General features: G+C 46.4%; 44 protein-coding genes. 31 read left to right on the forward strand and 13 right to left on the reverse strand.

Features of this window, described 5'->3' with window-relative positions:
* The first annotated feature begins 176 nt into the window (after positions 1-176).
* From AC6CHQ_RS13985 to AC6CHQ_RS14000, 4 genes are all read left to right on the forward strand, one after another.
* A complete protein-coding gene (locus AC6CHQ_RS13985) occupies positions 177-728 on the forward strand; it encodes a GNAT family N-acetyltransferase (protein WP_251240656.1) in 552 nt (183 codons plus the stop codon).
* Between the two features lie 115 nt (positions 729-843).
* Entirely contained in the window at positions 844-1293 is a 450-nt protein-coding gene (locus tag AC6CHQ_RS13990; protein ID WP_498081844.1) for a MarR family winged helix-turn-helix transcriptional regulator, read from the forward strand.
* A 15-nt stretch (positions 1294-1308) separates the two neighbouring features.
* A complete protein-coding gene (gene paiA / locus AC6CHQ_RS13995; protein WP_498081845.1) occupies positions 1309-1827 on the forward strand; it encodes a spermidine/spermine N(1)-acetyltransferase in 519 nt (172 codons plus the stop codon).
* A 12-nt stretch (positions 1828-1839) separates the two neighbouring features.
* Positions 1840-2451, forward strand: coding sequence for an FMN-binding negative transcriptional regulator (locus AC6CHQ_RS14000; RefSeq protein WP_498081846.1), 612 nt, complete (start codon positions 1840-1842; stop codon positions 2449-2451).
* 15 nt (positions 2452-2466) lie between these two features.
* On the opposite strand, the gene AC6CHQ_RS14005 is transcribed toward AC6CHQ_RS14000, so the two are convergent.
* Complete coding sequence (locus AC6CHQ_RS14005; RefSeq protein ID WP_498081847.1) at positions 2467-3036, reverse strand: DUF488 domain-containing protein; 570 nt, start codon at positions 3034-3036, stop codon at positions 2467-2469.
* Positions 3037-3309: 273 nt separating this feature from the next.
* Positions 3310-3636, reverse strand: coding sequence for a four-helix bundle copper-binding protein (locus AC6CHQ_RS14010; RefSeq protein ID WP_498081848.1), 327 nt, complete (start codon positions 3634-3636; stop codon positions 3310-3312).
* Positions 3637-3789: 153 nt separating this feature from the next.
* On the opposite strand from AC6CHQ_RS14010, the gene fdxA reads away from it, so the two are divergent.
* From fdxA to AC6CHQ_RS14050, 8 genes are all read left to right on the forward strand, one after another.
* Positions 3790-4029, forward strand: coding sequence for a 4Fe-4S ferredoxin (fdxA, locus tag AC6CHQ_RS14015; protein ID WP_092050852.1), 240 nt, complete (start codon positions 3790-3792; stop codon positions 4027-4029).
* Between the two features lie 113 nt (positions 4030-4142).
* A complete protein-coding gene (locus AC6CHQ_RS14020; protein ID WP_251240651.1) occupies positions 4143-4928 on the forward strand; it encodes an SDR family oxidoreductase in 786 nt (261 codons plus the stop codon).
* Between the two features lie 334 nt (positions 4929-5262).
* Positions 5263-5676, forward strand: coding sequence for a hypothetical protein (locus tag AC6CHQ_RS14025; RefSeq protein ID WP_251240650.1), 414 nt, complete (start codon positions 5263-5265; stop codon positions 5674-5676).
* Entirely contained in the window at positions 5673-7142 is a 1470-nt protein-coding gene (locus AC6CHQ_RS14030) for a sodium:solute symporter family transporter (RefSeq protein ID WP_498081849.1), read from the forward strand. The genes AC6CHQ_RS14025 and AC6CHQ_RS14030 overlap by 4 nt, the downstream gene beginning before the upstream one ends.
* 26 nt (positions 7143-7168) lie before the next feature.
* Positions 7169-8737, forward strand: coding sequence for a class I adenylate-forming enzyme family protein (locus AC6CHQ_RS14035; RefSeq protein WP_498081850.1), 1569 nt, complete (start codon positions 7169-7171; stop codon positions 8735-8737).
* Between the two features lie 14 nt (positions 8738-8751).
* Positions 8752-9201, forward strand: coding sequence for a MaoC/PaaZ C-terminal domain-containing protein (locus tag AC6CHQ_RS14040; RefSeq protein ID WP_498081851.1), 450 nt, complete (start codon positions 8752-8754; stop codon positions 9199-9201).
* Between the two features lie 147 nt (positions 9202-9348).
* Positions 9349-9684 carry a hypothetical protein gene (locus AC6CHQ_RS14045; RefSeq protein ID WP_498081852.1) on the forward strand — a complete coding sequence of 112 codons (336 nt, stop codon included), beginning with the start codon at positions 9349-9351 and terminating at the stop codon, positions 9682-9684.
* 298 nt (positions 9685-9982) lie between these two features.
* The gene (locus AC6CHQ_RS14050; RefSeq protein ID WP_498081853.1) at positions 9983-11077 is read left to right on the forward strand and encodes a branched-chain amino acid aminotransferase; all 1095 of its coding nucleotides are present in this window, start codon (positions 9983-9985) and stop codon (positions 11075-11077) included.
* 146 nt (positions 11078-11223) lie between these two features.
* Here the strand turns inward: AC6CHQ_RS14050 and AC6CHQ_RS14055 are convergent, their stop codons facing one another.
* The gene (locus tag AC6CHQ_RS14055) at positions 11224-11682 is read right to left on the reverse strand and encodes a GyrI-like domain-containing protein (RefSeq protein WP_251240644.1); all 459 of its coding nucleotides are present in this window, start codon (positions 11680-11682) and stop codon (positions 11224-11226) included.
* A gap of 118 nt (positions 11683-11800) precedes the next feature.
* Between AC6CHQ_RS14055 and brfA the strand changes: the two genes are divergently transcribed.
* Both brfA and AC6CHQ_RS14065 read left to right on the forward strand, forming a co-directional pair.
* Positions 11801-12004, forward strand: coding sequence for a ribosome rescue factor BrfA (gene brfA / locus AC6CHQ_RS14060; RefSeq protein ID WP_251240643.1), 204 nt, complete (start codon positions 11801-11803; stop codon positions 12002-12004).
* Between the two features lie 119 nt (positions 12005-12123).
* Positions 12124-12858 carry a YqcI/YcgG family protein gene (locus AC6CHQ_RS14065; protein ID WP_498081854.1) on the forward strand — a complete coding sequence of 245 codons (735 nt, stop codon included), beginning with the start codon at positions 12124-12126 and terminating at the stop codon, positions 12856-12858.
* 51 nt (positions 12859-12909) lie between these two features.
* On the opposite strand, the gene AC6CHQ_RS14070 is transcribed toward AC6CHQ_RS14065, so the two are convergent.
* Positions 12910-14652, reverse strand: coding sequence for an AAA family ATPase (locus AC6CHQ_RS14070; RefSeq protein WP_498081855.1), 1743 nt, complete (start codon positions 14650-14652; stop codon positions 12910-12912).
* Between the two features lie 224 nt (positions 14653-14876).
* Between AC6CHQ_RS14070 and AC6CHQ_RS14075 the strand changes: the two genes are divergently transcribed.
* The 3 genes from AC6CHQ_RS14075 to recQ all read left to right on the forward strand — a co-directional run bounded on the left by AC6CHQ_RS14075 (position 14877) and on the right by recQ (position 18412).
* On the forward strand, positions 14877-15797 hold the full coding sequence (locus tag AC6CHQ_RS14075; RefSeq protein ID WP_498081856.1) for an NAD(P)H-dependent flavin oxidoreductase: 921 nt from the start codon (positions 14877-14879) through the stop codon (positions 15795-15797).
* A gap of 303 nt (positions 15798-16100) precedes the next feature.
* Positions 16101-16619: a DNA topology modulation protein gene (locus tag AC6CHQ_RS14080; protein ID WP_498081857.1), complete on the forward strand. Its 519-nt coding sequence runs from the start codon at positions 16101-16103 to the stop codon at positions 16617-16619.
* A 14-nt stretch (positions 16620-16633) separates the two neighbouring features.
* Positions 16634-18412 (forward strand): DNA helicase RecQ, encoded by a 1779-nt coding sequence (gene recQ, locus AC6CHQ_RS14085; RefSeq protein WP_498081878.1) that lies wholly within the window; start codon positions 16634-16636, stop codon positions 18410-18412.
* A 147-nt stretch (positions 18413-18559) separates the two neighbouring features.
* Here recQ and AC6CHQ_RS14090 read toward each other — a convergent pair whose 3' ends face one another.
* Complete coding sequence (locus tag AC6CHQ_RS14090) at positions 18560-19771, reverse strand: TraB/GumN family protein (protein WP_498081858.1); 1212 nt, start codon at positions 19769-19771, stop codon at positions 18560-18562.
* Positions 19772-19938: 167 nt separating this feature from the next.
* On the opposite strand from AC6CHQ_RS14090, the gene AC6CHQ_RS14095 reads away from it, so the two are divergent.
* From AC6CHQ_RS14095 to AC6CHQ_RS14115, 5 genes are all read left to right on the forward strand, one after another.
* Positions 19939-20922 carry a ring-cleaving dioxygenase gene (locus tag AC6CHQ_RS14095; protein ID WP_498081859.1) on the forward strand — a complete coding sequence of 328 codons (984 nt, stop codon included), beginning with the start codon at positions 19939-19941 and terminating at the stop codon, positions 20920-20922.
* 423 nt (positions 20923-21345) lie between these two features.
* On the forward strand, positions 21346-23241 hold the full coding sequence (locus AC6CHQ_RS14100) for a PrkA family serine protein kinase (protein WP_498081860.1): 1896 nt from the start codon (positions 21346-21348) through the stop codon (positions 23239-23241).
* 202 nt (positions 23242-23443) lie between these two features.
* Positions 23444-24601 carry a sporulation protein YhbH gene (yhbH, locus tag AC6CHQ_RS14105; protein WP_498081861.1) on the forward strand — a complete coding sequence of 386 codons (1158 nt, stop codon included), beginning with the start codon at positions 23444-23446 and terminating at the stop codon, positions 24599-24601.
* Positions 24598-25995: a SpoVR family protein gene (locus tag AC6CHQ_RS14110; RefSeq protein ID WP_251240406.1), complete on the forward strand. Its 1398-nt coding sequence runs from the start codon at positions 24598-24600 to the stop codon at positions 25993-25995. Before yhbH ends, AC6CHQ_RS14110 begins: the two co-directional genes overlap by 4 nt.
* Before the next feature lie 131 nt (positions 25996-26126).
* The gene (locus AC6CHQ_RS14115) at positions 26127-27149 is read left to right on the forward strand and encodes an LLM class flavin-dependent oxidoreductase (RefSeq protein ID WP_498081862.1); all 1023 of its coding nucleotides are present in this window, start codon (positions 26127-26129) and stop codon (positions 27147-27149) included.
* Between the two features lie 49 nt (positions 27150-27198).
* On the opposite strand, the gene AC6CHQ_RS14120 is transcribed toward AC6CHQ_RS14115, so the two are convergent.
* On the reverse strand, positions 27199-28176 hold the full coding sequence (locus AC6CHQ_RS14120; protein WP_498081863.1) for a bile acid:sodium symporter family protein: 978 nt from the start codon (positions 28174-28176) through the stop codon (positions 27199-27201).
* Positions 28177-29574 (reverse strand): FAD-binding oxidoreductase, encoded by a 1398-nt coding sequence (locus AC6CHQ_RS14125; RefSeq protein WP_498081864.1) that lies wholly within the window; start codon positions 29572-29574, stop codon positions 28177-28179.
* A gap of 208 nt (positions 29575-29782) precedes the next feature.
* Here AC6CHQ_RS14125 and AC6CHQ_RS14130 point away from each other — a divergent pair, with 208 nt between their 5' ends.
* On the forward strand, positions 29783-30343 hold the full coding sequence (locus tag AC6CHQ_RS14130; protein ID WP_251240402.1) for a YhcN/YlaJ family sporulation lipoprotein: 561 nt from the start codon (positions 29783-29785) through the stop codon (positions 30341-30343).
* A 289-nt stretch (positions 30344-30632) separates the two neighbouring features.
* The gene (locus AC6CHQ_RS14135; RefSeq protein ID WP_498081879.1) at positions 30633-30752 is read left to right on the forward strand and encodes an aspartyl-phosphate phosphatase Spo0E family protein; all 120 of its coding nucleotides are present in this window, start codon (positions 30633-30635) and stop codon (positions 30750-30752) included.
* Between the two features lie 410 nt (positions 30753-31162).
* Here AC6CHQ_RS14135 and AC6CHQ_RS14140 read toward each other — a convergent pair whose 3' ends face one another.
* Complete coding sequence (locus tag AC6CHQ_RS14140; protein ID WP_498081865.1) at positions 31163-32029, reverse strand: SHOCT domain-containing protein; 867 nt, start codon at positions 32027-32029, stop codon at positions 31163-31165.
* Between the two features lie 190 nt (positions 32030-32219).
* Here AC6CHQ_RS14140 and AC6CHQ_RS14145 point away from each other — a divergent pair, with 190 nt between their 5' ends.
* Complete coding sequence (locus tag AC6CHQ_RS14145) at positions 32220-32663, forward strand: hypothetical protein (RefSeq protein WP_498081866.1); 444 nt, start codon at positions 32220-32222, stop codon at positions 32661-32663.
* Positions 32664-33257: 594 nt separating this feature from the next.
* Here AC6CHQ_RS14145 and AC6CHQ_RS14150 read toward each other — a convergent pair.
* The 4 genes from AC6CHQ_RS14150 to AC6CHQ_RS14165 are packed head-to-tail and all read right to left on the reverse strand — an operon-like array spanning position 33258 to position 37683.
* On the reverse strand, positions 33258-34565 hold the full coding sequence (locus tag AC6CHQ_RS14150; RefSeq protein WP_498081867.1) for a phage portal protein: 1308 nt from the start codon (positions 34563-34565) through the stop codon (positions 33258-33260).
* A 17-nt stretch (positions 34566-34582) separates the two neighbouring features.
* Positions 34583-36184 carry a phage terminase large subunit family protein gene (locus AC6CHQ_RS14155; RefSeq protein ID WP_498081868.1) on the reverse strand — a complete coding sequence of 534 codons (1602 nt, stop codon included), beginning with the start codon at positions 36182-36184 and terminating at the stop codon, positions 34583-34585.
* 2 nt (positions 36185-36186) lie between these two features.
* Entirely contained in the window at positions 36187-36582 is a 396-nt protein-coding gene (locus AC6CHQ_RS14160) for a hypothetical protein (protein ID WP_498081869.1), read from the reverse strand.
* A 54-nt stretch (positions 36583-36636) separates the two neighbouring features.
* On the reverse strand, positions 36637-37683 hold the full coding sequence (locus AC6CHQ_RS14165; RefSeq protein ID WP_498081870.1) for a hypothetical protein: 1047 nt from the start codon (positions 37681-37683) through the stop codon (positions 36637-36639).
* 697 nt (positions 37684-38380) lie between these two features.
* On the opposite strand from AC6CHQ_RS14165, the gene AC6CHQ_RS14170 reads away from it, so the two are divergent.
* The 6 genes from AC6CHQ_RS14170 (at position 38381) to AC6CHQ_RS14195 (ending at position 47248) form a co-directional block, all read left to right on the forward strand.
* Positions 38381-39097 (forward strand): hypothetical protein, encoded by a 717-nt coding sequence (locus AC6CHQ_RS14170; RefSeq protein WP_498081871.1) that lies wholly within the window; start codon positions 38381-38383, stop codon positions 39095-39097.
* 291 nt (positions 39098-39388) lie between these two features.
* Complete coding sequence (locus tag AC6CHQ_RS14175; RefSeq protein WP_498081872.1) at positions 39389-39955, forward strand: recombinase family protein; 567 nt, start codon at positions 39389-39391, stop codon at positions 39953-39955.
* 13 nt (positions 39956-39968) lie between these two features.
* Complete coding sequence (locus AC6CHQ_RS14180; RefSeq protein WP_498081873.1) at positions 39969-40160, forward strand: hypothetical protein; 192 nt, start codon at positions 39969-39971, stop codon at positions 40158-40160.
* A 940-nt stretch (positions 40161-41100) separates the two neighbouring features.
* Positions 41101-44307, forward strand: coding sequence for a type I restriction-modification system endonuclease (gene hsdR, locus AC6CHQ_RS14185; protein ID WP_498081874.1), 3207 nt, complete (start codon positions 41101-41103; stop codon positions 44305-44307).
* Between the two features lie 77 nt (positions 44308-44384).
* The gene (locus AC6CHQ_RS14190) at positions 44385-45818 is read left to right on the forward strand and encodes a class I SAM-dependent DNA methyltransferase (protein WP_498081875.1); all 1434 of its coding nucleotides are present in this window, start codon (positions 44385-44387) and stop codon (positions 45816-45818) included.
* Complete coding sequence (locus AC6CHQ_RS14195; protein ID WP_498081876.1) at positions 45815-47248, forward strand: restriction endonuclease subunit S; 1434 nt, start codon at positions 45815-45817, stop codon at positions 47246-47248. The genes AC6CHQ_RS14190 and AC6CHQ_RS14195 overlap by 4 nt, the downstream gene beginning before the upstream one ends.
* Before the next feature lie 796 nt (positions 47249-48044).
* Here AC6CHQ_RS14195 and AC6CHQ_RS14200 read toward each other — a convergent pair.
* Positions 48045-48713, reverse strand: a complete 669-nt coding sequence (locus AC6CHQ_RS14200; RefSeq protein ID WP_498081877.1) for a tyrosine-type recombinase/integrase — start codon at positions 48711-48713, stop codon at positions 48045-48047.
* Between the last annotated feature and the right edge of the window lie 229 nt (positions 48714-48942).

The raw sequence follows: 48942 nt of genomic DNA on the forward strand, positions 1-48942 counted from the left end.
GAAAAAACAACTCGTTTTTCTCCGCCTGCTTTATTTAAGGGACTTATTGGACAGCCCCTTTATACTTTAATGATTGATTATGTGAAACTTTTCACAGATGATGGCCGTAAATAAGTTAGAGGGTTCACTATCAGGAAATCATACAGATACTATTACACAAAAAGTGGGGGATGCATGTGGAAGTTTTCATCAGACAAAGCTTGCCCAAGGATTTTGAGGCGATCAGCCAAGTAGTGGAACAGGCATTCCGTGATGAAGAAATGAGTGATCACCACGAACACGTTCTGGTCGGCCGGCTTCGTGTATCCGATGCCTATGTTCCTGAGCTTTCCATCGTAGCAGAAAATGGGGCTGGGCAAATTATCGGTCACATTCTGCTGACCAAGATCCGGATTGAGGACGGAGAGAATGAAGAAGACTCGTTGGCCCTGGCACCGGTATCTATCCTGCCGAAGTTTCAGAATCAGGGGATCGGCAGCCGACTGATCCGTGCCGCTCTGGACAAAGCGCAAAATCTCGGATACCGCTCGGTCATTGTTCTCGGACACCCCGAATACTACCCAAGATTCGGATTTAGAAAAGCATCAGAGTGGGGGATTCATCCTCCGTTCGATATCCCTGAGGATGTATTTATGGCGCTGGAACTGGTCGAAGGAGCGCTCAACCCTGTAAGAGGTATTGTGAAGTACTCAGAGCCTTTCAATGAATCTGCATCCGAACCGATGTGAACCGGGCATCGGTTTTTATTATCTCAAAATTATATTGCATTTACACTTATTTAAAAGTAAAGTTAAAGCAATGGCAATGTTGTAAATGCACTTATTGAAGGGAAGACGGTATAAAATGGAGCTTCTCCGTGAAATCGGCGTGATTGCTAGATCTCTGGACTCTATCAGCAACATCGAATTTAAGGAAGTCGACCTTTCAAAAGGACAGTATCTGTACATGGTGAGGATCTGCGAGCATCCTGGTATCATTCAAGAAAAGCTTGCCGAGATGATCAAGGTGGACAGGACAACAGCTGCGCGTGCGATTATGAAGCTGGAAGAAAAGGGCTTTATCGAAAAACGAGATGATGTGGACAACCGGAGAATCAAGAAATTATTTCCGACAGCGAAGGGTCTTGAGATTTACCCGTTTATCATCAGGGAGCATAAGCATTCCAATTCAGTAGCGTTGGAAGGCTTTTCTGAAGATGAGGCGGACATACTCCTACGCCTGCTGCGGAGGGTTAGGAAAAATGTGGAGAAAGACTGGGAACATGTCAAGAAAGGGAACAAGAGAAGTTATTGAAGAGGGGGAACCGGCATGACTGTTGAAATCAGACCTTGTGAGTCAAGAGATTTGGAAGCACTCCGGAAGATCAGCATCGATACGTTCAGGGAGACGTTCGGGGCGCAGAATTCACAGGAGAATCTAAATGCGTATCTGGAAAAGGCGTTTAACCCGAAGCGCATAAAAGCAGAATTGGCTCATCCGCAATCACGATTTTTCTTCATTGAGAAAGACGGGAAAACCGCCGGCTATCTGAAGGTCAATACAGGAAACGCCCAGTCGGAAGCGATGGGTGATGATTCACTGGAAGTGGAGCGGATCTATATCAGCGAACGTTTCCAGAAACAGGGGCTCGGTAAGGTCCTATTTAACCTGGCGATGAAACTGGCCGAGCAGGATGGAAAACGGAAAATATGGCTCGGGGTCTGGGAAGAAAATAAAAACGCCATCGCGTTTTACCAAAAGCTTGGTTTTATCCGTACAGGCGCACACTCGTTTTTTATGGGGGATGACGAGCAGACTGATCTCATCATGGAGAAAGAGATTTATTAAGGGGGAGTTATAATGTTCATACCTAAGCTTTTCCAGGTCACCGATTTTGAAGAAATTAAGGGGTTCGTTGAGGAGCACTCATTCGGTTCAATTGTAACCGTACATAACGGAAGGCCGGTCTCGACACACCTGCCTTTCCAGTTTCGGCAGTTTGGAGAAGAGTGGTATGTCACCGGGCATTTCGCCAAGGCGAATCCCCAATGGAAGACGATTGCTGAGCAGGAAGCGCTTGTGATGATCCAGGGGCCGCATGCTTATATTTCATCTTCCTGGTACACCCACGAAAATGTCTCCACCTGGAACTATCAGGCCGTCCATCTATACGGTAAGGTGCAGCTGATGAATAATAAGGAGCTGGAAGACGAGTTGGACCTGCTGATGAAGAAATATGAGCAGCATCGTCCGAATCCTGTACTCTGGGAAAACCTTTCGCAGGAAACGAAACAGCAGATAAATGCTGTGGTCGGCTTTAAAATGAAAGTGGATGAAACACAGGCGGCATACAAGTTGAGCCAGAATCGGAACAGTACTGACTACGGGAACATCATCGATGGCTTGCGCAATGAAGGCAGTTCAGACGCAAATCAAATGGCTGCCCTGATGGAGAAAAGAAGAGAGAAGTAAAAAGAAGCCGATGCGTCAATCCGCATCGGCTTCTTTTTCATCTGCTGGATAAACCACTTCACCGTCCATACGCTTGTACGGCATAGCACCCCAGCGACCAGGCTGATGAGGCTCGGTCACTGTCTTGCCTTCTTTGCCGTCGAGTATATGTACCATCTCACCGCCATGCAGGGCCACATAGTTACTGATCAACATCCGGTGGCAGCGCGCTGGATGACGTTCTGAACAACAAACAGCCGCACGCTTTTCTTTTGCGGCTATCCGCAGTTTATTGAGACCTTCCTTGAACTCCTCTTCTTGCGTATAGTCCGCATAGTTGTGAAAGGAGCGATTGTTCCAGCCTGCATTTACATCATCACTGATGATTTTGGATTTGCGGCGGCGTCCTCCAAGCTCGCGGATATGCAAATAGTCAATCCCACTTTCAGGAAGCCAATCCTTCATACGATCCGTGTGAAACCAAGGGAACTTCCGGCTCCCGGGAAAAGCACGGACATCGACGAGCAATTCCACGCCTGCATCATGGAGCAATTTGAGAAATTCTTTTTCATCGTGAGTAGAATGTCCGATCGTATACAGTTGCATATGTTCACCTGCTTTTTCTGGCTGTTGTCTATCTCGTTCCCTCTACCCGCATCCGGCAATCTTGATGTTTGGAAGATTTGCTTGTGCAAACAACGAGTGGATGTCTAAACAAATAACACAAAGGAAAAAATTAACGACATGGACTCAAGTCGCTTGCTGCGGCCGGCGCCGTATAACGTACCCGTTTATCAGAAATGGTATGTAAAATGAGGAACAGGCAGGAAACGGATTCCCTGCCTGCAGTCGCTCCTCAACATATGATTGTCCATTGGCTTATGCGACATTCCGGCATGCTTCCGCACACTTCATGCACGCTTCTGCACACTTCTGGCAGTGCTCATGGTCGTGTTTGCGGCATTCTTCCCCGCAAGCTTCACAGATGTCTGCGCAAACTTGGGCGAGTTGGCTGATGAACGGTGAGTTCCGGCTGATCGCCGCTTCGAGGAAGCCGCAAATATCCGCACATTCACGGTCAAGCCGGATACACTCTGCCATCATCTTGACATCTTCTTCCTTCAGGCAGGCATCAAAGCAGTGATTGCAGGCCTCCATGCATTCATGCAGCGTCTGCAAAAGCTCCTGATGTTGTGCGTGAGCCACGGTGCCATCCCTCCTGTTTGATGTTGTTTAATTGTACAGTCATGTTCTTCCCGTTTGTCCGATGACGAAACAGGATAAATTTCGACAAGTTCATGTTTTTGAGAGCGAAACAGCGGGAAATATGGTAACTTGAATAGGTAAGGAGTGATGAAAATGACACACGTGATTACGGCACCGTGCATCGGCGAAAAAGCCGGTGAATGTGTGGACGTATGTCCGGTAGATTGCATTCTTGAAGGTGAGGACCAGTTCTTTATCGATCCGGATCTCTGCATCGACTGCGGAGCCTGCACTGCAGTATGCCCGGTTGACGCAATCTTTTACGAGGACGACCTGCTTCCTGAAGACCAGCCGTTCGTCGAAAAAGCAAAACAGTTCTTTATGGAAGCATAAAACCGGGGCCGAAAAGGCTCCGGTTTTCTTATTATCCGTTTTTCTTCAGCACATCCGGGGAAGGATAACAGGCAGTGCTGCCGTTCACTGTCCGGCAAGGAAAGGATGAGAAGATTACAAACCGATTTGATGGAAAAGTGGTTCTGATTACGGGTGCGGGTTCCGGACTCGGGAGGTCTTCCGCGCTTCAAGTTGCAAAAGAAGGCGCCAAGCTTTCTCTGGTCGACTTGAATGAGCAGGGACTTGAAGAAACCAAACAGGCGATCATGGAAGTGGCTCCGGAAGCGGAAGTCATCCTGCTGACTGCGAACGTGGCTGAAGAAGAACAGGTAAAAAAATATGTCGATGACACAGTATCCCGGTTTGGACAGATAGACGGATTCTTCAACAATGCCGGTATCGAGGGGAAACAGGACCTTACGGAGGACTTTGGCAGCAATGAATTCCAGAAAGTCGTCAGCATCAACCTAAATGGCGTCTTTTATGGCATGAAGTATGTGTTGGCTGTCATGAAAAAACAGGGTTCCGGCTCAATCGTCAACACGGCATCCGTAGGAGGCATCCGAGGAGTGGGCAACCAGTCTGGCTATGCTGCCAGTAAACATGGCGTCGTCGGCCTGACCCGAAACTCTGCGATCGAGTATGGGCAATACGGTGTCAGCATCAAAGCCATCGCGCCTGGCGCAATTATGACCCCGATGGTCGAAGGTTCTCTCCGCCAGATTGGCGGCGACAATTGGGAAGAGGTCGGCAAGGAATTCGTTCAGCCGAACCCGATGAAGCGCTTCGGCAAGCCGGAAGAAGTGGGCTATCTGGTTGCTTTCCTGCTATCTGACCAGGCTAACTTCATTAATGCAGCTGTTGTTCCGATTGATGGCGGACAATCCTACAAATATTAATATAGGAAGAAAAGGCGGATCCCGAGACCTGGGATCCGCCTTTATTTCATTTTGGCAGATATAAATAATAAGAAATTAAGATTTGGCTTTAATATTCTGCACAATCATTCTCAGCAAAACAAAGACTTAAAAACCGTTTAGCAGATATGAAGCCAATATACCGATATAGCTTTATGTATGTCTGTAGAGAGTGGAACTGCACGAATAGTGATAAAGTCACATTGACAGTTTCGATTTAGTTTCATATATTTTATTCATTCTGATAATTGAAAACGCTTTCTTTCTGGTTTTAACGACGGTTTCCGTCGATTCAAAATAAAGGGAGGTTGTTTGCTTGTACGTTTCCGACCGTATCATGTATTTATTTTCCGGACTTATTGTTCTGTCGCTGGTCGGCATGTTTCTGCAGTCGTGGAGGCTCATCCTGTATCCGTACCTGGCCGTGATCGGGTTAGCCATCACTATCGGGATCTGGAAGGCGGTCAGAAATAGGCCTGCTTTGCTGTGGGTTCCGATCTCAGTCGCCGGGGGATACATCGTTTTGTTCGTGACGCTCGACCTGATCACTCGCAATGATCCGGCTGGCGGAAGTTTCTATGTGCTGGGTATGACACCCGGTCTCGCCCTCTATCTGCTCGGCATTCTCCCGTTGGCGGTGATCGCTTCTCTGATTTATGCCCTGATTTTTGATCCGGGTGACATAGAAGAGATGGAGAATGAGTTCAAAACCGGGGAGGCTGCCAAATGAACGTAACCATCATCAGTATTGTCGCATTCTATCTGCTGGTTTGTATCCTGATAGGTGTTTGGGCCACGAGAAGAACCAAATCCGCAAGTGACTTTCTGGTTGCCGGCAGAAGTCTTGGTATGTTTGTCATGGCTATTGCCGCGTTCACTTCCATCCAGAGCGGGTTTGGGCTGTTGGGAGGTGCGGGCCAGACCTTTACCGGCGGTATGGGGTTTGCTGCGGGAGTTCTGATCGCAGCACCATTAGGTTTCGCCCTGACCTGGTTCCTGGTCGGAAAACGGATCTGGGCAATGGGTGAAATGGGGGATGTCTTTACTCTTGGAGATGTTGTGGAAAAACGGTATAACAGCAGGGCGGTTCGTGGATGGCTTGGGTTTGCGATTACGCTCGGTGTTATAGGCTACCTGGGCACGCAGGTTCAGGCGATGGGTGTCATCATGCACTCGATATTCGGTGTTTCACCGGCTGTCGGGGCACTGATCGGCCTGGGAATCCTGGCTTTCTACTCGGTCGGGGGCGGTATCATCGCTTCTGTTTACACAGATTTGTTCCAGGGAGTCATTATGATCGTCGTCTCGATCGTGATCTTCTTCTTTGCATTAAATGTCGGCGGAGGCATGCAGAACATCACAGAAACCCTTCAATCCTCGGATCCGCTGCTCGCATCGCCTTTCGGCAATTTCTCTCTGATCACGATCGCCTGCTGGTTCCTCCTATTCAGTCTCGGAGCGGCAGGACAGCCTCATTTCATCAATAAATTCCTGATGATCAAAAGTGCCAAGGAACTGCGTTGGGGCGCATTCACTGCCGGTCTGGCTTATGCGATTACGGTGCTTCTTGTTGTCAGTATCGGACTGACCGCCCGCTCCCTGCAAATCCAGGGCCGGTTCCCGGAGGTTGCGTCAGCGGATGATTCACTGGTCGTGTTCGTTACGGCATTTACGCCTTCCATCATCGGGGGGCTTGTCCTTGCCGGTCTGCTGGCTGCCATCATGTCAACGGGTTCCGGTTTTGTCACCCTTGGAGCGGCAAGCCTCGTGCGGGACATCCCGCGCGCATTCGGCAAGAAGATCAAGAATGAGCTGCTATGGAACCGGGTTGTCGTATTTGGCCTCCTCGTGGTCTCGACTCTTTTCTCGTTTTATATGGATACGCTTGTGGCACTTCTCGGTGTCTTCGGCTGGGGGACATTTGCAGCCGCCGTATTCCCGGCTGTCGTGCTCGGTCTCGTTTGGAAACGGGCCACAAAGCAGGGGGCCATCACCAGCATCATCCTTGGGGTATCACTGAACTTCGCCTTTGAAATCCTCAACAAGTATGGCATCACCCTTCTCCCTGAAGGCGTGGTCGTCGGAGCCATTTCACTCGTCATCTCGATTCTCGGCTTTGTCGTCGTCTCGCTGATGACTCAGCCGCAGGAATCAGCAGAAATGGAACAGCCTCCACTCAAGGCAATGGAAGGCTGAACATCAACTGACAGGAGGGGACGCACATGGACGTCGGATATTTGCTGGACAGGGTGGAGCCCCGTCTGCAGACTTTGCACCCGGACAAGGAAGCACTGGCCATGGAAACAGGGGAGACCTGGACATACGGAAAACTGAATGAGATGACCAACCGGTACGCCAATGTGCTTTCGGAGATAGGAGTCAGAAAGGGCGACCGCGTCGGGATGCTGCTGTTTAACTCTCTGGAATATTTCGCCCTGTATTTTGCGATTGCCAAAATCGGCGGTATCGCAGTTAGGATGAATTTCAGGCTGGAATCGGAGGAACTGGAGTACATTTTGAATGATTCCGGCACGAAGGTGCTCTGCTTCGACTCGTCGCTTTCAGAGCGTTTGGAGCCTGTCAGGGATCGCATACCCGTCGAATCTTTCATTTGCTATGCCGCCGATGGGGAAGCACCGGAGTGGGCGGATAGTTGGGATAAGCTTTTAAAGGGAAATAAGGAACTGGCAGTGCGCCCGACGCTCGAAGAAACGGACCCGGTCATGCTGATGTATACATCCGGTACGACAGGGCGACCGAAAGGAGCACTCTGGACACATCGGAACACGATCTGGTTCGCAACGTTGCAATCCCTGAAATGGAACTTTGACGGAGATACTGTCGGCATGACCACTGGCCCGCTTTATCATGTAGGGGCGATGGAGGATGTGGCGCTCGCTGTTCTGTTGTCAGGGGGGACGGTCGTGATTTCCAAGAGCGGGAACTTTGAGATCAGGCGGACGCTGGAGGTGATCGAAGAAAAGGAAGTGACAGATGTCTTCCTGTTCCCGTTCATGATTTATGAGATGCTGAAGCTGAATGAAATCGAAGCTTTTGGATTGACGTCGTTGAGGACGATTTATTCGGGAGGCGACCCAATCATTTCCTGGGCAATTGATCGTTTGAATGAACTGTTTCCGCATATCGGCCTTGTCCAGGTGTATGGTTTGACCGAAGGAACGCCGATCGCCGTTTCACTGGACCCGGCAGATTCAAAAACAAAGGGATACACAGCCGGCAAGCCGATGCCGTTCACGGAAGTGAAAGTAGTCGGGGAGCAGGGTGAAGCGCTGCCTGCAGGAGAGATCGGTGAAATCTGCACGAAGGGTCCGGCGGTCGTCTCGGAATACTGGAACAAGCCGGAAGCCACTGCCAAGACATTCGTTGATGGCTGGTGCCATACAGGGGACCTTGGTGTTCTGGATGCAGAGGGTTTTCTGACCATCTCGGGACGCAAAAAAGATATGATCCGTAGCGGTGGAGAAAACATCTATCCTGTGGAAGTCGAAGATGTGCTGATCCGGCATGAGGCCGTCCAGGATGTGGCTGTCGTCGGAATACCGGATCCGAAATACATCGAGACGGTGTGCGCGGTCATTGTGACGAAGCCCGGATGGTCCATTACGGAACAGGAACTCCTTGAATTTACCGACGGCAAATTGGCGCGATATAAAAAGCCGCGCTCATTTGTCTTCCTGGACGAACTGCCGAGAACAGCATCCGGCAAGGTCCAAAAATTCCGTCTGAGGGAAGAATTCAAGCATCTGCGCGAACCGCAAGTAAAATTCTGAATGGGGGAAGAGACATGTTTAATAAATACTACGGGGAAGTGCAAGTCGGAGAAGAATGGGAATCCGGCGGACGCACGATCACTGAAGCGGATATTGTGAATTTTGCCGGGGTGAGCGGTGATTTCTATCCGCTCCACATCGATCGGGAATATGCGAAGAATACACCGTTCGGCGAGCCGATCGCGCATGGAATGCTGGTCCTGTCGGTTGCGACCGGCCTGATGAATTTCACGCCCGGCATTATTGCTGCCTTCTATGGGATGGACAAGATCCGATTTGTCCGTCCGACCCTGATCGGAGATACCATCAGAGTCAGAATGAAAGTGGCCGATAAACAGGAGCGGAAAAACGGAACCGGGGTCATCGCCTACGAGACGGAAATCGTCAATCAGCGAGGTGAAGCGGTAATTGCGGGGACGCTCAGGCTGCTGCTCAACGAGGCGCATGTAGGTGCGGAAGTATGATTGGATGAGGGCCATCCTGACAGATGGCCATTTTTAATTGTTTGGGTCTGCATGTTCAAAGTGATTGTGTGATTCAAAGGAATTCCCGTTTTATCGGTTTTCCTCTTGGTTTAATGGGAATAGTGTATGAAACGGGAGGGGATGTGGTTGGAAACCTTGAAAACCATCGATGAATTTGTTGTGGCGGCGATGGGTTTCGATGCGGAGGCGCATCCGGGAAACCTGTTCGTAAGCCAGTCATCGGAAAACGGATTTGAAGCTGAAGAAATTGTTGTGGGCGATGAAGATTCAGTCCGGAAGCAAGTCACGCAGGTTTTCGAAGTCCTTCTCGAAACGGAGCGGGGATCCTACTATTTTCATTACCCGTTCAGCGACCCGGCGGAAATCGAGGAAATCATAGCTAAGCTGCAGCCGGTCTATGAACGGTTCCCAAAGCTTGTGCTGCCAAGCGAGGAGATGGCCGAAAAAGTCGCGGTCGCATAGTAACGAATTGACCGGCACCAAAAAGGTGGCCGGTTTTTTGTATTAAGGACTACTTTCAATAGTATTTGCAAAAAATTGCAGAGCAGAGCGATATATGTGCAAAACAGCTCAAAATAATGGAGCGGCAGCTATATTCACAGCAAAACCGATTAAGTTCCTGCATGGATGACTGGACAAAAAATTATTTTAGCCGAAAGTATTTAAATCTGTCTGAAAATATGTATAATATAGTCATTATTCTTTTTTCATGAGTATACGATATATCGCGTACCTTGAATATCAAGGAGGAAGATGTAGGATGGGGAACATGCAGATCAGCATCAATGAGTGCCAGGAACGGAAAACGAAGCCATCCACGGACGGCATCGCATTCGGGCGCAACTTCACAGACCATATGTTCATTGCGGATTATACGGAAGGGATTGGCTGGCACGATCACCGCATCGTACCTTATGAGCCGATTACACTGGATCCGTCCGCAATCATCTTCCATTATGGCCAGACCGTATTCGAAGGGCTCAAGGCTTATCGGGCGAAAGACGGTGCAATCCGACTTTTCCGTCCAGAGGAAAATTTCCGCCGGATGAACGAATCCTGCGATCGTCTCTGCATGCCGCAGATTAATGAAGAGGATGCGCTGCAAGCACTGAAAACACTCATCAAGGTCGAGAAGGACTGGGTACCGGAAGCGGAGGGAACATCCCTTTATATTCGCCCTTATATGATTGCGACCGAGCCTCACCTCGGTGTGGCGCCGTCGCTTACGTATAAGTTCATCATCATCCTGTCCCCGGTCGGCATGTACTACAAGGAAGGGATCGCCCCGGTCAAGATTCTTGTAGAGAACGAGTACGTCCGTGCGGTGGCAGGCGGCACAGGCGCCGCGAAAACCGCGGGCAACTATGCCGCTTCACTAAAAGCACAGGCAGTGGCAGAAAAGATGGGGTATTCCCAGGTTCTCTGGCTCGACGGCGTCGAGAAGAAATATGTTGAAGAAGTCGGCAGCATGAACGTTTTCTTCAAGATCGATGGCGAGGTCGTTACGCCTGCACTCAATGGCAGTATTCTCGGCGGCATCACGCGTAAATCAATCATCGAGATGCTGAAATCGTGGAGTGTCCCGGTGACCGAGCGCCGCATCACCATGGAAGAGATCAAAACCGCCCAGCAGGAAGGACGTCTTGATGAGGCGTTCGGCACCGGAACGGCAGCTGTCATCTCGCCAATCGGTGAATTCAGCTGGAAGGGCGATTCTTTCACCATCCATGGCGGTGAGGCGGGCGAACTGTCGACAAAGCTCTACGAAGAACTCACAGGGCTGCAGACGGGCGTGAAAGAAGACACGTTCGGATGGGTAACGGAAATCCGTGAAGAAGCGGCTGTCAGGAATTAATCATTTAAAAAGCTCCCCTTGTGGGAGCTTTTTCTATTGCCTATTTGGCCGGGATGGCGGATGTCAAAGACTTAAACATTCAGGTGATTTTGCTTGGCAATCAGTCAAAGTTGCATACCTTACATTACGATGCTCCGGAAGTGGACCTAACCGGCAGTGTTTTGACTTAAAATTGGCAAGTAGATTTCAACTTCTTCACCGGTGTCCGCAGGAATATAGACTTCAACAATATATTCTTCCCGGTTGATATGAAAACCGCTTTCAATGGTCTGTTTTAGCAAAGCGGCATGAAGACCCTGTAAGTCTTCCATGGTTCCCCTTGCTGTTGCGTAATTCCCCAGCACTTCCATATAAGTCATTCCAAGCGGAACTTTATCTAAAGGTGCATCGATTAATAAGCCTACGTAAAACTCACCTTCGAGATGGCCGTGGCTTTTCTTGGGTTCGAATACCGCGATTTCTTTTCCGGCAACAGATTCAATTCCGCCTGATCGGACAATGACTTCCTGAGCTGCTTGCGGAACGAGTGTTCCAAATTCTTCAAAAGCCCCTTTACCTTTTACACCAACAAACCTAAACTGCTTGTTTACTGTTAAAAGTTTCATTTAATACCTCCTAAGCCGCTGTCCGTAACAAATTCTAGAAAACAGGTTCCTATTCCTACCTAATTCGGTGAGTGATTTTGTATACTGATGATGTAAGGACAAGAAGGAGATGATGGTTGTGGCAAATTCAAAAGCAAAGAAACTTCGTCTTAAGATCGAACGGGAGGGTCGCATGAATCCAGAACAAAAACGGTTCCGTAATGTCGGTCTGACAACAAGAGTTAAAAGAGACAAAACCAAATATACGAGAAAAGGTCGTTCCGCCAGTGACTACAAGAGTCAACGTGGAGACGGCCTTTTTTATTTGCCTGAGTATATTTGACGAATCTATAATCAATCAGCGACTATAAGAGACGAGGTTGAGAGTGCAAAGTGATGAAGCGGTTTCTCTATTGCCCAAAAAGGGGATAATGGTATCAGAGATCAAACGGAGGGGTCATCATGAAAACTATAGAAAACAAAATGCTTGTCAAAGAAGACTTCAGTAACCGGGGAGACCTTCCCGAGTGGCTGTTGCGTGAATATCATACATTCCACAAAACCGTGACGGACAAGACGTTTCCCTGCTATTTCGGGATGGCTGCAGAACTCGGCGGTGAGTTGCGGTACGCCTATATCGAGAGGGAAGATTGGTCCAATCTCCCAAAGGCTCTAATGGAATTCCTGAAACTGTTCGAAAATCCGAAACACAAACGGTATGGCTTCTTTGTGTTTGTGGAACCGTTTGAGAAAGAAGGTGACCTGGAAGATTACCGGAAAGAGTTCTGGGATATTCTCCAGTACCTTCACGAACAGGACCCGGTCGAATGGCCGGCGGATGCTCCGAAAGATCCGGACCATCACCTATGGGATTTCCGCTTTGGCGGTGAGCCGATATTTGTCTTCGGCAATGCGCCGGCTTATAAGCAGCGGAAGACCCGCGACCTTGGTAATGCAATGGTACTTGGATTCCAGCCACGTAAAATCTTCAAGGGACTGGAGGGAACGGAGCCTGGTGGCATCAATTCGCGGGATAAAGTCCGGGAACGTGTAGAGAAGTGGGACAACCTGCCAAAACATCCGGACATCAGCCACTTCGGCGATCCGACGCACAACGAATGGAAACAATTTTTCATCGGTGACGACATTGTGCCTATCAAGGGCAAGTGTCCGTTTAAACATAAGGATATGAACTGATTGATACCAGACATGTAAAACGCCTCCCGGTAATGGGAGGCGTTTATTGTATTAATATGCTTTAGTGGCAACCAAATCGTCGCGGACCACTTTCTTATAACCGACGATTTCCTGGATTTCATCGCCATCGATGGTTTCCTTCGTCATGAGTGCGTCCACAAGGCGGGCGTATTCGGAAGGATGGCTCTTGATCAGCAGTTCTGCCATCTCAAGGGCTTCTTCGAATAGTTTCTGCATGCGCGCTTCTTTTTCATTATTGTTGAACGTGAGCCTGAACCCGTCTTGGAGAAGACCAGTGTCCACCATTTCCTCGAGCAAGCGTTTGGCCTGTTGGACGTCACCGCCGACACCGAGGCTATGTTCCCCTAGGTGGAGCCGCTCGGCTACGCCGCCGGCGAGGATCATGGAGACACGGTCAAGCTGCTCACTCACGGTCGACAGATGCAGTTCCTTCTGTAGGGGAGCGACATAGCCAAGCGCCATGCCACGCGGGATGATCGTCGCCTTTCGGACAGAGCCCGGGTTTGTGAGCGCCTGAACCAGCGCATGGCCGGCTTCGTGGATGGCAACCCGATGCTTGGTGTCCGGGTCGTTCAGGGAGCGGGCAGTGCTTCCGAGAATGGTGCGGTCGATTGCAAAGTCCAGGTCACTCTTGGCGATTTCGGTCCGGCCGTCCCTGAGTGCACGCCGGCTTGCCATTTCAAACAGGGAGCTTAGTTCGGCACCTGAAAAACCTGAGGTGCTTTCCGCCAGTGCATCAAACGAAGCAGCAACTTCCGGCGCAAAGACCTTGCCTTTTGTATGGATATCTATGATCTCACGGCGTCCCTGGGTATCCGGTAGAGGAACCTGGAACTCGAAATCGATCCGGCCGGGACGGACAAAGGCGTCGTCCAGCATATCTTTCCGGTTGGTCGCCGCGATAAAGAGAATACCGTCGTTGTCGTTGCCTCCGTCCAATTGGACAAGAAGTTCGGTTAGGGTCTTTTCGGATTCCTCTCCGCCGTGCTGCTTCCGTTTGCCGGCCAACGCGTCCACTTCGTCGATAAAGATAACAGCGGGGCGCTGCTTGCGGGCGTTTTCAAAAAGAGTACGGACGCGGGATGCGCCGACACCGACGAACATTTCGGTGAAGGCGGCACCGCTCGAGGAAAAGAACGTTGCGCCAATTTCCCGGGCAATGGCCTGTGCGAGAAGCGTTTTCCCGGTTCCCGGAGGTCCATAGAGCAAGATTCCCCTGGGCGGTGTCAGGCCGACTTCTTCTGCGGCTTTCGGATCCTTCAGGACGGCAAGCGCCTGACCGATTTCGTCTTTCATCTCATCAGGGATTCCACCGATGTCATCGAGTGTGACATCCGGAAGCGGCGCGGCTTTAGCGGCGCTCTGCTTCATTGAAGAAGCAGTTCCGAGCTTGCCTTTCCGGTAGAGGATAAAGAATGTTACTGCGATGGCACCGAAAATCCCGGCGAGGAGGAGCCGGTCTGCCGTACTTTGTTTTGAATACTCATAGTTCACCGCGTGATTCACAACCAGCTGTTCGACGCTCTGGCTGTTCGGCGGGACGTTTGTCCGGTAAGTTCCGTCCGGCGTTTCAAGAGTCAGCGTACCGGAAGCCGATTCGGTGAGCGTCATCATCGTGCCGGCGTCAGATTGGACCAGTTCCTGGATTTTTGCGAACGGGACCTCTGCAGGCCGGGTGCTGTCGTACCAGAACCACCCGGCTCCACCGACTGCCACGACGAGAAGCAATGCGACAAGAAACACTTTTGAAGAAAGTTTGGAAATCGGCTTCAAGACGGTCAACTCCTAAGTCAGAATAAGCCCATTATAGCGGAATTTCTTGTGACTTTGTAGGGAAAAGAGTTGAGTCATATCTTACAATTTATTGTCGGTTAGGAAAGGGATGTCCTGAATAAAGAATGAACATTCATTCATTTCGTCTTGACACGATTGGACTGGGAGGTAAGAATGAGAGTGGAAGTGTCTTAATGATCTGAATTCGAAAAGGGGTGGGGGATATGCTTAAACTGCCGGTGATCGTGGCTCCAATGTTCCTGGTGTCCAATCCGGAAATGGTGATCGAATCAGGGAAGGCGGGTGTTATCGGAACGTTTCCGCTGCTGAACGCGCGACCCGTATCGGCGTGCGCGGAGTGGCTTCAGCAGGTGAAGGACGGACTGGGTGATACGCCTTGGGGGGTCAACTTCATCTGCCATAAAAAAGCGAATCAGCGTTACAGTGAAGACTTGGAATTGATCAGGAAATACGAGCCCCCGATTGTCATCACCTCACTTGGCCATCCGGGGGAGGTCGTCGAAGTGGTGCATGCATACGGCGGCAAGGTTTATTCGGACGTAGCTAACGTGAAGCACGCAAAAAAAGCCGCACAGAGCGGTGTGGACGGGCTAATACTTGTCTGCGCAGGCGCGGGGGGGCACGGGGGATTATTGAATCCATTCGCCTTTATTTCGTCGGTGAAGACATTCTATGACGGGGCGATTATCCTTTCCGGTGCGATGTCCAGCGGTGCGGACGTGGCGGCGGCACGTGCGATGGGAGCAGATTATGCCTACCTCGGCACGCGGTTCCTCGCTGCTGAAGAAAGCGCTGCGTTTGAAGACTATAAACAGATGGTCATTGACTCGACTGTAGAGGATATCATTTACACAGATGCGATTAGTGGAGTTCCCGCCAACTTCCTGACTCCTTCTTTGATCCGACAGGGACTGGATCCAGAGAATCTGAAAGGGACAACGGGCAAACTGGACTTCTCCGGTGAAGACGAAATTAAAGCCTGGCGGGATGCCTGGTCAGCCGGCCAGGGCGTCACCAATGTCACCGAACGTGAAACCGTCGCGCAGATTGTGGAGAAGCTGTCTGAGGAATACGAAGCTGCAATCGCCAGGCTCGCGGAAGACCGGAGCGGGATTGTTCATTAAGATAGGAGTGCACCGACCAATGCCGGTGCATTTTTTTGGATGGCGGCGCGGAATGCGGAGTTAGGCCGCGAATCCAGTGGTTGCGGTCTCGAAATGTTGAGTTGTGGTCGTGAAATGGCGAGATGCGGTCGGGAAATCACGAGTTGCCGCCTCGAAATACCGGATTACCGCATCAAATTCCCCTCCTTGCCCCGTCGCGCACTCAACTTCCTCGCCCCAAATCTCCCAATCCAAATAGGGGAATGGGAACCTATCGTCCAATGCGTTATAATGAGAGTCACACAAAAGAATCGGGGGATCGTCATGGACCGCATCATGCTGATCGGGCCGGGCGGAGCGGGGAAGTCGACGCTCGCCCGCGAGCTGGGGAAACGGTTGGGCATTGAGGTCCATCACCTGGATGCGCTTCTGTGGAAGCCGGGATGGACACTGACGACACGGGATGAACAAAAGGAGATCCAGCGCGGACTCTTTGACGGGGAGCGCTGGATCGTCGACGGGAACTATGGAGCAACGATGGATCTGCGGCTGCAGGCGGCTGATACGGTGATTTTTATGGATATGCCGCGACGCGTCTGTATGTACGGCATTTTCAGTCGCCGAATCCGGTATCATGGGAAGACGAGGCCGGATATGCAAAAGGATTGTCCGGAGCGTCTCAACATTGAATTTGTTAAATGGGTCTGGAATTATAGGAAAAACAAGCGGCCGGGAGTTCTCAGCAAATTGGAGAGCCTCGGTTCGGATAAGCAAGTGATCATATTGAAAAGCAGAAAGGACGTCCGCCGATTTCTTGAGGAGATCGGACGGCGTCCTTCATGATTGGAGTGTCAACCATGCTCGAGCAGGCGCATGAACAACTAAAAACATATTTCGGCTATCCGTCTTTTCGACCGGGACAGGAGCGGGTGATCGGCCAGGTGCTGACTGCCGAAGACACGCTCTGTGTCATGCCGACGGGCGGCGGAAAGTCGGTGTGCTACCAGATACCCGCGCTTGTCAGGGAAGGCACGACACTGGTCATCTCCCCCCTTATCTCATTGATGAAGGATCAGGTAGATGCATTGAATGAGATCGGCATACCCGCAGCCTGCATCAACAGTACGCTTTCACTGGATGAATTCCGGTATACGATGGAGCGGGCAAGGGCAGGGGCTTACAAGCTCCTGTATGTCGCACCGGAACGATTCGAGTCGGACTACTTCCTCCAGGAACTGGTCCGTATGGATATCCCGATGGTGGCGGTTGACGAGGCACACTGTATTTCCCAGTGGGGGCATGACTTCCGACCGAGCTACCGGCTGATCGGCAGTGTCGTCGAAGCGTTGCCGGAACGGCCGGTGATTCTCGCGCTGACCGCAACGGCGACTCCCGAAGTGCGGGCGGACATCTGCAGGCAGCTGAATATACCCGAGGGCAACACGGTCCTGACCGGATTTGAACGGGAAAACCTTTCCTTCTCCGTCGTCCGCGGGCAGGACCGGGGAAAATTCGTGAAGGACTTCATCAAGAAAAACCGTGAAGAAGGCGGCATTATCTATGCCGCAACACGGAAAACGGTCGATGCGCTGTATGAAAACATGAAAAAGGCAGGACTTCCTGTAGCACGCTACCATGCAGGACTTCCTGAAGAGGAGCGGCGCGATGCACAGGAAGCGTTCTTGAATGATGAAGCGCGGATCATGGTTGCCACGAACGCGTTTGGCATGGGCATCGATAAGTCGAACATCCGCTACTGCATCCATTATCAGCTTCCGAAAAACATGGAAAGTTACTATCAGGAGGCGGGGCGTGCCGGCCGTGACGGACTGCCGAGTGAGTGCATCCTGCTGTATTCTCCGCAGGATGTGCAAACGCAGCGTTTTCTGATCGACCAGACGGATGACCGGGACGGCATCCCGCGCGAGCTTGAAAAGCTGCAGGCGATGGTGGATTACTGCCATACCGAGGACTGCCTGCAGCAGTACATCGTCCGCCATTTCGGCGACTCGGATACACACGCTTGTGGCCGCTGCGGCAACTGTACCGACGACCGTGAAAATATCGACGTGACGGAAGATGCGCAGAAAGTGCTTTCCTGCATCATCCGGATGGGCCAGCGGTGGGGCAAGGCGATCACTGCCAAAGTCCTCTGCGGTTCGGCCGACAAGATGGTGAAGGAACGGGAGTTTGACGAACTGTCGACCTATGGAATACTGAAGGGTGCCTACAGCATGAAGGAAGCCACGAACCTGATCGACTTCATGATCTCCCGCGACCTGATCGGCGTTAGCCAGGGAGAGTTTCCGACGATTTTCGTGACGGCGAAGGGCAAGGAAGTCCTGACAGGCGGCGAGCGTGTCACCCGCAAGCAGGCTGTCGTCACCGTCGCAATCGGCGATGCAGACCCGCTTTTCGAAAAGCTGCGTGATCTGCGGAAGTCGCTTGCCGATGAGGCAGGGGTTCCGCCATATGTCATCTTCTCGGACAAGTCGTTGAAGGACATGTGTGCACGTAAGCCGGCCGACGAGGAAAGTTTCCTTGAAGTGCATGGCGTCGGGGAAAACAAACTGGCGAAGTACGGGGAACCGTTCCTCGAAGCGATCCGGGAGTTCCAGGCAGCGGAAGTAAAATAGAAGGACTTGCTGCGGTTTCGGATGAAGGATTCCCGACAACGCTTTGTAACTCTCGAGTGCGTGTACGTAACACTCGGCATTTTATTCGATTGTCCCACTAACACACAACAACCCGTACAGGATTTATTCCTGTACGGGTTGTCTCATTTAAAAGATATGCTGGAAAAACGAGCGGACGACATCAGCGCCTCCAATGAAAGTGCCAAGCGAGCTTCCGATGTTGCCCAATACGACGACAAGAAGGACACGGGTTGCCTTGTTCTTCCAGAATCCTTTAACGCTGAGAACGTCATCCGTGAGTCTTTGGAAATCCTTGACGCTCGGTCGGGTAAAGTATGCCTGTACAAGACCCGAGAACCAGCCGACAGCCAGAAGCGGATTCAGTGAGGTGAACGGTGCGGCGGCAAAGGCGGTCAGCACCGCAAGCGGGTGTCCCTTTGCAATGATTGTACCCAGTGCCGCAAGTGAACCGTTCCAGAGCAGCCAGCTTAGCATCTGGCTCGTGGCGACGTCGCTGTTTTGCATGAACGTATAGGCGATGATGCTGATGATGAGGAGCGGAATCGTCCAACCGACGACTTTCGGCCAAACCGGTTTTGGCGGTTTTTCATTAAGCTTTTTCAGATCATGCTTTTTGTGAATTTCCTCAGTGATTCCAGGCACGTGTGCAGCTCCGAGCACGGCGACAACCTTTTTGCCAGGTGCGGTCCGGATCTTTTCGGCCAAATATTGGTCACGCTCATCGATAAGCGGTGTTTTCAGCCGGGGAAAGGCTTCCGTGAATTCGGCCAGGACTGCGTTTAGTGTATCCTGGGATTTCATCTTTTCCATTTCATCTTCGGAAATGTCATCGCGGCTGAAGATGCTCGCGACAACAGAAGTTAGAAGCTGTGCCTTGCCTCCTGGTCCGAGATTCCCCCAGATCCGTGAGAACGTCGTCTGGATGTTCCGGTCGGCGAGGACAAGTTTCGCCCCTGTTTCCTTTGCCGACTCAATTCCCTGGATCATCTCCGCTCCCGGTTTGACATCGAACTGTTTGGCCATCCTGTTCTGGAAGGACGAGATGGCCAAGTTCATAAGCAGGAGGGATGCTTTCTTCTCTTTGATGATTTTGAAGATGTCCATCTCTTCCCAGCGATTGCCGTTCGTGATGGCTTCAAACCGCTGTTTGTCCAGCTCGACGGCGACTGTGTCGGGCTGTTCCCGGTCGATGACATCCTTTACCTGCTGTGCGCTCAGTTTTGAGACGTGAGCTGTTCCGATTAAAATGACTTCCTTGTCATCCAGCTGAATCCTGGTGACATTCTCCTCCTCAAGGGCGGATGCTGCCTCTGGCAGGTTGATTTGATTATCTTCCATAGATTGTTCCTTCATTTCTGTAGTGGTCATACCATCAATGATGAAGGAAGAACGGTTAAAGTTCAATATTTTGGGCAAAAGAATTGAAGTGGCAGGGAAATGGGTGTATTATTATCTTGAAATCAAGATAAGAGAAAACAAAACAACCCAATTTGGAGGGGACCAATATGCAAAGCTTGAAAGGCATGCACCATGTTACCGCAATCACGAGTTCTGCCGAAAAGAACTATGAGTTCTTCACTTATGTGCTCGGTATGCGCCTCGTGAAAAAAACCGTCAACCAGGACGACATCAGCACGTACCACCTGTTTTTCGCAGATGACAAGGGCAGCGCCGGAACGGATATGACGTTCTTCGATTTCCAGGGAATTCCGAAGGGATCCCACGGCACGGATGAAATCCACAGGACTTCGTTCCGGGTGCCTGATGATGCCGCGCTCGATTACTGGGTCAAACGCTTTGACCGACTTGAAGTCAAGCATGACGGCATAAGACAGCAATTCGACCGCAAAGTCCTGCCGTTCACCGATTTTGACGGCCAGCTGTATCAGCTGATTTCTGATGAAGGGGATACTGGCGTCGCAGCCGGTACTCCTTGGCAAAAAGGACCGATTCCGCTTGAATATGCCATCACCGGGCTTGGACCGATCATCTTGCGCGTCAGCAACATCGACTATATGAAACAGGTCATGGAAAAAGCGCTCGGTTTCCGTGAAATCGATAAAGAAGGATCTGTCTATCTGTTCGAAGTCGGCGAAGGCGGCAATGGCGCCCGTGCCATCATTGAGCACAACGCAGTACTTCCGCGCGGCATGCAGGGCTTCGGCACAATCCATCACAGCGCCTTCCGCGTGGAGGACCGCTCCGTTCTCGAAGATTGGATCGGCCATATGGAAGGCATGGGCTTCAATACATCAGGCTACGTCGACCGCTTCTACTTTGAATCTCTTTACGCACGCGTCGCACCGGGAATCCTGTTTGAATTCGCCACCGACGGTCCCGGTTTCATGGATGACGAGCCGTACGAAACTCTCGGTGAAAAACTTGCCCTGCCGCCGTTTCTCGAGCCGAAGCGGGAGCAAATCGAATCCTACGTCCGCCACATCGATACGATGCGCAGTGACAAGGAAATCGAAAAAGAATACGAGTAAGGATCAAACCGGGCCGCGCGCCCGGTTTTTTCTTTTGGCGATTGTTTGCGCCGGCACCCTGGGTTTGCGTATGAATTCAATAAATTTGCGCGCGGAATGTGGGGTGCGGTTGAAAATCCTACCAACCGGTGACCCAGTTCCCACCAAGCCCCCCTTGAATCACTACCTCACCCCCCATGAGTTACAACCCGCCGCTATTGACTCACTACCTTTCAGTTATACTCCAGATGAGGTCTCGCTGCTCCAAATGGAACCCTCAGAGCGAGAAGTTTTTCAGAAAAGAAATCTTGAAAGACAGATCCGCGGCAGCGAGGCTTTCAGCCGAGCCATCACACGCCCTCAGCACACCCGCTCACTTCTCCGTATCAACTGCCCGTCCGTCGCATACGTTGTAGAAATGAAGCACTGACTGGAGGCGATCAGTTGGACATCCTGGAGAAGGTAAAACGGCATCGTGAAGAAGAAGACCGTCTAAAGTGGGAAGGGACATTCGCGGATTATCTGGAGATCTTAAAACAGCGGCCGGAAGTTGCGCAGAATGCACATTCGCGTGTTTACAATATGATCAGGAGCCATGGCATCACGGAGGTTGATGGAACCCGCAGATACGGCTTTTTCGGTGAAGAGATTTTTGGACTGGAGGAAGCGGTCGAGCGGCTCGTTGAAGAATATTTCCACCCTGCGGCAAAGCGGCTGGATGTGCGCAAACGGATCTTGCTTCTGATGGGTCCGGTCAGCGGCGGGAAGTCGACGATCGTGACGCTTCTGAAACGGGGACTCGAGGCCTATTCCCGGACAGATGAAGGGGCCGTATATGCCATCAAGGGATGCCCGATGCATGAAGACCCGCTTCACCTGATCCCGCTGCATTTGCGCGAGGATTTCAGGCGATCTTACGGCATCCGGATCGAGGGTGCGCTCTCACCTCTGAATGCGATGAGGCTCGAGCAGGAGTACGGGGGCAGGATCGAAGACATGCCGGTCGAACGCATCTTCCTGTCGGAGGATAAAAGGATCGGTGTCGGTACGTTCACACCGTCAGATCCGAAATCACAGGATATCGCGGACCTGACCGGAAGCATTGACTTCTCGACCATTGCGGAGTTCGGATCGGAATCGGATCCGCGCGCGTACCGATTCGACGGAGAACTCAACAAGGCGAACCGCGGGCTGATGGAGTTCCAGGAGATGCTGAAGCTGGATGAGAAATTCCTATGGCATCTGCTTTCCCTCACCCAGGAAGGAAACTTCAAAGCGGGCCGGTTTGCGCTCATCAGCGCCGACGAGCTGATAGTGGCCCATACGAACGAGACCGAATACCGTTCGTTTATCGCAGACAAGAAAAACGAAGCGCTGCACTCCCGGATTATCGTCATGCCGGTGCCGTACAACCTGAAGGTGTCGGAGGAAGAGCGGATCTACCGGAAGATGATCTCGGACAGTGATATGTCGCATGTGCATATCGCGCCTCATGCACTCCGGGTCGCGGCCATCTTCTCTGTGCTAACACGGCTCAAGCCGTCCAGGAAACAGGGTGCCGACATCGTGAAGAAGATGCGTCTCTATGACGGGGAAAATGTCGAAGGCTTTAGCGCAGTCGATGTGAACGAACTGAAAAAAGAGTTTGCGGACGAAGGAATGAGCGGAATCGATCCGCGGTATGTCATCAACCGGATCTCGTCCGCCATTATCCGGAAAGAGGTACCTGCGATCAATGCGCTTGATGTGCTGCGTGCGCTCAAGGACGGGCTGACTGATCACGCCTCGATCAGTGATGAAGATCGGACCCGGTACATGGAGTATATCGGCATCGCCCGCAGGGAATATGACGATATTGCGAAAAAAGAAGTCCAGAAGGCATTTGTCTACTCGTATGAGGAATCTGCGAAGACGCTAATGGACAATTACCTGGATCATGTCGAAGCGTTCTGCAATAAAAACAAGCTGCGCGACCCGCTTACAGGCGAGGAGCTGCCGCCGGATGAGAAGCTGATGCGTTCCATCGAAGAGCAGATCGGCATATCCGAAAATGCAAAAAAAGCGTTCCGTGAAGAGATCCTCATCCGTATCTCCGCCTACGCAAGAAAAGGCAAGCGGTTCGATTACAACTCCCATGACCGCCTGCGCGAAGCCATTCAGAAAAAGCTTTTCGCAGACTTGAAGGATGTTGTAAAGATTACCACTTCTTCAGCAACTCCCGATGAATCGCAACTTAAGAAAGTCAACGAAGTCGTTGCGCGTCTCGTGGACGAACACGGATACAACAGCACTTCCGCGAACGACCTGCTCCGATATGTCGGAAGCCTGCTGAACAGATAAGGGATTTTGATCCGCCTTCCTGAGAAGGCGGATTTGTTCTGATTGACAGCACTCTGGATGAAACAGGAGAAACGGCAAATGACTTGCAGCTCATCAATTTGTTTCTATCATATATTTCTTTCATAATTCAGAACCTTGTCAAGCGTCTGCCCCTCCATGCATATGATAATGGAAACTCAAGAAGAGGAGAGGCGGGTGGAGCATGAAGGAATTTGGCCGGTTTGTCGTATCTCAAGAAGACTGGAGCCTCCACCGGAAAGGCCACGAGGACCAGAAACGTCACATGGACAAGGTTAAAAAGGCGATCCGGGAAAACTTGCCGGATCTGATCAGTGAAGAGAATATTGTGATGTCGGATGGGCGGAAAGTAGTGAAAATCCCGATCCGCTCGCTCGATGAATATAAAATCCGATATAACCATTCCAAGTCGGAACATGTCGGGCAGGGAAAGGGAGACAGCAAAGTCGGGGACGTCGTTGCGAAAGATGGAAGCAGTCGTCCGGGCCAAGGCAAAGGCAAAGAAGCGGGGGACGCTCCGGGGGAAGATGTCTACGAAGCTGAAGTGTCTGTAGCGGAGCTTGAAGAAGCGCTGTTTGCGGAGATGGAGCTTCCGAACCTGGCGCGGAAGGAACAGGCGGACATTATCACTGACCGAATCACTTTCAATGATATCCGGAAAAAAGGGCTTATCGGCAACATCGACAAAAAGCGGACCATCGTTTCAGCCCTTAAACGGAATGCCATGGAAGGACGCCGGGGAATTATGCCAATCCTGGATGATGACCTGAGGTTCAAAACATGGGAAGAGGAAAAACGTCCGGAGTCGCGGGCGGTCGTGATCGCCATGATGGATACGAGTGCCTCGATGGGCGCTTTCGAGAAGTATATGGCTAGAAGTTTCTTTTTTTGGCTGACCCGCTTTCTCCGGACAAGGTACAGCTCCGTCGAGATCGAATTCATCTCCCACCAGACAGATGCCAAGGTGGTCACGGAGGAAGAGTTCTTCACCAAAGCGGAAAGCGGCGGCACACGGTGCTCTTCCGCCTACCGGTTGGCGATGGAACTCATCAGTGAAAAGTATAGCCCGGCACGCTACAACATCTATCCGTTTCATTTCTCAGACGGGGAGAACATGACCTCGGACAACAAGGAAGTGCTCCGGCTGGTCGCGGAACTGCTTGAAGTCTCACGCATGTTCGGTTACGGGGAAGTGAATGAGCACAGCCGCTACTCAACGATGCTTACGGCCCTGAGGACCGTGGATGATCCGAAGTTCCGGCATTATGTGCTGAAAGAAAAGGCAGACGTCTACCATGCCCTGAAAAGCTTCTTCCGGAAAGGGGAGGCGGTCGGATCGTGACTGATGCAAAAGCGCTGGAACGCGCAATCGCCGAAATTACCGAGGTGGCAGAAGGGTTCGGTCTCGACTTTTACTCAATGCGCTATGAAATCTGCCCGGCGGACATCATTTATACATTTGGCGCATATGGGATGCCGACCCGGTTCAGCCACTGGAGTTTCGGCAAACAGTTTCACAAAATGAAGCTGCAATATGATCTTGGCCTAAGCAAGATTTATGAACTGGTCATTAACTCGGATCCGTGCTTCGCATTTCTCCTTGACTCGAATTCACTGATCCAAAACAAACTGATTGTGGCCCACGTCCTGGCCCACAGTGACTTCTTCAAGAACAACGGTCGTTTTGCGAATACCCGCGGGGATATGGTAGAAAGTATGTCTGCCACCGCCGAGAGAATTGCAGAGTATGAAATCCTTCATGGGAAGGAACGTGTCGAGCGTTTCCTGGATGCTGTGCTGGCGGTACAGGAACATGTGGACCCTTCGCTGATCATCGTCAAAGATGATGGGGAGCAGGCCGAAGCGCCTGCGGTCCGGACAACACCATATGATGACCTCTGGGCCCTGGACCGGCCTTCGGGCAAGGATTCACGTCCACAGACACCATCCAGAAAGAAGGTTCCTGAAAACCCGGAAAAGGACATTCTTTACTTTGTCCAGGAACACAGCCGCGAACTTGACGGCTGGCAACGTGACATCCTGACGATGATGCGTGAAGAGATGCTTTACTTCTGGCCTCAGCTGGAAACCAAGATCATGAATGAGGGCTGGGCGACCTTCTGGCACCAGCGGATCATGCGGGAGCTTGACCTCACACCGGCCGAGACGATCGAGTTCTCCAAGCTGAATGCGGGCGTGATCCAGCCTTCGGCAACCTCGATCAATCCGTATACGCTCGGCCTTCGGATATTTGAAGACATTGAACGCCGCTATGACCACCCGGATGAAAACATGAAGAAACGGGGAGTCGAGCCGGGCAGCGGCAGGGAAAAGATTTTTGAAGTACGGGAAATCGAATCGGATACTTCCTTTATCCGTAACTATCTGACAAAAGAACTCGCAGAACAGGAAGATCTCTACCTGTTCGGCAAACGCGGTCACGAGTACAAGATCACAGAAAAGGACTTTGAAAAAGTGCGAGACCGCCTCATTTCATCCCGGGTGAACGGCGGATTCCCTTATCTGGTCGTGGAAGACGGCGATTATTTGCGCAACGGTGAACTGTATCTGGTACATCAGTACGAAGGCACGGAACTTGATTTGCCTTATCTCGAGCAAGTTCTGCCGCATCTCCATCATCTTTGGAGCCGGACCGTCCATCTGGAGACGATCGTGGAGGGCAGAAAGATTTGCTTTTCATGTGATGGAAAAAAGGTGACAAGGCGGGCTTTATAGAAAATTTTAAACCTCCTTCCGGAATCGGAAGGAGGTTTGTTTACATAATACTATTATTCGTAAGGCAAGCAGTTTCTTGGTCAGGCGGCATGTGATGGCGGTATCATGTTTAGAGAGAAGGAGTGATCCGATTGGAATTGATCCGAGAAAATGCGAAGAAATTTGAAGGAATTCCGCTGTCCGTCCTCGATCTTGTACAGGTCAGGGAAGAGGATACGCCGGCTGATGCCATCCAAAACAGCGCAAAGCTGATCCGCCGTGCCGATGAGCTCGGCTATAACCGTTACTGGCTTGCCGAACACCATAACTTCGAAGGTATTGCGAGCTCTGCTACGGCCGTTCTGATCGGCCGCCTTGCATCAGAGTCGAAGGAGATCCGTGTAGGTTCCGGCGGGGTTATGCTGCCGAACCACGCACCACTCATCATCGCGGAGCAGTTCGGCACGCTGGATGCGATGTATCCCGGCCGGATTGATCTCGGACTTGGCCGCGCGCCCGGGACTGACCAGCAGACGATGTGGGCGCTCCGCCGGAATTTAAAAGGCGGGCCGGACGAGTTCCCGCGGGATGTACAGGAACTGGAGACCTATTTCGAGGGCGGGGAGGACTTGCCTGTTCGAGCATTTCCGGGTGATGGCCAGGATATTCCTATCTGGCTACTCGGTTCAAGCGGATTCAGCGCGCAGCTTGCTGCAAGAAAGGGACTCCCGTTTTCGTTTGCCAGCCACTTTGCGCCCGGCTATATGGATGCTGCGCTTGAACTGTACAGGAATGGTTTCGAACCTACCGATAAAATGGAAGAGCCTCACGCCATGCCGGGAGTCAATGTACTGATTGCCGATACTCAGGAAGAAGCGGAATACCTGATCACGACCCATATGCAGCAGTTCCTTTCGATCATCAGGAACAGCCGCGGCAAGATGCAGCCGCCGGTCGAGGATATTGAGGCACTGTGGACTCCGTATGAACGCCAATACGTTATGCAGACACTCGATCCAAGAACCACGCTGTTTGGAACTAAGGAAAAAGTACGGGAAGGGCTGCTCCGTCTGATCGATGAGACACAAGCAGATGAACTGATCGTCAATACCGTCGCGTACGACATCGATAAGCGGATCCATTCCTATGAGCTGCTCGCCGAAATGATGGATTAAAAAATAACCTCTGCCGGTTAGGGCAGAGGTTATTTTTGTTGATGGCGCCTTATTTGGCAACTGCGTTTTTAACGGGAGCAACAGTCTCGTTGTCTGTTTGGTTAGTTGAACGCTTGGACCAGACAGTGGCCAGAATCGGACCTGAAATATTGTGCCAGATGGCACCCCAAACACTTGGAAGCGCTGCGAGCGGGCTGAAGTGTGCCGTCGCAAGAGCAACACCAAGACCCGAGTTCTGCATGCCCACCTCCAGGGAGATAGCCCGGCAGTCGGTTTCGTTCAATCTGAATGCCTTGGCCAAGAAGTAACCAAACAGCAGGCCGGCTCCGTTATGAAGGAAGACCGCAATGAAAACGATGAACCCGGCAGAAGCAACATTACCGGCATTGGCCGCAGTAACCGCCATGACGATAATAAGGATGGCGATAACCGAGATAAGCGGAACGACCGCGACACTTTTCTGTACAAGCCGCGGAAGAAATCGCTGGACCAGCAAGCCGAGAGCAATCGGAAGGATGATCACTTGCACGATCGACATAAACATTGATCTGGCATCTACGGGGAGCCATTGGCCGGCCAGCAGCAATAGGATGGCAGGTGTCGCGATTGGTGCCAGAAGAGTCGAGAACGAGGTCATCGCGACAGAAAGTGCCACGTTGCCCCTTGCAAGATAAACCATGACATTGGATGCAGTTCCTCCAGGCACGCAACCTAGAAGAACGAGGCCTGCTGCCAGTTCGGCCGGCAGCTGCAGCAGTGTCGCAATGGCAAATGCCGTAAGCGGCATGACCGTATACTGGAGCAGTACGCCGGCGATTACAGGAATCGGATTTGTGAAAACAAGTTTAAAGTCGACAGGCTTTAGGGTAAGTCCCATTCCGAACATAACAATCCCGAGAAGGATCGTGATAAAGGCTCCAAGTGGAAGGAACGGATCCGGAACGAGGTATGCAATGATAGCCGCGGCAATCACGAAAATCGCAAAATTCCGGCCGGCAAATGAACTGATTGATTCAAGTACTTTCATTTAATTTTCCTCCTTCGGCGGATTGAACAGCTTTCCGGGGTTCATCAGGTTTTCCGGATCAAGTGCCCGCTTGATCGTTTCCATGACTCCGAGAGCGGCACCGTGCTCACGGGCCTGGTATTTCAATTTACCGACGCCGACTCCATGCTCACCGGTGCAGGTGCCGCTACGGTCGAGGGCGTAGCTGACAATAGCTTCATTCAGCTCATCTGACTTGCGGACTTCATCAGGGTTGTTCATGTCGATCATGAGGATGATGTGGAAGTTGCCGTCACCCACATGGCCGGTAATGCCGCCGATCAGGCCCATGTTGTCCACGGTTTCACGGGCATGGTGCACCGCCCCGGCAAGTTCTGAAATCGGAACACAGACGTCGGTGACCATCATTTTACGTCCGGGATGGCTGTGGATATAGGAGTAGGCGAGGTGGTGGCGTGCTTCCCACAGCCGGTTCATGCCTTCCTGGTCCATCTCGAACTCCAGGTTGTCGCAGCCGAGGTCCGAGACAATTTCTTCTGTAAACTCGATGTCCTGGCGGAGCCCCGCCTCGTTGCCGCTGAACTCGAGGAATAGGGTCGGCTTCACCGGATAGCCGGTACCGGCATGACGGTTGACCTGCTGCATCGACGGCTCGTCGACAAGTTCTACGCGTGAAATTGGAATCCCGGCCTGCTGGATTGACACAACTGCAGTTACAGCCGCGTCGATAGTTGGGAAGGAGGCCCTTGCCGCTGCGATCTGTTCAGGGATGCCATAAACGCGCAATGTCAGTTCTGTGAAGCAGCCGAGCGTGCCTTCCGATCCGACAAATAAGCCGTTTAAGTGAAGGCCGGATGCTGATTTTGCAGCAAGGCTGCCCGTGTGAATGACCGTTCCATCAGCCAGTACAACTTCCAGATCCCTTACCTGATCCCGCATGACCCCGTATTTGACTGTGGTGGTTCCGCTCGCATTTGTGGCTGCCATGCCTCCCAGCGTGGCGTCTGCGCCGGGATCGACGGAGAAAAAGAGGCCATATTTCTTTAATTCTTTGTTTAGCTGGGTTCGTGTCACACCCGGCTGGACCCGCACAAGAAAATCGTCTTCACGGATTTCGAGAATTTTGTTCATCAGCGAAAAGTCGATGGTGATCCCGCCATCATATGGGATGACATGTCCCTCCAAACTCGAACCAAGACCGAATGGAACAATGGGTATCCGGTGCCGTGCCGCTGACTTTACGACGGCTGCCACTTCTTCCGTCGACTCCGGAAAAACAACCAGATCAGACGGCCGTACCGCATGATAGGATTCGTCCCTTCCGTGAAGGTCACGGACCGTATCATTGACCGTCGCTTTTTCCTCTCCAAGCAGTTCCCTGAGTTCTTCCAACAAATTACCAATTGAATTCACAGCCAACATACTCCACTCCTTTTCTCGTTGCAGATTGCCAAAGATGAATAATATTATGAATTATACGCCATGAATAATTAATTTCAAGACGATTTGCAAAAGTTAAAATCGATTTAAACGCTTACATCATTTTTAGACGGCCGGCAACAATTCCCTTACATAATCATTTCCAACGGAGCCATCATAATAGGCAGAAAGGAAAGGAGGATGAAATATGAACAAACTTCTGTTCAGCATGGCTTCAATGGTACTTGTGCTTGGGCTTGCGGCCTGTGGCGGAAACAGCGATGATCCGTCGATGTCTTCAAACGGACATGAGGAAAATGATGTCGGAACCGATACAAACCCTGACCAGAACGGCAGCAACCCGGACAACGGAGCGATGGATGAGAACGGGGAAAACAATGGCGGACAAAACGGCAACGATTCTGGAGAAGGCGACATGAGCAATCTCAAGCGAGACAAGGAAACGGCTGACCGAGTATCCACGGTGGAGGGCGTGGAAAGTGCAACCGTCTTCTTATCAGATGAAAATGCCTACGTGGCAGTTGAACTTGCCGAAGGTACTGAGGAAACTGATGAACTGAAGACAAAGATCAGTGATGAAGTGAAAGCCGCAAAACCGGATGTCGACAATGTATATGTTTCGGCAAATCCGGACTTCGCCAAGCAGTTCCGGGACTACGGGGAAAGATTAGACCAAGGCGATCCGGTTGAAGGATTCATCGATGAATTTGGAGATCTGGTCAGAAGGGCCTTCCCAGACGCCCAATAATAGACTGAATTTCAGACTTCACAATAAGTCCTTCATTATTATACAAAGTCGAAACAGGCATTAAGTCCTGATTCGGCTTTGTTTTTTTATGAAGGGATGGTTGTTTAGACTAGGCAAATGTGAACATTTAACGAATTTCAGAATCCTGCTGTTTTTCGACAAACCTTGCATGATTCGCGCGGTATGATGAACAAGTTGCTTTAAACCATCATAATCATACAAACACGGAGGCAAAATGGACATGGATATGTCGAAGAAGATTTTGAAAAATCGGATTTTCTGCAGGAGAATGCTTATGTACTGGAAAGCCCGCCAGCACGGACTGACTCACCCGAAAACTGTCAAATGCAGCCAGACGCTGGATAACCTGCTTAACAGATACCAGAATTATGACCAGCATTGTTCCTGATAAATAAACGGAAAAGGCGCCGATCCAATTGGATCGGCGCCTTTCGCTTAGCGTCCCAGGGGAGATTCGAACTCCCGACCTACAGCTTAGGAGGCTGTAATAAAAAGCTCCGTATAGTCAAACGTTGATTTAATGCGATGCTATGAGAGTTATATGTCCTGTTTTTAACGGCTAGTCTGACATCTACCAAAAGGGTCGTCCGTCTGCCACCTAATTATAATCAAATGCAAAGTCAACATTCAATAAATTTATTAACGGTGTATTAGTTTCAAATGGTCGGAAAGATCATAATGTCTCTATCTGTAGGCGTTGTAGATTGGTTGTCATGTGCTTCATCCTTTCGTTTTGAGGTTTATGGGCAAAAGAAAAAGAACCGCTGTAAAGCGATTCTGGAAGGTTATAGAGATAAATTAACGATTGAGAATTTTGGTTTTCTGTTCGTTAAATTCTTCGTCTGTTAGAATACCCATCTCTTTTAACTTGTTAAGTTCAATCAGTTCATCAGCCAAAGATTTTTGAGCGGTATCTGTTGTTGGTTCGGTTTTATTATCTTCTACCTCAGTAATAGGTTCATCTTTTTTATCCATTTCTTTAATTACATAGCTTAGAATGCCGAACCACGTTTTACAATCATTCATAGCATCTGTAGGGTGCGTGGTTTGTAGTTCTATAGATTTTCCTGCGTAGAAGTTAATCAAGTAATAAGGATTCTCTAAGTCATTAACGGTAATAGCAAGGTTAATTGATGTTGTTTCTTCAGTTGTAGTTTGTTTACCGGACAAACCACCAATTACAGCGCCAACTCCACCTGCTAATGCCCCACCAACTAATGCTCCACCTAGTTGAGAGCGTCTTGAAGTGTTGGTAATGGAAACTCCATCTTTTATTACTTCAACGGAAAGAATGTCCGAGAAGTCAAATATCTTAGTCGTGAAGTCATAGTTACTATTCGATGTGAGTTTAGCTCCGTTTGGTGTCTGGTTTATCCAAATACATACCTTCTTATTTTCTTCGTCAATGGCAATTTTAGATTCGAAATCGTTAGCAACAATGAATTTTGAAATCGTAAAGTCCTCTGGATTTACATTGTCCATCTTTTTTAGGATTTCGACTCTGAGGTCATCGTTCATTTTTGCATTTTGCACAATGCCATAAATAGTACCCCCAATCCCAAAAACCGCAAGCCCTAACCACGCCCAAAGTTCCGACTTGTCATGCACACCGAAAAAGATTAAAACGCCAATAATCTGAAAGGCACAACCGTATCCATAGCCCATATATCTTCTCCTATCGGTTATTTGGTTAAATCTTACCATATGAAATGCAAGAATTGGATATTACATAAGGAATTTGGTTAATTTCAGGTAAGTGGTTGTAGTTTGAAACATACGGATTAAAGTTCACATTGCCGGTTTTATTTCCTAATGCTATCTTGGATTTAGTAGAAAATATAAAGGTGGCAACAAAATGGCTGAGGGATGGCAACAAGTTCTGATTGGTTTGCTTGGTGTTGTGGTTGGTGGTTTCATTCCATTTTTTACACAAATACTGACTGATAAAAGAACAAAAAAAGAAACTGATTTACGGAATAAGCATATTGCTTACAATAAAATTCTTTTTCTTGATGGGGAGAAATCACCATTAGAGGTTCCTATACATGAAACTCAAGAGAAGGGTTTTAGCAGTTCAATTTATCATGATGAAATAAGGGGAATTCTCTTTAATAATCTCCATCTATTTGATAGCAAGATAACCACGAACGTTCTCAAAATTGATTACTATGAGAAGGTGTATGAGGAAGTTGATGATTCTCAAGAGATAATAGATTTTCTTTATGCTTTCTATGACGAGATAATAAAATTAATCAAAGAGGATTATAAAAAACACCTAGACATTAAAGGTGATATTTAGGCGTTCATCTAAGGATGGACGTTTTTTATGTGCGTGAGAAAAGTGGTTAGGTGGGCGCAATTTTTCCGTGTTAGGGGTATCGCCTTTATTGCTCACATCACGATAAATAGCCCTGTAAGTACACTAAACAGGCGGTTTAGTACACTTCAGGACTGAATTAACCCGTATATTTAAGGATGATTAGAGAGCATTGTACGGACTTTGATATTAACTTGGCTTGGATTACTGATTATTTTCAGTTCTATAATATTCTCCGTACTAATAATGAAATAAAATCGAGGTTTTAATCAATTATTTTCAGCATTTATGGTGACTTAATCAACATTATATCACTGTAACTGTGTTTATCAGGAATAGCAGGGGATAGGATAAAATTTCTCAAATTGATATTTATTATTGTAATATAACATTTTTGAGAAAATCCACCCCCACTTTTTCCGTCTGAATCAGCCAGAACCCTTATATAACAGCGAAAAAATCGTGATTTACACTCTTTCACTCTCATGCCCTATTTCTTCGGCATCCTAAATATATTTTACAGTCAATTATTTTCCCCGATTTCACTTATATTTTCCCGTTTCCAAGCCAGCTTGATTACTGTATATCTGACCGCTCAACTATACCTTCCTCAATCAACCGCTCCTGCTCCCTTGCTGTATCCTCCACATAGGGATTCCGCTCAAGCATGGTCTCTGTACTTAGTCCACCAATCTCCCTAAGCGTCTTGATGTTATCAATGACTTCCTTTTCATTAGCAGGAGTGTTCGGATTAAACACAAAGTCCACACTGTAGAACTCATCATCACTCATCTCAATGCCACGATAGGAGAGAAGTGTCCGTTGCTTCTCCAATCGCTCATAGAACCCACGCTTTAGGTAAGTGGCATTCAATCCTGCTTTCACATCTGCAAGGGAGAACAACAGCTTGATGGACACTTCACTCAGGTTGCTAATGTCTGTCTTGTTCATGCTAACGGCAGGAGTGGAGCTAATATCAAGCAATGTCTGGTTGAGTGTCTTGTAAAGAATCTCAAAGGATTTGTGGTCAAGTTCATTGCTGACCATCTTGAAATCCGCACCATCATCAAGATTGATACCACCGCCTACAACGTCCTTTGGCATTTGTCCTTTGAGTTGCTGACCAATCACAACCGGAATAGGATTCATGAAGGTATATAAACTATCTGTGTACTTGCTAATCAAGTCCTCCATGTTGTCCAGAATCCCTTTCCAGTCCTCAAGGTCGGAACGCCCCTCAATCCCATTCCATTCATCATCAGCCACATAGACAATAGGAAGCCCTGTCAAACTTGCATAGGAAGCAACCATACGGACTTTCCCTTTCTCATTTGTCCATTCTTCAACATGGTCATCATGATAAACAGTGTAGTAATCAATCCCATCCCAAGTGTAGTGTTCAACCAGTCCAATCAGTTCATTATGCCGATTGAAGATAGGCGTATACTCTGACGGGTCAAGCACCTTAGATTTAATCTTTCTATCACTGTCCAGATAGACATACTCAGCACACTGACCAAACTTCAGTAACTTGTCTAGAATCTTTCTGTCCACCTCATGCAAGCGTCCTTTTGAATACACATCAAGGAACTTGCCAACCACTTTGTCACTACCAATCATTTGAACATTGTTCTTTAAGAGATAGGCATTTTGGAAGTTGAGCAATTGTTTAGCAAGGTTAATGACAATCCTTCTTGGCTCAACCACTTGTCCATTATGAATATAGTTAGGACGCTTTAGAATGTCATGATTGCCCTCAAGATATTCCTTGTTGGCAACCACATTTGAAATACGCTGTTGATTTGGAATGGTCTTGATTTCCTCAATGAACCAAGCGTTTTTCTTCTTCCCATATTTAGAGGAAATGTATTCTTGTAACTTCATCAATCAATCGTCCTTTCTTAATCTACATACCATTTGTTTGATTTCATGCCCTGAACCATCAGAGCAGTGGCAATTACACTGTCGTCATGGTGCAAATCACTATGACCACGTTTGTTTCCCATCCTGCCATCCTTCTCAACAAACATCTGCATTTGCTGAAGGGTTGTCTTACATTCAATATTGATTAGTCCACGCTCAAACATCTCTTTGAAATCACTTATCATAATGGCTTTGGTCTTTTCCGTAGTGGTAAAACCAAGTTGTAGCTTCTTCTTGCCACGCTCATCAAATGTTTTCTGTTTGAACAAGTTCATGTACTCATATTCTGTCCTCAATCGCTCAATCACGGGAAGCCCGTAGCTGTTTCTCTCCACTGTCAGGAAAGCATAGTTGTACATACGTCCTAATAAGTCCAGAATTTCTGCAAACAAATAGACGGGAACTTTGTTGTGATAAAAACTCATCACCTGTTGCCCGTCTAAATCGAATATAGATAATGTGCTGTAATCATTCCCTGAGCCACTTGATGTATCTGCTCCACCGTAATATTTAACGCCACGTTTAGGCAGATAGAAAATGTCTAACCCTTTGCCAGCATACTTGAGAAGGGAAGGGGGGAGAACATCTGCAACTTCATCTTTGCTAAGTGGTTCAATCAGGTGCGCCATACGGTTAAGCACTTTGGTTTGCTCAAATACTGATTGCCCTGTTGAAATGAAACTCTCAAGCGGATTAGCAGGGTACTCCTGCATGAACTGTTGTTCTGATTCCATGTCTGCAATCTTATATAGTCGCCACATCAATTGTTTAAGGTTTGCGCCTTGCTCAATAAGTGCCTGTTCTGTTTCATCTAACTCATCACTGCTTAATCGCTTTCCATGAGTTGCAATGTACCATTTCTCAGCTTCCTCATATTCATAGCGGAACTGCTTCTTGTACAACTTGTGGAAGAAGGGAACAAAGTAGCAAGCGTATTTGGATTTGCCCTTCATGGATTGCATGTACAACCTATAAAAATGATTGTTAGTCCCGTTTGAAGTGGTCTCAATCGTTATCTGACTTCCTGCGCCTTTGGCAAGTGACTGTTCAACGGATAGCAATTGAGTTTCTTGATTAGCATAGAAAGCATACTCAGATAGATGGATATATGTGAATGTAGAGCCACGCCCAATAGATTTATGTCCTGCCGTGACTGATGATATCCTTGAGCCATTAGAGAAATATAGTTCACTCCTGTTGTCTCTTTTGACAGTGGGGAACAAGCCCTTGTATTTATCTCTTGGAATCATGTCATTCATGGCTTTCAACTTCTCAAAGAGTGCTTTTGCGGAATCCCCCTTATAAGAAACAATCAAGATGTTCTCATGGGGCTTGGTCAATGCTCTCCATAATGCCTTTCCAAGTACAAAGGTAGAGATACCGCTCTGACGTGCTTTGCCGATAATGACAAAGCGGTTGTCATTCATCAGCTTTTCAATTTCTAACTGAGCATCATTGAGTTCAAACTTAATAACATTGTTCTCATTGTCTGTTATCTGTAAGAAGTTCTTGGCGAATAAGGGGAAGTTCCTTAGAACCTTCCTCAGCTTGTCCTCTGCGGTCATAGGTGTCCTTGCCATAATCAATCAAGCTCCAAGTCACTGTAGTCAATCTCGTCCTCTGAGGGCTTCTGACGGGCTTTCAGCTTGGCTTCATTATAGGAGCGGATTTGTTTCTGTAAGTCCAACATCATCTTGATTGCTTTTTCATCACCCTGTTGCGCTTTCTCAGAAACAGATAGATATGCTTTCTCAAGGTCATTAGCAAATTTAGTTTCAAGGACAAGGTTTGTGAGAGCAAGGAACTGAGGGGATTTCTCCCACTTGTGATACTCATTCAGGGTCTTAGTTCTGAGCAGTTCACAAAGTCGTTCCTCACTGTGTTTTGGTTTGTTGCGGTCATACTCTAAATCAAAACGCCATTTAAAATACAATTGCTTCTTCCAAGGGAGTTTTTTCAGCTCTTCATAAATGTCCATTTTTTCTTCTCCTTTAACTTTCAAATTAAAAAGACGTACCATTAGGCACGTCTTTTAAAAATCATATTGATTCCTACTGAGTTCTTCTAACTCAGCTTCATAATCATCTTGTGGAATTGACATTTTGTTCTTAAGGATATGGAGAGTATTGAGGTAGCGGAACTGTTTTACAAATGAACTTTTATCTTTTCGGTTCTTGAACAATTCAAGAAGTCGATTCTTAAATGCATCCATCATTTCTGATTTGTTAACTTCCTGCCAGACAGTTTCATCAAGGATTTCAACATGAATTGACTCATATGGATACTTAATATCATGTTCCTTTACATATGCCGAATCGAGGGCATCCTGTACAGTTGGAAGGTTATCGCTTCTTGGTATTATGCCAGCTTGCATCTGATAAAAAACGTTGTAACTAAAACCGTGTTGAGCCAATACTCTGTCACGAGTTTCCTTAACTGCTCTCAATTTGGATGGAGAAAGGGTGATAATACCGCCGTTTATATGTCTTGCTACATCGAAATAGGTCACTTTAATCCTGCCACTATTGGATAGGCGGTTAAGAGCAGTTTTAAACACACTTCTGTTTCGTTCTTTTATTTCACGTTTAAAATCATAGTACGCTCTCTTAGCTTCTTCAGTAGAGTTATATCCAATTGTTTTTTCGTGAAGTTCATCTAATGAATCAATCACTTTCTTTCTTGGTAACTTTACTTCAAAGAGTTCAATCATATCTATCCAGTAAGAGATAGGACGATTATCAAGTTGGTTTCTATCATTCATCTCCAAAAGACGCTTAAAGATGTATTCATCTATCAGTAAATCATCAGGAGTTGGCTTTTTTCCGTTTTCTTTTCGCCTATCAACTCGTTCTGAAGGTGTATCCTTGATTTCACTTAAAACATACAAAGGTTTTCGTGGAGAAAGGTATACAACTTCCACTTTGGCAAACGTCATTAGCATATCTAACAGCATTTTATTTTGATTTCCACCTAAAGAACGTCCTCTTTCTATTGTTTCCAAAAGAGTTCTGGCTTCTTCAAATCCTCGGTCAATACAATATTCAATTGCTTCTCTTTTTTTTAGTGTAATATCAGCCACAATTATTAATTCTCCTTTAATATTTATACGACGCAATCAATTCATTATCTCAAGTTTTTTTATATAATATAATAGGTTAAATATGTCGCATAATTGAATTTTATCCTTTAAGAACTCTAAATACAATTAATCTGCCCAACCACAATGTTCACGACTTGCATGCAAGTCGTGAACAGAAATGGATGTAGCGGAACGAAGTGGAGCTACATCCATTTTCATTATCCGAGTCACTTGAGTAGTGATGACCTGAAGGGGGATTCAAACCGAATTGACTTTTAGAGTATGAAGAGTTTTGATGCTGTCTAAAGATTCTTTGAGTAAGGTTTTAGGTAAGGATGAACCGTAAGGAGGAGTTCAAACAGCGTCTTTTCAATGGGAGGGATTTACATAGCGAATTTACATTTGGTGGTCGAGGGAAGCAAGAAATTGATATAATGGAACTACTAGCGAGTTGTATAGTTATTATTTCAAAGGGAAGACATAGAAAATAACTAGAAGTATGGAGCAAAAGCGTGTCATTTTAAAACTAACTGGGAGTAAAATGTAGTGGATTTAAACTGATACCACTCAGATATAGGTGAGTGATTCACCGTTTCTTATAGTTGAAGAGTATGCTATGAAGAAGGATATTTTAATGATCCAATTAAAAGACATTCATTAAAAGGTTAAACAAGGTTGCTTTCAAGGGGGGGGAAATATGAGTGCGAATGTTAATCGAAAGACCGGGAAAATTAATTATAAAGTATTTAAGCAAAATGATTTAAATAAATTAGTTAAATTCTTTATAGAAGCTAATGAAAGTTTAAATTACGATGACACTGACTTTAGTTTGAAAGTTGAATATGAGGATGGTTTTTCTGTTGAAGGTATTGACAACTCTATTTTGAATGAAGCTGATTACAAAAGGATAAAAGTCATTCATTTCACAGTCAAAAATATTTTTGTTAATAAAGAAATAAGTCTCTACATTTCAAACGATTATGGCACTTATACTGTAAAAAGCATTGATAAAGATTGGGTGGACGCTAAGTTTATACAATTGAAAGAAATAATAGAGACTACTCCAAATCAAAATACTTGGTTTTCAAATGATAATAAACAAACCACTATTAACAACGTTGTTGGAGTTACTCTAGGGGTATTACTATTTATATTTGTTTTCATGAGAGTAAGCGATGATATATTTAATAACTTTTTATTTTTGTTATCAATCGTATGGCTTTCAGTAATAATAGGGCAAGTATTTTCACATATCTCATTAGGAAAATTGTATAAACTGTATCCCAAAAATGACTTTGAAACTACTTTAGATCATCTAAATCAGAGCAAGAAGAGAAAAGCGATTATTTGGAACTTGCTAGTGATTGTTATCTTCCCGATTTTGATTAATTATCTGTCAGGCTTATTATTCTAATCAATCAGAGGTAATACGATAAAAGAACACCTGTCAACGATAATAGAACAACTAAATATCTTGTTGGTAGACATTTAATTTGTTTTTAGGCAATTGTATTCTAATAAATTAAGCTTTAAGCTTCCTTCTATAACAAGGAAGCTTTTTTGTGAGGATTTACAGCAAACTAAAGGGGGATGAAGATTTTTTCAAGTATCATAAATCAAGAGATTTGACACCAATTGTAGGTTGCAGTAATATCAGGGTATCAATTGGTGTCATAACTCGGTGTCGTAAATAGGAGGGCAAATCATGGTCAAATACGGTTATGCAAGGGTATCAGGTGTCAGTCAAGACTTGCAATCACAACTTCAACAATTAGAGGATGCGGGTTGTGAAATCATCTACAACGAGAAAGCAACCGGAATGAGCTCGCACAGGGTAGAGTTTCAGAAGCTGCTATCACAAATTAAAAAAGGAGATACCTTGACCGTAACTAAACTTGACCGCTTCGCCCGCTCCGCTGAAGATGGAGTTAATCTAATAAAGGAGTTGCTAGCTAAAGGTATCAAGGTACACATTTTGAATATGGGCCTGGTTGAAGATACTCCTATGGGTAGATTAATTCTTCGGATGCTATCCGCTATAGCAGAGTTTGACAGAGATATGATTGTTGAGCGTTTAGCGGAAGGAAAATTAAATGCACGTCAACGGGGGAATTTCAAAGAGGGGAGACCAAACAAATACACAAAAGGACAGATGGATCATGCTTTGTCTATGCTTGATGAGGGATTAAGCTATACTGAAGTTGTAAAGCGAACAGGGATCAGTAAATCAACTCTTATTAGAGCGAGAAGAAAGAGAGCAGTCAAATCGTAAAGGAGAGAAAGTAATGACCAAATCGCATACGATCCTTGTCCGTTACCATGACCATAATGATGAGGACAAAGCTGAACTGATTCAAGTCCCGTTCATACCCATTCCGGGTGATGGGGTTTTCTTGAATGGAATTGAGTATAACGTCAGCAGCCGTCTTTTTGATATCGATGAGAACCGAACAACGTTCTTTTTATTGAAAGTCTAAGCGATTTATCCAATTGCCAGCCTAATATTTAGGCTGGCTTTTTGTTGCATCAAAACAGATTTAATAAATGATTGGGAAAATCTGCACGATCATATTATTCATCTTAATCTCCTTGATGAACACATAACAGGTTATAAGGAGTGGCATGAAAAGCGGTCACCAAAGTAAATACCTTGTACGCTGGACACAATTTGTGTTTGGCGTTTTTAAAATGTGTTAAGAAACAGCAGGCATGTTATAAATCGATTGGAAAAAACAGATTAAATTAAAAAAGTTGGAAATGAATCATGACCAAAAAGAGGAAGGTAATTCGGCCACAGACCAGTAGGAGGAAGAGGAAAAAAGGTGAGATAGGCGTGGTTATGTCACTATTTTCAACATAGTGGGGGGATGGTTTCCAGAGTCGACCTACCTGGCAAATTTCATGAAAAGCCCGACCACTTATACTCTCACACTATCGAAAATCATTTCGATTCGTTTCGAGACACCCCCGATTAATTCGTGATATTCTCCATTGATTTTTCCTCGTATTATATTGATTTTCTCGTCTTCTTCTTATTTACCACGTGGAAGGACCTATTTTTTCGTCATTTATACGATAACCTCTCATTCACGTATACCTTCTAGTACTAAAGAGCAAGGCTCTTTACTTACCGGATACATGATGATTACATCCTCTTATCTCAGTCATTGACCATTTTTATACAGTTATTATCGTGTCTATATTTTCAGCTTTTTGGGATCTATAACATGCCGATTTTTTTCATAAAATACGTAAAACAACATCCTGTTTATCTTTGTTTTGGGTGGACTAGATTCAATATTCATTATAGGAAATAGAAAACTATCCACTGTTAAGGCTCGGTGGTGTATAAATTAACTAATTTTGGTATAGTTGTTGTATGGTGAACACATACAACTTTTAAGAAATGGTGATCAAATGGGTGGAAACTTTTCATTCTTAGAAAAGGACTGGGATGTTCTAGCTAACTTAGGGGAGACGGCTGAAAGCAATTTATTCCGAGACCCACATACGACACTGATGAAATTGCGGTTGTTTGCAGAGACTATAACTAAATATATACTCGCTTTCGAGAACATTGAAGAAACTCATGGATCTTCACAAGTCGATAGAATCAACATATTACGACGAAATGATGTACTTGAACCAGAACTGATTGATTACCTCGATACCCTTCGGCGATCAGGAAATAAAGCAATGCACGAAGCAGGTTATGGAGAAACTCAAGAGGCAAGAGCTTTATTGCAGTTGGCTTACCGTATAGCTACTTATTTTATGGAGGTTTACGGTGATTGGGAATTCAAAGCCCCAGAATTTGTAGAACCTCAAATACAGTTGGTTATTAGTGCTGAAAAGCTTCAGCAAGAGTATGAAGATAAAGTCGCTAAGCTCGAAAATGAATTAGATGCTATCCGGCAACGAGCAGAAGTTGAATTAGATAAGGTAAAAAACAATCGTAGAAAAAAATCTGAAAATTATGCTCGCCGGCAACATTTAACAGAAGCTGAGACACGATCTATTATTGATGGGAAACTTCGTGCTGCTGGTTGGGAAGCGGATACAACGTTACTTAACAATCAAGTACACGGAACGATGCCAGAGAAAAATAGAAATATAGCAATAGCTGAGTGGAAAGTTAGAGGGGGAAGGGTTGATTATGCACTCTTCATTGGTAAGCAGCTTGTTGGGTTTATTGAAGCAAAGGCAATAAACAGAACAATTCCTGGAGCGTTAGAAAGCCAAACAAAAACCTATGCCAAAAATGTTGTGCAACTTGAGAATGAATTAATCTCTCCCACAACTGGCGAATACAAGGTACCATTTTTATATGCTACAAATGGGCGTCCTTATCTGAGACAACTTCAAGAAGAGTCAGGAATTTGGTTTTGGGATTCGAGAAAACCAATGGAACATGCCCGTCCACTTGAAGGATGGCACTCACCAGAGGATATGCTCCTTCTACTAAGTCAAGATGACAAGGATGCAGATAAGCGGCTTGAGGATGAAGATATTACAAAACTCGGCTTACGGCCTTATCAGCAACAAGCTGTAATTGCTGCAGAAAGAGTATTGGCTGAAGGGCAAAGAAGAATGTTAATCGCAATGGCAACAGGTACCGGGAAAACCCGTACAGCAATTGCTTTGATGTATCGACTAATTAAAACCAAGAAGTGTCGACGAATTCTGTTTTTAGTTGATCGTAATTCACTTGGAAAACAAACAGAGAATGCCCTTAAGGATACTAAAATAGAAGGTTATTCATTTGCTGATATATATGATGTGAAATCATTAGAAGATATTACTCCTGAAATAGAAACAAAGGTGCATATTGCTACTGTTCAAGGAATGGTTAGAAGACTTTTCGACAGTGAAGATGAACGAACTCCAACCGTTGGACAGTATGATTTTATAATAGTGGATGAAGCACACAGAGGATACACAAGTGATAAGGAAATGACTGAAGAAGAGTTAGCATTCCGCGATCAGAATGATTATATCAGCCAATATAGGCGTGTTATTGATTACTTTGATGCAGCTTGTTTGGGACTAACAGCAACTCCTGCTCTTCACACAACTGAAATTTTCGGGATGCCGATCTTTAAGTATTCCTATACGGAAGCTGTATTAGATGGCTTTTTAGTGGATCACGAGCCTCCATATTTATTTAAAACAGAGCTTTCGGAAGTCGGAATCACATTTGAAGAAGATGAAGAAGTAGAAGTGTATGATGAAGGGGAAGGGCAGATACAGCTTGAGAAAATGGAGGATACGGTCCATTTTGAAGTTGAACAATTCAACAGGAAAGTGATCACAGAACCCTTCAACCGAGCTGTATTAAACAAATTAGTTGAGTATATTGATCCAGCAGGAAAAGAGAAAACGCTCATCTTCGCAGCCACTGACCACCATGCGGATATGGTTGTTAGGTTGTTAAAAGAAGCTTTCCAGGAACGTGGAGACGAAATTGAAGACGATGCCATTATGAAAATTACTGGCTACATCTACAAGCCACTGGATGCAATTAAACGTTTTAAGAATGAACGACTTCCAAATATTGTTGTAACGGTTGATTTACTTACTACAGGAATCGACGTTCCTCCAATAACCAATATAGTGTTTTTGCGCCGAGTGCAATCACGTATCTTATATGATCAAATGCTTGGACGAGCCACTCGCCTTTGTCCAGATATCAGTAAAACTCATTTCAATATTTATGACGCAGTCGGAATTTACGACAAGTTACAAGATTACACAGAGATGAAACCTGTTGTAAAGAATCAAAGCTATAGCATTGAACAGCTGTTTGAATCACTTGCCAATGCAAGTTCAGAAGAAGAAGCCTCGTTTTACAGAGATCAGTTATCAGCAAAAATACAACGAAGACAACAAAAGATTGATGAAGAGGGGAAGCAAAAGTTTATAGAGCTTTCCAATGGAATGGAGCTTGATGAATGGGCGAAGGACATTCAGTTATACAATCCACATCAAGCAAAGGAACATAAGATATTATTTGAGTTTATGGAGACATACCGGACAAACGGCGAAAAGAGATACATCTCCAATAAAGAAGATAAAGTAAAAGAAGTAGTACGAGGTTATGGAGAAGGCAACAAGAGACCAGAGGATTATTTGGATGGATTTGTACAATTCATTAAAGAAAACATCAATAGTATCCCTGCTCTTCAGATCGTCTGCACTCGGCCAAAGGATTTAACAAGACAAGACTTGAGAGAACTCATCACTATTTTAGAAACAAAGGGCTATAAACAATCGCATTTGCAAACAGCTTGGAAACAATCGAAGAATGAAGACATTGCAGCAGACATCATTAGCTTTATCCGTCAAGCAGCTTTAGGCGAAGCATTAATCGATCACGAAACACGTATTAAGCAGGCTATGCACAAAGTGTACTCCTTGCATGATTGGACACCAAGGCAGAAAAAGTGGCTAGAACGGATTGAGAAACAATTACTGGCAATGCCAGTGCTTGCACCCACCGCAGAGGAGGCTTTTTCAGAAGAACCATTTAAGACCTCAGGGGGCTACAAGTTATTAAAGCGAGAGTTTGGTGATTATATTGAAAAGGTAGTTTCCACTATAAATGAAAATCTTTATATTAGTTAACAGCAGTGCCTCTCTGCAGAGAGGCACTTTTTCGATATAATGGATAGGCTAACAATGATAATTTCTGGAGGAATAAAATGAACAACCAAGAGATCATTCAAAAACTATGGAGCCTCTGTAATGTTCTTCGTGATGATGGTATTACATATCAACAATATGTAACAGAGTTAACTTATCTTTTATTCTTAAAGATGATGAAAGAACAGGAAACGGAAAGTATCATTCCAGAAGGATATCGTTGGGATGATTTATTAGAACGAGAAGGCCTTGAATTGAAAACATACTATCAGAGACTTCTGCTTGACTTAGGAAGTAATGATAATGAAATGCTTCGTCAAATATACAGTGATGCGTCTACGAGTATTGCAGAACCAAAAAACTTAGAGAAAATCATTAAATCTATTGATGCACTTGATTGGTACAATGCTAAAGAGGAAGGGCTTGGAAACCTATACGAAGGATTACTTGAGAAAAATGCTAGTGAAATGAAATCGGGAGCGGGACAATATTTCACACCACGAGTCTTAATTGACGTTATGGTGCAGTTGATTGACCCTAAAGTAGGGGAACGGTGTAATGACCCTGCTGCCGGAACCTTTGGCTTCATGATTGCGGCGGATCGATATCTCAAAAGTAAGACCGATGATTATTTCGATTTAGATCCTCAAGAAGCTGATTTTCAAAAAAAAGAAGCATTCACTGGTATGGAACTTGTAAAAGATACACATCGTCTCGCTTTAATGAATGCATTGCTTCACAACATGGAAGGACGATTGGAACAAGGGGATTCTTTATCTGCAAATGGAAAGTGGATTAGTAATTTCGATGTTATCTTAACAAATCCACCATTTGGTACAAAAAAAGGTGGAGAACGAGTATCCCGTGATGATTTAACTTTCGAAACATCAAATAAACAGTTGAATTTTTTACAGTTAATTTATAATGCTTTAAAAGATGATGGTAATGCAAGAGCTGCTGTTGTATTGCCTGATAATGTTTTATTTGAAAGTGGTATCGGGACACAAATTCGTCGTGACTTAATGAACAAATGTAATTTGCATACAATTTTACGACTACCAACAGGGATCTTCTATGCACAAGGTGTTAAAACAAATGTTTTATTCTTCACAAGAGGAATGGCTGACCATGGTAATACAAAAAACGTTTGGGTATATGACCTTCGGACAAATATGGCTTCATTTGGAAAGCGTAATCGGTTAGCAATGGCTCATTTTGAAGACTTCATAAAAGCATATATGGCAGAAGACCGATCGCAAGTAGAAGATGAACGTTGGAATATGTTCTCACGAGAAGAAATTATGAAAAAAGATGACAGCTTGGATATTGGCTTGATTGCAGATGAATCATTATCATCCCTTGAGAACCTTCCAGATCCGGTCGAATCAGCAGAAAAAGCGATTGAAAAACTTCAACAAGCAATGGATATATTAAATGAGATTTCAGTGGAGTTACGTGCTGTTAAAGAGGACAATGAGGTGTTCACAAAGTGAGTAAAAAGTCTGTTGATGAATTATTGGAGGAAGCTATAGTTCCAAAAGAACAACAGCCTTACGAAGTTCCTGAGAATTGGGTATGGATAAATTTAAGAAGTTCTCTTAAAAGTATTCAATACGGCTATACAGAGACTTCATCGTTGCAAGAGATTGGACCAAAATTTTTAAGAATTACAGATATTCAAAATGAAAAAGTCGATTGGAATAGCGTTCCTTATTGTACAATCACGGAGCCAGAACTAAAGAGATACAAACTCGAAGACAATGACATTGTGGTCGCCCGTACTGGTGCAACCACAGGGAAAAGTTATTTAATTAATAATCCACCATTATCTGTCTTTGCCTCCTATTTAATTAGACTTCGATGCAATAATAATATGCATCCTCAATTTTTATGGGGGTTTATGAAAAGCTCGATGTATTGGAAGCAAATAATGGTAGTAAAGAAAGGAAGCGCACAGCCTGGGGCTAATGCACGAATATTAGGTAATCTGTCTGTGCCTCTTCCTCCCTTAAATGAACAAAAACGTATTGCTAAGAAAGTAGATCTATTCCTAAGTAAAATTAAAAAAGCAGAGCGGTCGATTGTGGAAGCGAAGGAGTCATATGAGCATAGAAGAGCGGCTATATTAAATAAGGCAATTTCGGGGGAATTAACTCATGAGTGGAGAGTTAAAAATAATCCCATAATCAATCAAAGTGTGCCATTAAGTATAAGCAAAAAATTAGAAATACCAAAATCTTGGGTAGTAACAAACTTTAATTCCATTGCTTCAGATGAACAATATTCACTTGCTATAGGGCCGTTTGGAAGCAATTTAAAAGTATCAGACTATACAACAACAGGTATACCTTTAGTTTTTGTACGCAATATTAGGAGTTCTAATTATGAGTCAGAACGCAAATATGTTTCTGTAGATAAAGCAGAGGAACTTAATGCCCATTCAGTTAATGGTGGAGATATTTTAATAACTAAGATGGGAGACCCACCTGGAGATGCCGATATTTATCCAGACAATTTAGGTAAGGCAATAATTACGGCTGACTGTATCAAGCTTAGAGTAAATAATAAAATTGCTCACAAAAAGTTTGTAATGTACGCTATAAAATCTCCTTTCGTTCAGAATCAAATTAGAAAACATAGTAAAGGTGTAGCACAGCAAAAAATCACCTTAAAGATATTTAAGGAATTAGAAGTACCACTTCCACCATATGAAGAGCAAGTGGAAATTGTCAGGATATTAGATAAGTACTTGAAAGCTGATGAGATTGCATTAAATTATATAAGATTAACAGAAGAAAAACTTAAGTTATTAAGCGCCGCCATTATTTCCAAAGCTTTCCAAGGAGGACTCGGGACAAATTCTTCAAATGAAGAGAATGCGATTGAATTGCTTAAAACGGCACTACAGGAACAAGTGAGATAGTGGAGAGGAAGCATCCGATCATTTGGATGCTTTTTTGTATAGGTGAAATACACTCTTATCTCAGCAAGCGTGGTATTTTTGTAGCTAACCTAGTGCTGCATGTACTATCATGGGTTGCTGAAGAGAGCGAACGAAGATCAAGGCTCGCCAAGCTGAATGGATTGCTTCAGCAAAGGCACAAGCAAACATTAAGGAAGAACTAAGACACCTATCACGACTGACTTCCTTAGGGCATATGAGGAGTAGAAATCAGGCGAAATCACTGCCGTTACAGCTATGAAGAAATCAACGGCTACTTTTATCGCAAGGTCAAGGAGCATAAGGAACCTAAGAGGCTCCCTAGGTGGTTTTACTTACTATTTAGTAGGTAGGGGGATGATTTCCACATGTTTAACGGGGGTAGGGAAAAGAACAGGTCGGTAGTTGCTTTCACACACCACGAGTTTTTTAAACCTATCGGTATTGACCTCAAGACGGTGATAAAAAGGCCTCGCCGCAACAAGCCGGCGTAGGCCCCAACAATTAGTCTTCGTTATTCCTATATGCGGTTATTTTACCCAACAGTATATTGACATCTTCTTCGAAGTCTAAGACGTGCATTTTCCGGTGGCATGAAGGATCAAGTGCGACAGTTTTGTAAATGGTATCTTCGCCGCCTTTGCTAAGCCAAATGATGTGTCTGAAAAAGGGGCTGGTTTTCCGCAGAGATCATAAAGTCCATTGGCCCGTCGCTTCACATATTCTGAAACATATGGATCGCAGTCAAATGTTTTTGAAGTGGTATAACGTGGCCCTATTACTTCCGTTTTAATATCCGGTGTACTGGCGAATATTTGTTATGCTGTGATCGCACATCTGCATCGTCCATTTGAACGTACTTACGCGTTGTCGCAATTTCCGCATGATCTAAAATTCGCTGTAATGTAAAGAGGTCGCCGCCATTCAGGAGGTATTTACGCGCGAAAGTATGCCGAAACATATGCGGGCTTAAACGCTTTATTCCTAATTGTTCTTTATGCCTATTTAGACGTCTTCGAAATGAATCAGCTGTAAGCGGGTCGCCATATGCATTATAAAATATCCGATCGACATCGCCAAAGTAACCTTTGGTTTCAACGAGCAATTCCCGCAGCAACTTTGCAATTTCCCGACTAATTGGCAACTCTCGCATACGTCGATTTTTAGCGATTTGCGACGGTACGATCACGGTTAGCAATCGGAAGTCAACGCGATCAACCGTTAGGCTAATAGCTTCTTCAATCCGCATACCTGTGTCGAGTAGCAGCAAAATAAGAACTCTATCTCGCCACTCCGCGTATTGCCTCACATCTAAACTCGAAAGCAGGCGCTCAATCTCCGCATCTGTCAGCCCAGGCACTTCTTCACGTTCATCGTCCACCACGTTACTAACCGTGGCCATAGGATTCGTTGCCGCAATACCTTCAGCATGCCAAAATCGACACATCGTCCGCAACGTCCGAAGACGTATATTAATCGTATTTACCGAAAGCCCAACACTTGTAACCGTCAAGTAGAAAGTTACCATTTTCGCAAATTAGGATGTTACCACTTTCGCAAATTAGGATGGAGCCACCGTATCTGAAAACAAGGTCTTGCGATGCTTCATTCGGAGGCTGTCATCATGCTCACTGAATGAGATGACCTCACTGCGGTGAAGCAGGCGGTCAAGAATG

The sequence above is a fragment of the Bhargavaea sp. GQ12 genome, from assembly GCF_059758705.1.

Coding starts and splice junctions, on each gene's coding strand:
- AC6CHQ_RS13990 (WP_498081844.1), top strand. CDS start 844: ATGGAGCTTCTCCGTGAAATCGGCGTGATTGCTAGATCTCTGGACTCT.
- paiA (WP_498081845.1), top strand. CDS start 1,309: ATGACTGTTGAAATCAGACCTTGTGAGTCAAGAGATTTGGAAGCACTC.
- AC6CHQ_RS14000 (WP_498081846.1), top strand. CDS start 1,840: ATGTTCATACCTAAGCTTTTCCAGGTCACCGATTTTGAAGAAATTAAG.
- AC6CHQ_RS14005 (WP_498081847.1), bottom strand. CDS start 3,036: ATGCAACTGTATACGATCGGACATTCTACTCACGATGAAAAAGAATTT.
- fdxA (WP_092050852.1), top strand. CDS start 3,790: ATGACACACGTGATTACGGCACCGTGCATCGGCGAAAAAGCCGGTGAA.
- AC6CHQ_RS14030 (WP_498081849.1), top strand. CDS start 5,673: ATGAACGTAACCATCATCAGTATTGTCGCATTCTATCTGCTGGTTTGT.
- AC6CHQ_RS14035 (WP_498081850.1), top strand. CDS start 7,169: ATGGACGTCGGATATTTGCTGGACAGGGTGGAGCCCCGTCTGCAGACT.
- AC6CHQ_RS14040 (WP_498081851.1), top strand. CDS start 8,752: ATGTTTAATAAATACTACGGGGAAGTGCAAGTCGGAGAAGAATGGGAA.
- AC6CHQ_RS14050 (WP_498081853.1), top strand. CDS start 9,983: ATGGGGAACATGCAGATCAGCATCAATGAGTGCCAGGAACGGAAAACG.
- AC6CHQ_RS14055 (WP_251240644.1), bottom strand. CDS start 11,682: ATGAAACTTTTAACAGTAAACAAGCAGTTTAGGTTTGTTGGTGTAAAA.
- AC6CHQ_RS14065 (WP_498081854.1), top strand. CDS start 12,124: ATGAAAACTATAGAAAACAAAATGCTTGTCAAAGAAGACTTCAGTAAC.
- AC6CHQ_RS14075 (WP_498081856.1), top strand. CDS start 14,877: ATGCTTAAACTGCCGGTGATCGTGGCTCCAATGTTCCTGGTGTCCAAT.
- AC6CHQ_RS14080 (WP_498081857.1), top strand. CDS start 16,101: ATGGACCGCATCATGCTGATCGGGCCGGGCGGAGCGGGGAAGTCGACG.
- recQ (WP_498081878.1), top strand. CDS start 16,634: ATGCTCGAGCAGGCGCATGAACAACTAAAAACATATTTCGGCTATCCG.
- AC6CHQ_RS14090 (WP_498081858.1), bottom strand. CDS start 19,771: ATGGAAGATAATCAAATCAACCTGCCAGAGGCAGCATCCGCCCTTGAG.
- AC6CHQ_RS14095 (WP_498081859.1), top strand. CDS start 19,939: ATGCAAAGCTTGAAAGGCATGCACCATGTTACCGCAATCACGAGTTCT.
- yhbH (WP_498081861.1), top strand. CDS start 23,444: ATGAAGGAATTTGGCCGGTTTGTCGTATCTCAAGAAGACTGGAGCCTC.
- AC6CHQ_RS14120 (WP_498081863.1), bottom strand. CDS start 28,176: ATGAAAGTACTTGAATCAATCAGTTCATTTGCCGGCCGGAATTTTGCG.
- AC6CHQ_RS14130 (WP_251240402.1), top strand. CDS start 29,783: ATGAACAAACTTCTGTTCAGCATGGCTTCAATGGTACTTGTGCTTGGG.
- AC6CHQ_RS14135 (WP_498081879.1), top strand. CDS start 30,633: ATGCTTATGTACTGGAAAGCCCGCCAGCACGGACTGACTCACCCGAAA.
- AC6CHQ_RS14140 (WP_498081865.1), bottom strand. CDS start 32,029: ATGGGCTATGGATACGGTTGTGCCTTTCAGATTATTGGCGTTTTAATC.
- AC6CHQ_RS14145 (WP_498081866.1), top strand. CDS start 32,220: ATGGCTGAGGGATGGCAACAAGTTCTGATTGGTTTGCTTGGTGTTGTG.
- AC6CHQ_RS14150 (WP_498081867.1), bottom strand. CDS start 34,565: ATGAAGTTACAAGAATACATTTCCTCTAAATATGGGAAGAAGAAAAAC.
- AC6CHQ_RS14155 (WP_498081868.1), bottom strand. CDS start 36,184: ATGGCAAGGACACCTATGACCGCAGAGGACAAGCTGAGGAAGGTTCTA.
- AC6CHQ_RS14160 (WP_498081869.1), bottom strand. CDS start 36,582: ATGGACATTTATGAAGAGCTGAAAAAACTCCCTTGGAAGAAGCAATTG.
- AC6CHQ_RS14170 (WP_498081871.1), top strand. CDS start 38,381: ATGAGTGCGAATGTTAATCGAAAGACCGGGAAAATTAATTATAAAGTA.
- AC6CHQ_RS14175 (WP_498081872.1), top strand. CDS start 39,389: ATGGTCAAATACGGTTATGCAAGGGTATCAGGTGTCAGTCAAGACTTG.
- AC6CHQ_RS14180 (WP_498081873.1), top strand. CDS start 39,969: ATGACCAAATCGCATACGATCCTTGTCCGTTACCATGACCATAATGAT.
- hsdR (WP_498081874.1), top strand. CDS start 41,101: ATGGGTGGAAACTTTTCATTCTTAGAAAAGGACTGGGATGTTCTAGCT.
- AC6CHQ_RS14190 (WP_498081875.1), top strand. CDS start 44,385: ATGAACAACCAAGAGATCATTCAAAAACTATGGAGCCTCTGTAATGTT.
- AC6CHQ_RS14200 (WP_498081877.1), bottom strand. CDS start 48,713: ATGTGTCGATTTTGGCATGCTGAAGGTATTGCGGCAACGAATCCTATG.